General features: G+C 62.3%; 57 protein-coding genes and 1 pseudogene (1 of these 58 running past the window's edge). 34 read left to right on the forward strand and 24 right to left on the reverse strand.

Annotated elements, in window-relative coordinates; translation table 11 throughout:
• A pseudogene (locus NKI95_RS25335) lies at positions 1-3340 on the reverse strand (kinesin); the annotation flags it as partial.
• Positions 3341-3625: 285 nt separating this feature from the next.
• Here NKI95_RS25335 and NKI95_RS25340 point away from each other — a divergent pair.
• The 3 genes from NKI95_RS25340 (at position 3626) to NKI95_RS25350 (ending at position 5523) form a co-directional block, all read left to right on the forward strand.
• The gene (locus NKI95_RS25340) at positions 3626-3994 is read left to right on the forward strand and encodes an Hpt domain-containing protein (RefSeq protein ID WP_292660938.1); all 369 of its coding nucleotides are present in this window, start codon (positions 3626-3628) and stop codon (positions 3992-3994) included.
• Positions 3995-4091: 97 nt separating this feature from the next.
• Positions 4092-4412 carry a 2Fe-2S iron-sulfur cluster-binding protein gene (locus tag NKI95_RS25345; RefSeq protein ID WP_023674833.1) on the forward strand — a complete coding sequence of 107 codons (321 nt, stop codon included), beginning with the start codon at positions 4092-4094 and terminating at the stop codon, positions 4410-4412.
• Between the two features lie 82 nt (positions 4413-4494).
• The gene (locus NKI95_RS25350) at positions 4495-5523 is read left to right on the forward strand and encodes an NAD(P)/FAD-dependent oxidoreductase (RefSeq protein WP_352720107.1); all 1029 of its coding nucleotides are present in this window, start codon (positions 4495-4497) and stop codon (positions 5521-5523) included.
• 27 nt (positions 5524-5550) lie between these two features.
• On the opposite strand, the gene NKI95_RS25355 is transcribed toward NKI95_RS25350, so the two are convergent.
• On the reverse strand, positions 5551-7032 hold the full coding sequence (locus tag NKI95_RS25355; protein ID WP_352720109.1) for an MDR family MFS transporter: 1482 nt from the start codon (positions 7030-7032) through the stop codon (positions 5551-5553).
• A gap of 226 nt (positions 7033-7258) precedes the next feature.
• Positions 7259-7876 (reverse strand): DUF922 domain-containing Zn-dependent protease, encoded by a 618-nt coding sequence (locus NKI95_RS25360; protein ID WP_352720111.1) that lies wholly within the window; start codon positions 7874-7876, stop codon positions 7259-7261.
• Positions 7877-7972: 96 nt separating this feature from the next.
• Here NKI95_RS25360 and folP point away from each other — a divergent pair, with 96 nt between their 5' ends.
• From folP to folK, 3 genes are read left to right on the forward strand one after another with little or no spacing between them, the layout of a single operon-like run.
• The gene (gene folP / locus NKI95_RS25365) at positions 7973-8818 is read left to right on the forward strand and encodes a dihydropteroate synthase (RefSeq protein WP_352720113.1); all 846 of its coding nucleotides are present in this window, start codon (positions 7973-7975) and stop codon (positions 8816-8818) included.
• 3 nt (positions 8819-8821) lie between these two features.
• Positions 8822-9181, forward strand: coding sequence for a dihydroneopterin aldolase (folB, locus tag NKI95_RS25370; RefSeq protein WP_023674838.1), 360 nt, complete (start codon positions 8822-8824; stop codon positions 9179-9181).
• Positions 9165-9677 (forward strand): 2-amino-4-hydroxy-6-hydroxymethyldihydropteridine diphosphokinase, encoded by a 513-nt coding sequence (folK, locus tag NKI95_RS25375; protein ID WP_352720115.1) that lies wholly within the window; start codon positions 9165-9167, stop codon positions 9675-9677. The genes folB and folK overlap by 17 nt, the downstream gene beginning before the upstream one ends.
• Before the next feature lie 23 nt (positions 9678-9700).
• Here the strand turns inward: folK and NKI95_RS25380 are convergent, their stop codons facing one another.
• On the reverse strand, positions 9701-10252 hold the full coding sequence (locus tag NKI95_RS25380) for a DUF924 family protein (protein WP_502908354.1): 552 nt from the start codon (positions 10250-10252) through the stop codon (positions 9701-9703).
• 17 nt (positions 10253-10269) lie between these two features.
• Entirely contained in the window at positions 10270-12105 is a 1836-nt protein-coding gene (locus tag NKI95_RS25385) for a monovalent cation:proton antiporter-2 (CPA2) family protein (RefSeq protein WP_352720117.1), read from the reverse strand.
• A 230-nt stretch (positions 12106-12335) separates the two neighbouring features.
• Here NKI95_RS25385 and NKI95_RS25390 point away from each other — a divergent pair, with 230 nt between their 5' ends.
• On the forward strand, positions 12336-12602 hold the full coding sequence (locus NKI95_RS25390; RefSeq protein ID WP_292660884.1) for a hypothetical protein: 267 nt from the start codon (positions 12336-12338) through the stop codon (positions 12600-12602).
• Between the two features lie 63 nt (positions 12603-12665).
• Here the strand turns inward: NKI95_RS25390 and NKI95_RS25395 are convergent, their stop codons facing one another.
• From NKI95_RS25395 to NKI95_RS25410, 4 genes are all read right to left on the reverse strand, one after another.
• Positions 12666-13220, reverse strand: coding sequence for a hypothetical protein (locus NKI95_RS25395; RefSeq protein WP_352720119.1), 555 nt, complete (start codon positions 13218-13220; stop codon positions 12666-12668).
• A gap of 87 nt (positions 13221-13307) precedes the next feature.
• Positions 13308-14402: a YcjF family protein gene (locus NKI95_RS25400; RefSeq protein ID WP_352720121.1), complete on the reverse strand. Its 1095-nt coding sequence runs from the start codon at positions 14400-14402 to the stop codon at positions 13308-13310.
• On the reverse strand, positions 14399-15877 hold the full coding sequence (locus tag NKI95_RS25405) for a YcjX family GTP-binding protein (RefSeq protein WP_352720123.1): 1479 nt from the start codon (positions 15875-15877) through the stop codon (positions 14399-14401). Before NKI95_RS25405 ends, NKI95_RS25400 begins: the two co-directional genes overlap by 4 nt.
• Before the next feature lie 63 nt (positions 15878-15940).
• Positions 15941-16444, reverse strand: a complete 504-nt coding sequence (locus NKI95_RS25410) for a SixA phosphatase family protein (RefSeq protein WP_352720124.1) — start codon at positions 16442-16444, stop codon at positions 15941-15943.
• A 259-nt stretch (positions 16445-16703) separates the two neighbouring features.
• On the opposite strand from NKI95_RS25410, the gene dksA reads away from it, so the two are divergent.
• Positions 16704-17120, forward strand: coding sequence for an RNA polymerase-binding protein DksA (gene dksA / locus NKI95_RS25415; RefSeq protein ID WP_023674847.1), 417 nt, complete (start codon positions 16704-16706; stop codon positions 17118-17120).
• 83 nt (positions 17121-17203) lie between these two features.
• Here the strand turns inward: dksA and NKI95_RS25420 are convergent, their stop codons facing one another.
• Positions 17204-17956: a hypothetical protein gene (locus tag NKI95_RS25420; protein WP_352720125.1), complete on the reverse strand. Its 753-nt coding sequence runs from the start codon at positions 17954-17956 to the stop codon at positions 17204-17206.
• Positions 17957-18159: 203 nt separating this feature from the next.
• Here NKI95_RS25420 and cckA point away from each other — a divergent pair, with 203 nt between their 5' ends.
• Complete coding sequence (gene cckA / locus NKI95_RS25425; RefSeq protein ID WP_352720127.1) at positions 18160-20733, forward strand: cell cycle histidine kinase CckA; 2574 nt, start codon at positions 18160-18162, stop codon at positions 20731-20733.
• Between the two features lie 83 nt (positions 20734-20816).
• The gene (locus NKI95_RS25430) at positions 20817-21527 is read left to right on the forward strand and encodes a purine-nucleoside phosphorylase (RefSeq protein ID WP_352720129.1); all 711 of its coding nucleotides are present in this window, start codon (positions 20817-20819) and stop codon (positions 21525-21527) included.
• 49 nt (positions 21528-21576) lie between these two features.
• Here NKI95_RS25430 and NKI95_RS25435 read toward each other — a convergent pair whose 3' ends face one another.
• Positions 21577-21972 (reverse strand): hypothetical protein, encoded by a 396-nt coding sequence (locus tag NKI95_RS25435; protein ID WP_352466416.1) that lies wholly within the window; start codon positions 21970-21972, stop codon positions 21577-21579.
• 300 nt (positions 21973-22272) lie between these two features.
• Between NKI95_RS25435 and urtA the strand changes: the two genes are divergently transcribed.
• From urtA to NKI95_RS25465, 6 genes are all read left to right on the forward strand, one after another.
• Positions 22273-23583, forward strand: coding sequence for an urea ABC transporter substrate-binding protein (gene urtA / locus NKI95_RS25440; RefSeq protein ID WP_352720131.1), 1311 nt, complete (start codon positions 22273-22275; stop codon positions 23581-23583).
• Positions 23584-23684: 101 nt separating this feature from the next.
• Positions 23685-25301: an urea ABC transporter permease subunit UrtB gene (gene urtB / locus NKI95_RS25445; RefSeq protein ID WP_352720132.1), complete on the forward strand. Its 1617-nt coding sequence runs from the start codon at positions 23685-23687 to the stop codon at positions 25299-25301.
• Positions 25298-26530: an urea ABC transporter permease subunit UrtC gene (gene urtC / locus NKI95_RS25450; RefSeq protein WP_352466418.1), complete on the forward strand. Its 1233-nt coding sequence runs from the start codon at positions 25298-25300 to the stop codon at positions 26528-26530. Before urtB ends, urtC begins: the two co-directional genes overlap by 4 nt.
• A 7-nt stretch (positions 26531-26537) precedes the next feature.
• A complete protein-coding gene (gene urtD, locus NKI95_RS25455; protein ID WP_352466419.1) occupies positions 26538-27284 on the forward strand; it encodes an urea ABC transporter ATP-binding protein UrtD in 747 nt (248 codons plus the stop codon).
• Between the two features lie 70 nt (positions 27285-27354).
• Positions 27355-28050, forward strand: coding sequence for an urea ABC transporter ATP-binding subunit UrtE (urtE, locus tag NKI95_RS25460; protein ID WP_352720133.1), 696 nt, complete (start codon positions 27355-27357; stop codon positions 28048-28050).
• A 217-nt stretch (positions 28051-28267) separates the two neighbouring features.
• Entirely contained in the window at positions 28268-28468 is a 201-nt protein-coding gene (locus tag NKI95_RS25465) for a hypothetical protein (RefSeq protein ID WP_352466420.1), read from the forward strand.
• A 46-nt stretch (positions 28469-28514) separates the two neighbouring features.
• Here NKI95_RS25465 and NKI95_RS25470 read toward each other — a convergent pair whose 3' ends face one another.
• The 9 genes from NKI95_RS25470 to NKI95_RS25510 all read right to left on the reverse strand — a co-directional run bounded on the left by NKI95_RS25470 (position 28515) and on the right by NKI95_RS25510 (position 36174).
• A complete protein-coding gene (locus NKI95_RS25470; RefSeq protein WP_352720135.1) occupies positions 28515-29321 on the reverse strand; it encodes a DUF72 domain-containing protein in 807 nt (268 codons plus the stop codon).
• A gap of 28 nt (positions 29322-29349) precedes the next feature.
• Positions 29350-29820, reverse strand: a complete 471-nt coding sequence (locus tag NKI95_RS25475) for a GNAT family N-acetyltransferase (protein ID WP_352720137.1) — start codon at positions 29818-29820, stop codon at positions 29350-29352.
• Positions 29817-30227, reverse strand: coding sequence for a DUF302 domain-containing protein (locus tag NKI95_RS25480; RefSeq protein WP_352720139.1), 411 nt, complete (start codon positions 30225-30227; stop codon positions 29817-29819). Before NKI95_RS25480 ends, NKI95_RS25475 begins: the two co-directional genes overlap by 4 nt.
• Positions 30227-33148: an excinuclease ABC subunit UvrA gene (gene uvrA / locus NKI95_RS25485; RefSeq protein ID WP_352720140.1), complete on the reverse strand. Its 2922-nt coding sequence runs from the start codon at positions 33146-33148 to the stop codon at positions 30227-30229. The genes NKI95_RS25480 and uvrA overlap by 1 nt, the downstream gene beginning before the upstream one ends.
• A 698-nt stretch (positions 33149-33846) precedes the next feature.
• The gene (locus tag NKI95_RS25490; protein WP_352466425.1) at positions 33847-34140 is read right to left on the reverse strand and encodes a hypothetical protein; all 294 of its coding nucleotides are present in this window, start codon (positions 34138-34140) and stop codon (positions 33847-33849) included.
• Between the two features lie 93 nt (positions 34141-34233).
• Positions 34234-34839: an ATP-dependent Clp protease proteolytic subunit gene (locus NKI95_RS25495; protein ID WP_352720142.1), complete on the reverse strand. Its 606-nt coding sequence runs from the start codon at positions 34837-34839 to the stop codon at positions 34234-34236.
• A 26-nt stretch (positions 34840-34865) separates the two neighbouring features.
• Positions 34866-35390, reverse strand: a complete 525-nt coding sequence (locus NKI95_RS25500) for an SRPBCC family protein (protein WP_352720143.1) — start codon at positions 35388-35390, stop codon at positions 34866-34868.
• A complete protein-coding gene (locus NKI95_RS25505) occupies positions 35387-35701 on the reverse strand; it encodes an ArsR/SmtB family transcription factor (RefSeq protein WP_292653450.1) in 315 nt (104 codons plus the stop codon). Before NKI95_RS25505 ends, NKI95_RS25500 begins: the two co-directional genes overlap by 4 nt.
• A gap of 83 nt (positions 35702-35784) precedes the next feature.
• Entirely contained in the window at positions 35785-36174 is a 390-nt protein-coding gene (locus tag NKI95_RS25510) for a cupin domain-containing protein (protein WP_352720144.1), read from the reverse strand.
• Between the two features lie 208 nt (positions 36175-36382).
• Here NKI95_RS25510 and NKI95_RS25515 point away from each other — a divergent pair, with 208 nt between their 5' ends.
• Positions 36383-36895 (forward strand): single-stranded DNA-binding protein, encoded by a 513-nt coding sequence (locus NKI95_RS25515; RefSeq protein WP_023674867.1) that lies wholly within the window; start codon positions 36383-36385, stop codon positions 36893-36895.
• 123 nt (positions 36896-37018) lie between these two features.
• Positions 37019-37444 (forward strand): OsmC family protein, encoded by a 426-nt coding sequence (locus tag NKI95_RS25520; protein ID WP_352466427.1) that lies wholly within the window; start codon positions 37019-37021, stop codon positions 37442-37444.
• 8 nt (positions 37445-37452) lie between these two features.
• Here the strand turns inward: NKI95_RS25520 and NKI95_RS25525 are convergent, their stop codons facing one another.
• Together NKI95_RS25525 and NKI95_RS25530 are read right to left on the reverse strand one after the other, a co-directional pair.
• Positions 37453-38082, reverse strand: coding sequence for a MarC family protein (locus NKI95_RS25525; protein WP_352720147.1), 630 nt, complete (start codon positions 38080-38082; stop codon positions 37453-37455).
• Positions 38083-38156: 74 nt separating this feature from the next.
• Complete coding sequence (locus tag NKI95_RS25530) at positions 38157-38687, reverse strand: hypothetical protein (protein ID WP_352720148.1); 531 nt, start codon at positions 38685-38687, stop codon at positions 38157-38159.
• 86 nt (positions 38688-38773) lie between these two features.
• Here NKI95_RS25530 and NKI95_RS25535 point away from each other — a divergent pair, with 86 nt between their 5' ends.
• The gene (locus NKI95_RS25535; RefSeq protein ID WP_352720150.1) at positions 38774-39601 is read left to right on the forward strand and encodes a helix-turn-helix transcriptional regulator; all 828 of its coding nucleotides are present in this window, start codon (positions 38774-38776) and stop codon (positions 39599-39601) included.
• Positions 39602-39749: 148 nt separating this feature from the next.
• Positions 39750-42560, forward strand: a complete 2811-nt coding sequence (gyrA, locus tag NKI95_RS25540; protein WP_352720152.1) for a DNA gyrase subunit A — start codon at positions 39750-39752, stop codon at positions 42558-42560.
• Positions 42561-42615: 55 nt separating this feature from the next.
• On the opposite strand, the gene NKI95_RS25545 is transcribed toward gyrA, so the two are convergent.
• Positions 42616-42768: a hypothetical protein gene (locus tag NKI95_RS25545; RefSeq protein WP_254817366.1), complete on the reverse strand. Its 153-nt coding sequence runs from the start codon at positions 42766-42768 to the stop codon at positions 42616-42618.
• Between the two features lie 197 nt (positions 42769-42965).
• On the opposite strand from NKI95_RS25545, the gene coaD reads away from it, so the two are divergent.
• The 8 genes from coaD (at position 42966) to NKI95_RS25585 (ending at position 49159) form a co-directional block, all read left to right on the forward strand.
• Positions 42966-43466: a pantetheine-phosphate adenylyltransferase gene (coaD, locus tag NKI95_RS25550; RefSeq protein WP_292653457.1), complete on the forward strand. Its 501-nt coding sequence runs from the start codon at positions 42966-42968 to the stop codon at positions 43464-43466.
• A 75-nt stretch (positions 43467-43541) separates the two neighbouring features.
• Positions 43542-44132, forward strand: a complete 591-nt coding sequence (locus NKI95_RS25555) for a peptidylprolyl isomerase (protein WP_292653458.1) — start codon at positions 43542-43544, stop codon at positions 44130-44132.
• Between the two features lie 28 nt (positions 44133-44160).
• A complete protein-coding gene (locus NKI95_RS25560; protein ID WP_023717788.1) occupies positions 44161-44673 on the forward strand; it encodes a peptidylprolyl isomerase in 513 nt (170 codons plus the stop codon).
• Positions 44670-45068 carry a hypothetical protein gene (locus NKI95_RS25565; RefSeq protein ID WP_352720154.1) on the forward strand — a complete coding sequence of 133 codons (399 nt, stop codon included), beginning with the start codon at positions 44670-44672 and terminating at the stop codon, positions 45066-45068. The genes NKI95_RS25560 and NKI95_RS25565 overlap by 4 nt, the downstream gene beginning before the upstream one ends.
• Before the next feature lie 12 nt (positions 45069-45080).
• Entirely contained in the window at positions 45081-46166 is a 1086-nt protein-coding gene (gene queA, locus NKI95_RS25570; protein ID WP_352720156.1) for a tRNA preQ1(34) S-adenosylmethionine ribosyltransferase-isomerase QueA, read from the forward strand.
• Complete coding sequence (locus NKI95_RS25575; RefSeq protein ID WP_352448773.1) at positions 46156-46425, forward strand: hypothetical protein; 270 nt, start codon at positions 46156-46158, stop codon at positions 46423-46425. The genes queA and NKI95_RS25575 overlap by 11 nt, the downstream gene beginning before the upstream one ends.
• 8 nt (positions 46426-46433) lie before the next feature.
• A complete protein-coding gene (tgt, locus tag NKI95_RS25580; protein WP_292653462.1) occupies positions 46434-47564 on the forward strand; it encodes a tRNA guanosine(34) transglycosylase Tgt in 1131 nt (376 codons plus the stop codon).
• Between the two features lie 215 nt (positions 47565-47779).
• Complete coding sequence (locus tag NKI95_RS25585; RefSeq protein ID WP_352720158.1) at positions 47780-49159, forward strand: glycosyltransferase family protein; 1380 nt, start codon at positions 47780-47782, stop codon at positions 49157-49159.
• Between the two features lie 28 nt (positions 49160-49187).
• Here NKI95_RS25585 and NKI95_RS25590 read toward each other — a convergent pair whose 3' ends face one another.
• Positions 49188-49607: a DUF4864 domain-containing protein gene (locus tag NKI95_RS25590; protein WP_352720160.1), complete on the reverse strand. Its 420-nt coding sequence runs from the start codon at positions 49605-49607 to the stop codon at positions 49188-49190.
• A gap of 243 nt (positions 49608-49850) precedes the next feature.
• On the opposite strand from NKI95_RS25590, the gene NKI95_RS25595 reads away from it, so the two are divergent.
• The 6 genes from NKI95_RS25595 to NKI95_RS25620 all read left to right on the forward strand — a co-directional run.
• Positions 49851-50087, forward strand: a complete 237-nt coding sequence (locus tag NKI95_RS25595; protein ID WP_023674883.1) for an Lrp/AsnC ligand binding domain-containing protein — start codon at positions 49851-49853, stop codon at positions 50085-50087.
• A gap of 170 nt (positions 50088-50257) precedes the next feature.
• The gene (locus NKI95_RS25600; protein ID WP_352720162.1) at positions 50258-51670 is read left to right on the forward strand and encodes a circularly permuted type 2 ATP-grasp protein; all 1413 of its coding nucleotides are present in this window, start codon (positions 50258-50260) and stop codon (positions 51668-51670) included.
• Positions 51671-51827: 157 nt separating this feature from the next.
• On the forward strand, positions 51828-52769 hold the full coding sequence (locus tag NKI95_RS25605; protein WP_352491567.1) for an alpha-E domain-containing protein: 942 nt from the start codon (positions 51828-51830) through the stop codon (positions 52767-52769).
• A 61-nt stretch (positions 52770-52830) separates the two neighbouring features.
• Positions 52831-53625 (forward strand): transglutaminase family protein, encoded by a 795-nt coding sequence (locus NKI95_RS25610; RefSeq protein ID WP_352466439.1) that lies wholly within the window; start codon positions 52831-52833, stop codon positions 53623-53625.
• A 31-nt stretch (positions 53626-53656) separates the two neighbouring features.
• Positions 53657-54388, forward strand: coding sequence for a proteasome-type protease (locus tag NKI95_RS25615; protein WP_352720164.1), 732 nt, complete (start codon positions 53657-53659; stop codon positions 54386-54388).
• A gap of 58 nt (positions 54389-54446) precedes the next feature.
• Positions 54447-55763 carry the 5' portion of a pyridoxal phosphate-dependent decarboxylase family protein gene (locus tag NKI95_RS25620; protein ID WP_352720166.1) on the forward strand. 96 nt of this gene lie beyond the right edge of the window, so only the first 1317 of its 1413 coding nucleotides appear in the window; it begins with the start codon at positions 54447-54449; its stop codon lies off the right edge, out of view.

Genomic DNA, 55763 nt, shown 5'->3' on the forward strand with positions numbered 1-55763 from the left:
CCCTGATCGTGTTGAGATCGGCCTCCAAGGCGCGCTTGAGGATATCGCGGCCTTCGGCCAGTTTCTCGACCTGGCCGGAAACCAGTCCGTCGATGCTCGAGCGGCTTTCGGCCAGCTTGGCAAGGTCGTCTTCGAGCGCCTTGGTCAAGGTTGAGCGATCTTCCGCCAGTTTCTCGGACTGGCCCGCAATAACATCCTTGATGGTGTTGAGATCGGCCTCCAAGGCGCGCTTGAGGATATCGCGGCCTTCGGCCAGTTTCTCGACCTGGCCGGAAACCAGCCCGTCGATGCTCGAGCGGCTTTCGGCCAGCTTGGCAAGATCGTCTTCCAGCGCGCGCTTGAGGATGTCGCGACCCTCGGCCAGCTTCTCGACCTGGCCGGAGACCAGCCCGTCGATGCTCGACCGGCTCTCTGCCAGCCTGGCGAGATCGTCCTCGAGCGCCTTCGAAAGGGCCGAACGGTCCTCGGCGAGCTTGTTCATATGATCGGAGACGACGCCCCGCACGGCCTCGAGATCGGTCTCCAGTGCCCGCGACAGCTGACCGCGATCCTCCGCCAGCTTCTCGGATTGACTGGCGATGACGCCCTTGACGGTGCTCAGATCGGCTTCGAGCGCGCGCTTGAGGATGTCGCGGCCCTCGGCCAGCTTTTCGACCTGTCCGGCAACCATCACATCGATGCTCGAGCGGCTTTCGGCCAACTTGGCGAGATCGTCTTCGAGCGCCTTCGAAAGGGTCGAACGGTCCTCTGTGAGCTTGTTCATGTGATCGGAGACAACGCCCCGCACAGTCTCCAGGTCGCTCTCCAGTGCCCGTGACAGCTGGCCACGGTCTTCCGCCAGCTTTTCGGACTGGCTGGCGATGACGCCCTTGATCGCGTTAAGGTCCGATTCAAGCGCGCGCTTGAGGATGTCGCGGCCTTCGGCCAGCTTCTCGACCTGGCCGGCAACCAGCCCATCGATGCTCGACCGGCTTTCCGCCAACTTGGCAAGATCGTCTTCAAGCGTCTTCGAGAGCAGGCTGCGGTCATCGGCGAGCCTGCCAGAATGATCGGCGATCAGGCTCCTGATGTCGGACAGGTCGTTATCGAGCGACTGGGAAAGGCCGCTGCGGTCTTGCGCCAATTTGGCCGAATGCGCCTCGATGAGGCCATTGATGCCGGCGATATCGGCTTCCAGCGCACTGGCGAGTATGGCGCGGCCCTCGGCGATCTTTTCGACTTGACCGGCGACGAGGCCGTCGATGCTGGCGCGACTCTCTGCCAGCTTGCCGAGGTCGGCCTCCAGCGCGCGCGAAAGGATGCTGCGGCCTTCGGCGAGCTTGCCGACGTGCCCGGCAACCATTTCATCAATTATCGTACGAGCTTGCACGAGTTTTCCAGAGTCTTCGTTCAAGGCCTGGGCAAGCCTGTTGCGACCCTCTTCAAGGCTTTCGAGATGGCTGCCCAGCGAAGCGTCGATCGCTGCGCGTGATTCGTTTACCTTGCGCAGATCCTCCTCAAGGGCGCGCGAGATCAGGCTGCGGCCTTCGGCAAGCTTCTGCACCTGGTTGGCCACCGCTGCGTCGATTTCGGCGCGACCCTCGGCGAACTTCGCCAGATCGGCCTGCATTGCCGCCGCCATCCGGTCGCGGCTTTCGGAAAGCTTGTGGCTGTGGTTTTCGACGGCTTCCTCGATGCCGGCGCGAGCCTCGGCAAGCCGCTGGATGTCTGTATCGAAGGAACGCGATACGACATGGCGCGCCGCCTCCATGCGCCCGGCGAAATCGCCGGCGCGGGCTTCAAGCATGGTCGAGGTCGACGAAATGATGTCGGCCATGTCGGCGCCGATCTGGGTCTTGCCCTGATCGATCATCGCCGACAGCGTCTCCTTGCTATCCTGGAAGGTGTGGGCGATTTCGCGCGCGCGCTCGACCAGCGTCTCGTTGATCTGGCGTGCGCGAGCCTCCAGCGCGGCGTTGAGCTTCTGCGTACCGGTGTCGAGCGCCTCGGCGCGGGTCTGGAACTCGCTGATAAGCGCCTGGCCACGTTCAGCAAGCGTCCGCTCGATGCCGTTAAGGCTGGCTTCGAATTCGGAATTGAGCGTACGCGCGGCACCGCCGAGCAGCGACACCATGCCGGTCGTGCGGTCGTCGAGCAGGTCGGTCAGCGACCGCGTCAGGCCATCGGTGGTGTCCGTCAGTTTGGCGATGCGGGTGTCGAGCAGGCTGGCGAAGGCCTCGCCCGACGTCGACAGCCGGTCGGTGATCGATTCGAGCCGGCCTTCCACCGAATCGAAGATCGACATCGAGCTCCCGTTGATCCTGTCGATCAGCGTGTCGCCGGATTCGTTGATCGTCATCGACAGCTTGGTCGAGGCGTTGAGAATGCTGTCGCGAATGATATCGCTGGCGGCGTTGATCTCGTCCTTCAGCGTCTCGTGGGCGCCGGTGATCGAGGCGCGCACGCGCTCGGCATGGGTGACGACCGCTTCGCGCTCGCTGCCCAGCCCGTCGACCAGCGAGCGGATGCGGGACTCGTTCTCGGAGTAGGAGCGCTCGATCTGGTTCACCTCGCCGTGAACCAGCGTTTCGAGCTCGACGGCACGCGCAAGCGTGCGTTCGATGCCTTCGCCCATGGCCGCCACCTCGCGGCGAACCGCTTGGCCGATCATCATGACGCGATCCTGGGCAAGATTTTCCGGCTCGGCCAGACGGAAGGCCACCTCGGTCATCGACTGCGCGGCAAGGCGCATCTCCTGAGCGCGGCGAATCATCACGGCGAATGCCCAGAACAGGATGACGGGCACGATTGCCGCGACCGCCAGGCCGATCAGCTCGGGACGGGCGAAAAACTGATCGAAGGTGCGGATGTTCCAGATGCCAGGTCCGAACAACAGGTTCGCAAGGCCACCAGCGCCGGCGATCCAGGCCAGCGAAACGAAAGCCACGACCCAATAGATCGTGTTCGAGGCGCGCCGATTGAGGGTGTGCAGGAGCGTCTTATAGTCTTTTTGACGATCGTCGTTGGCCGGCGAGAAAGCGGCCGGCTGCGAGCCATTGCGCGTTGCGACAGGACGCAACTCGGCCGGCTTGGCTTTTGGCGCGGGATTTGCGTTCTGGCTTTGATTGGCGGCAGGTGCCGCGTTCTGGGCTTGGTCGGGGGCAGGTGCTTCGTTCTGGCTGCGACCTTCGCGCGCCAGTTCGTCGGCGGCTTGCGATATTTGCGCTTCCAGATCTTCCATGGATGCCGCGATGTCGAAGTCGCCGCCGGCATCGCCGCTCAGATCGATATCAAGTGCCTTTTCGAGTTCCCTGGCTACGTCGCTGTCGAGCGTTCTTGTCGTCGTTGGTTTCTTCGCCATGCCTTCGCTACCCTGTACAAGCTGCCGCGGGACTTATGGTTCTGCTTATTGATTCTGCCTAGCGTGTCCCGCGCAGGAGGCTGAAAATGGACCTGTCGTATCGTAATGACACAGCCGGGTAAAGAAAACATGCATTCCGCCCGATACGTAAAACTTTAAATATAAGGTTAACACAGCCGTGATTCCGGCGCCGTTATCGCGACATTTTTCCGGGCCAATCATTAACCCGTTGTCCACCGGATACGCCTAGTTTTTGCGGCGGTCGAAGAACGGAGTCTCAAAGTGATACGTGGCGAAAACGGCATTGCCTTCTCGATGCCCGGCGGCGACGTGTCGGGGACAGCCGGGGCGCGGCCGATCGACCTGGCGCATCTTGCGCGCCAGACGATGGGCGATCGGAGCCTCGAGCAGGAGGTGTTGGCTCTGTTCGTGCAGCAGGCGCTGTCGGTGCGCGACAAGATCGTCGATGCGGATGTCAGGCAGCGGCTGCTATTGGCACACGGGCTCAAAGGCTCGGCGCGCGGGGTCGGCGCCTTCGCCATTGCCGATTGCGCCAGTGCGATCGAATGCCGGCCCGAAGACGCCAGCACGCTGAAGCGGCTTGGCTCGCTGATCGAAGAAGTACGCGACTTCGTCGCCGCCATCAGCCGATAGAACTTATTCCCAAAACGCCACGCAGCGGCGCTTTCGCGCCGCAGTTGACTTGTCCGGCAGAGTGATTATGTCGGCTCAGACTCCCTTCAGGTGACAAATGACCAAGCTGACCTTCATCGCCCATGACGGCACGCATTTTGACGTGGATGCCGAAAACGGCTCGACCGTCATGGAAAATGCGATCCGCAATGCGGTGCCGGGAATAGAAGCGGAATGCGGCGGCGCCTGCGCCTGCGCGACCTGCCATGTTTATGTCGACGAAGCCTGGACGGCGGAGGTCGGCGAGCCGGAAGCCATGGAAGAGGACATGCTGGATTTCGCCTACGAGGTCCAGCCGAACTCACGGCTGTCATGTCAGATCAAGGTGCGCGACGCCCTCGACGGGCTGGTCGTGCGCGTGCCGGCTCGCCAGGGCTGACGCCGATTTTTGCCGCTGCCGCTTGGCAGCGGGCCAATGGTCATGCAGTGTCGCGCCGTTTTCCCATAAAGGCGCATGCTTCATGACAGCTCTCACCAAGACGGACGTACTCATTGTCGGGGCAGGGCCTGTCGGCCTGTTTGCCGTATTCGAGCTCGGCCTCTTCGACATGAAGTGCCATCTGATCGACATACTCGACCGGCCCGGCGGGCAGTGCGCCGAACTCTATCCGGAAAAGCCGATCTACGACATTCCGGGTTGGCCCTCGATCTCGGCGCAAGGTCTGGTCGACAAGCTGCTTGAGCAGATCGCGCCGTTCAAGCCCGAATTCACCTATAGCCGCATGGTTTCGAGCCTGGAAAGACTGGAGGACGGCAGTTTCCGCGTCACTTCCGACGAAAACGAGGTGTTCGAAGCCAAAATAGTAGTGATCGCCGCCGGCGGCGGCTCTTTCCAGCCGAAGCGGCCGCCGATTCCGGGCATCGAACCCTATGAAGGCAAGAGCGTGTTCTACTCGGTGCGCCGGATGGAGGACTTTCGCGGTCATGACCTCGTCATCGTCGGCGGCGGCGATTCGGCGCTCGACTGGACGCTGAATCTGCAGCCGGTGGCCAAGAGCGTGACGCTGGTGCACCGGCGGCCCGAATTCCGGGCAGCGCCCGACAGCGTCAACAAGATGTATGCCATGCAGGAGATGAAGGAGCTGGAATTCCAGGTTGGACAGGTGACTGGCCTGACCGGCAACGACGGCCAACTCGCCTCCGCCATCATCAAGGGGCCGGAGGGCGATATCGAAGTGCCGTGTACGCGGATGCTGCCGTTCTTCGGCCTGACGATGAAGCTCGGCCCAATCGCCGAATGGGGCCTCAATCTCCACGAGAACCTGATCCCGGTCGACACCGAAAAATTCCAGACGTCGGTGCCCGGCATCTTCGCCGTCGGCGACATCAACTGGTATCCCGGCAAGTTGAAGCTGATCCTGTCGGGCTTCCATGAGGTCGCTCTAATGGCGCAAGCAGCCAAGCGCATCGTCAGCCCCGGCGAGCGCATTGTATTCCAGTATACGACCTCGTCGACCAGTCTGCACAAGAAGCTCGGCGTGGTCGACTGAACCTCACTATACGCTCGTCGGGCCGGTCTACTCCGCCAAGGCTGGGGCCACAGCCTCGGCATGGCCGCGAAGCGTTTTTTCCGGCATCAGCCAGAGCGTGATGAACGACAGCAGCAAGGTCGCGGCCGCGGCAAGAAAGATCATCACGAACGGTATGGCGGAGGCGATATGGCCGGCCGGCTGCGTGCCTTCGCTGGCCAGCGGCAGCCCGTAACCAAGGGCGACGGCACCAAGCATGGCGACGCCAAGCGCGCTGCCCAGCGAGCGCAGGAAGGTGAGCACGCCGGTCGCTACGCCAAGGTGCATGCGATCGACGGCGTTCTGGACCGAGACGGTGGCAACGGGAAAGGTCGTGCCTGTGCCCAGCCCTATGCAGGTCGTCAACACCTCGACAAGCAATAGCGAGGCATTCCCGGCGATCAGGCTGAGCACGCCGAGGCACAGGATCGAGAAAACGGTGCCGATCATGGCAATGCGCTTATAGTGGAAAAAGCGCGGGATCATTCGCGCGCTGAACGTCGCACCGGCCACCGTGCCGAGCATCAGCCCAAGCAACGCGGTGCCCGATTCGCTGACTGACAGGCCGACGACCGATTGCAGGTAGACCGGCAGATAGACCGACAAGCCGACATTGGCGGCCTGCAGCAGGAACATCGACAACGTGCCGGCGAGAACGATCGGATTGCCGAGCACTTCGAGCGAGATCAGCGGTTCGGCCGCGCGCATCAGCCGCAGCGCGAACGCGCTCCAGAACACCGCCGAGCAGGCGAGCAGCCCAAGGATTTCAGGTGACAGCCACGGATACTCGCTGCCGCCCCAGTTCAAGGCAAGCAGCAGCAGCGAGGTGGCCGCGACCAGAAGCAGCGCGCCGAGGCCGTCGATGCGGTGATGCTTTGCGGCGATCGGCAGCTTCTTGAGCGGGTTGTTGATGATCGCCATCGCCAGCAGCCCGAGCGGAATGTTGATCCAGAAGATCAGCGACCAATGCAGATGTTCGGCGAAGGTGCCGCCGAGCAGCGGCCCGGCGATGCTGGCGACAGCCCAGGTGCCCGAGATCCAGGCGGCGTAGCGAGCCCGCTCGCGCGGCGGCACGAGGTCGCCGATCACGGTCTGCGTCAGGGCGAAAAGACCGCCGCCACCGGCGCCCTGGATCGCCCGGCCGACAACCAGGACCAGCATGTTGGGCGCCGTGGCGCTAACCAGCGACCCGGCGAGAAAGATCAGGATTGCCGCATAGACGGTCGGCCGGCGGCCATAGATGTCGGAGATCTTGCCGTAGAGCGGCGCCACGGCGGTCGCGGTCAGCAGATAGCCGGTCACGATCCACGGCAGATATTCGGCATGCCCGAGCAGACGTGCCATCGTCGGCATCGCCGGCGCAACGATGGTCTGGTCGAGCGCCGCCAGCAGCATCGACAAAAGCACGCCGCCGATAATGGCGTTTTTCTCGGTTTCGGTCAGCGGCGTGCTGGTTTCCACCATCGCTTGCTTGTCAATAGCCTGGTCCATATCCATTCATCCATTACACTTGCATGCACGTCCGGGACGGCTGGAGTGCGTCGAGTGTGCAGATTGGCCCGTGTACTCGTGCCTTTGGGACTGAGCCTTGCGAACTTGACATATGTCGTTCGCTATAGGCCGATTTCGACAGCGGCTCGAAAGTTTTTCGAAGCTGGCACCATGCTTCGGCAAAATTGGCTTTGTTCCAAATTGGCTTTGTCCAACGACGCGGAGTTCAGCCGGGAGCGAGCCGGCCGTTCTCAATGCGCTCGATGCGATAGTGCAAGAGCCGCAGGATACGGCTTTGGAAATTGACGCTTTCGACACGATCGAAGCGCATCTGCTCCTGGTCGTGCTTGGCAAGCATGACCGCTGTAATTTTCGCGGCCTTGGCCTTGGCCAGTTCGCAGGTCTTTTCCGGGTAGCTTGCCTTCAGGGCGTCTTCGAGTTCGCGGCCATGGTTCTTGGCAATCTCGACGTGGCGCTCCTCATGGCGCTTGATGTCGGCGGATAACGTATCCCAGAACAGCCTGACGCCGGCATCGGCTTTGCGCGGACGGCGCCACTGCGGAAGGATCACCTTGACCTTGACGGTGACGACAGCGTCGGCAATCCAGCACGAGCCCGGGTTTTGCGCATAGCTGACGCGGGTGGTGAACGCCATCTGGGTAGCGCCTGGATGCCGCGACCCGGTGCTTTTCACCTGAGGCCCGAGTCTCGACAGCTGGCTCTCGATGTCGTCGAGCGTCCTGCCGCCGATCGGGAAATAACTATATGTCTTGACGAGAGTTGCAGCGCCGGCCGGGAATGCGGTCAGCGCGAACATCAGCGCGCAGAGGAGGGATCGTTTCATCGTGTTGCCTCTTTCCCCACCTTGCTTTACCGCCGTCCTCGGCGCAACGGAATTGATCCCCGGCCACGCCGCGGGATCGAACATGGTTGATGGGCAATGATGACAGGGCGATGGCAGCTGGCGCATGGGCGCCATCTCGACCTTGGCAGTAAGGCCGTGGTCGTCGGCATCCTCAACGTCACGCCGGACAGTTTTTCCGACGGCGGCCTGTTCGATGTGCCGGAAAAAGCGGCGGCCCAGGCGCGCCGCATGGTGGAGGAGGGGGCCTCCGTCATCGACATCGGCGGAGAATCGACACGTCCCGGGGCGTCTGCGGTCTCCGCAAAGGAAGAGCAGGCCCGCATATTGCCGGTCATCGAGGCGCTCGCGACGTCTGGCGGAATGCTGATCTCGGTCGATACCTATCGCGAGGATACGGCCCGGCTTGCCGTCCAAGCCGGCGCACATATCGTCAATGACGTCTGGGGCCTGCAGCGCGAACCGGGCATTGCCCGCGTCGCGGCCGAAACAGGCGCTGGGCTTGTCGTCATGCACACGGGACGGGACCGGCAGAAACTGCCCGACGTGATTGCCGATCAGCTCTTCTTCCTCAGAAAGTCGCTGGAAATCGCGCGGAGGAGCGGTGTTGCCGACGATCATATCGTGCTCGATCCGGGCTTCGGCTTCGCCAAGGAGACGGCCGCGGAAAATCTTGACCTGATGGCACGGTTTTCCGAGCTTCGTGCGCTGGGTTTTCCACTGATGGCCGGCACATCGCGAAAGCGCTTTATCGGCACCGTCACCGGCCGCGACGCGGCCGCAAGGGCCGCCGGAACCGCGGCCACCAGCGTAATCCTGAGGCTCAAAGGCGCGCATCTTTTTCGCGTACACGATGTCGCAATCAACGTGGACGCGTTGGCCATCGCCGATGCTATGCTGGCACGTGAGATCGGGGAAAGCTGAGCCATGTATGTCATCCGCATGAAGAACTGCGCCTTCTTTGCCCGGCATGGTGTGCTGGACGAAGAAGAGACGCTCGGCCAGCGCTTTTATGTCGATGCGGCACTCACGGTGGATCCCGGGCGGGCACTGGTCGAGGATTCCATCGAGGACACCGTCAATTACGGCATCGCCTTTGCAGTCATCGAAAAGATCATTACCGGCGAGCGGCGCTTTCTGATCGAAGCGCTGGCGCTCGAAGTGGCGAGGGCGCTGACGGCGCGGTTCCCGCAGATCAAAAAGGCCGAGATCACGGTGCGCAAGCCGAACGCCCCGGTGCCGGGTGTGCTCGATCATGTCGAGGTGACCGTTGTCTGGCCAGAATAATACCGTCTATCTCAGCCTTGGCGGCAATCTCGGTGATCCGGCAAAGTCGATGGCTGCGGCACTGGGCATTCTGGATGCCGACGAGAGCACGCGCGTCATTGCCGTTTCGTCGCTCTACCGCACGCCGCCCTGGGGCAAGCTCGATCAGCCGGATTTCCTCAACGCGGCGGCCGAAATCTCGACCGCGCTCGCGCCGCGGGCTTTGCTCGACCTTTGCCTCGACGCCGAGCGAAAACTGAAGCGGGTGCGCGAGGAGCGCTGGGGTCCACGCCTGATCGATATCGACATTCTGGTGTTCGGCGACCGCATCATCCACGAGACCGGACTGGAGGTGCCGCATCCGCGCATGCTGGAGCGCGCCTTCGTGCTGGCGCCGCTGGCAGAAATTGCGCCAGAGCTTGTGGTCGACGGCAAGAGCGTGTCGGAGCGGCTGGCCGCCGTCGACACGTCGGGCATTGAACGGCTACCGTCGGGCCAGGATTGGTGGAAGACCTGACGCTGCCGCCATCGGTGCCTGAATCAGCCGGAAAACCCACCTCCGTCGAGGAACATTTGTTCGTCTGGTGTCGTCTCGCGGCCAAGCATCCTGTTTCGATGCGGAAAGCGGCCGAAGCGCTGGATGATGTCGCGATGCTCGATCGCATATTTCAGGTAGGAGGGGGCTTTGGCGGCGGTAAGCTCCATCGATCTGAGCTGATCGGCGAGGTCCTCCGAATGCTCATAGGGCAAATAAAGAAAGACGCGGAGGTTTTCGTCGAGCGCCAGGTCATGGCCGGCGGCGATCGCTTTCCGGGCGAAATGCCGCGCCAGCGGGTCCGTGGCGTACATGTGGCCGGTGCCGCGAAAGCAGTTTCGCGGAAACTGGTCGAGCAGGATCATCAGTGCCAGCGACCCTTCGGCGTGTTCAGACCAGCCGTCGCATTCGCAGCGCGCGGCGGCGAAGTGCAGATCGAAAAACCGGGTGCGGAAGTCGGTATCAAAGGCGTCGTTCTTCTCGAACCACGCGTCCTCCCCCGCGTCGCGCCAGAATCCGGCGACGGAGAGAGCGCGCTCGTCCAGTTCGTTCATCATTCGCGTCGTTCCAAGGTTTAATCGGCCGGTTCGGATTTCTGCAGCACGCCGGCGGTCTCTTCGTTGAGCGCCTGGCCCGCGCGCCGTGGCGTGCTGAGCGGCGTCGGGATGGGCGTGCCGATATTGCCTTTGAGGAAACGCCGCCCGGCGCGAATGCCTTCGGCCTGTTGAAGTTCGAAACGGGCAGCATCGCGGCGGCGGACGTCCTCGACTACCTCGGCGACCTCTTCCGGGTCGACGCCGAGGGCTTCCAGGGTCGAGCCGCCGAAGACAAGCGCCGATTCGAACGTCTCGCGGAGCTGATAGTCGACGCCGGCACGAATGAGCTGCAACGCCGTGCCGCGGTCGAAGGCCCGTGCCAGCACTGTCAGCAAGGGAAACTCCGCCTTGATCAGTTCCGCGATGCGCACGGCGGCATCGGGCTTGTCGACACAGATCAACACGGCGCGTGCCCGCCCGGCTCCCGCGGCCCGCAGGATGTCCAGCCGCGTGCCATCGCCATAATAGACCTTGAAGCCGAAATCGGCTGCCGCCTGGATCATTTCGACCTCATTGTCGATGATCGATACGTCGATCCCGCGCAACAAAAGCGGCTGGCTGGCGATCTGGCCGAACCGGCCAAAGCCGATGATCAGCACGCTGCCGGTCAGGCCGTTGGCGACATCGACGCCCTCGAGCGACTGCTCGTCGCGCGGCGTCAGATACCGCAGGGCTATGATTGCCAACGGCGTCAGCACCATGGAAATGATGACGATGGCGGTCAGCATCGCATTGGCCTGGCTATCGATGATGCCCACCGCCGCCGCTGCGGAATAGAGGACGAAGGCGAATTCGCCGCCTTGCGCCATGAAGACCGCGCGTTCGAGCGCTTCCCGGTGGCCGGTTTTGAGGACGCGGGCAACGATATAGATGCCGATCGCCTTCATCAGCATGTAGGCGACGACATAAATGGCAATGAGCTGCCAGTTGACGACGACCACATGCAGGTCGAGCGACATGCCGACGGCGAGGAAGAACAGCCCGAGCAAAATGCCGCGGAACGGTTCGATGTCGGCCTCCAGCTGGTGGCGGAAGGTCGATTCCGACAAAAGCACGCCGGCCAGGAAGGCGCCCATTGCCATCGACAGGCCGGAAAGCTGCATGGCAAGCGCTGACCCGAGAACGACCAGGAGGGCGGCAGCGGTCATCACCTCACGGGCGCGCGCATCCGCCAGGATACGAAAGAACGGATTGAGCAGATAGCGCCCGGCAAGCACCAGCCCGACGATCGCGGCAAGGCCGATGCCGACCTCCGTCAACCGATCCGACAGGCTCATATCGGCGCCGCCCGGCGCGAGGAAGGCGATCAGCGCCAGCAGCGGCACGATGGCCAGGTCTTCCAAAAGCAGGACCGAAACGATGCGCTGGCCCTTGGGCGTGGCCAGTTCGCCGCGTTCTTCCAGCAATTGGATGACGATGGCCGTCGAGGTGAGCACGAAACCGGCGCCGGCGACGAAGGATTGCGCGATCGGAAAACCTCCCGCCAGCCCGACGCCGGTCAGTAGGACCGCGCAGACGCCGACCTGCAGCGCGCCAAGCCCGAAAATCTCGCGGCGCAGGCCCCATAGCCGTGACGGCTGCATTTCCAGCCCGATGATGAACAGGAACATGACGACGCCGAGTTCGGCGACATGAAGAATGGCTTCCGATTCGGAAAAAATGCGCAGTCCGAACGGGCCGATCACGACACCGGCCGCCAAATAGCCGAGGATGGAGCCGAGTCCCACGCGCCTGAAGATCGGTACCGCAACGACGCCGGCGGCAAGCAGCGCCACCACCTGAATCAGATCGCCGTTGGATGCCTCTGCCGCCATGCCTGCCGTTCCGCTCTCTTGGGAGTCAAGCGGCCAAGATAGGGGCTTCGGGGCGGATCGAACAGTGCGAATGCGGCGCATTGTGAAGGCGATATTGCAGGCGCACTGCACAGGATAATGGGGTGCCTGGCGTTGCTTGTTCCAGCGATCCGGCGCTAAGGACGCCCGGCTTCGGCCAGTGGAGGGTGAGCGACGATCAAGTCGCAGCCCTTTTTGAGGAGATGACTGACATGAAGACGTTTTTGCTGGTTGCCGTTGGCATCGCGGCGCTTGCCGGCTCGGCCTGTTCGAAGGCACCCGAGTGCACGACCGAGATACTGACCAAGAAGGCTCAGGACATGACTGCGGCACTTCAGGCTGCGATTACCAAGGATCCAGCCAAGGCAGCCGACCTCGGGGCCAAGGTCCAGGCGGTCACAACCAAATATCAGGGCGGTACGACAGCGGCCGAGGCCTGCAAGGCCTATGACGAGGTGATTGCCGCGATCAAGGGCTGAGCACTTAATTGCAAATCAAAAGAGGGCGGCGCCGTCTGGCCGCCGCCTTTCTCACGCTAAAAGTCAGTTCGGAGTTACGGAGCCGACCTCGACTGCATCGATCCGCTTCAACTTCATGCCGATGACCGGTACCAGCTGCTGGTCGACGCGCACGGCAACGGTCACCGTCATCGAATTGTCGTCGGGGACAAGCGCCTGCATAACGCCGCGCAACTGATTGCGATTTATGGTGAAAACCACCTTGTGCGCATCGACGACATTGCCACCGATAATGTCGAGGCCGGACCCGGCGGCCCCGCCCATAAAGCTGCCCTTGTAGCCCTGCCGGCCCTTGTGTTCGATCGTTGCCGACATCTGCTGGGTGAACATGCCTACCCGGCAGCCGCCGTCGAGCGACATGCCAACCTTGCCGTCAGGCGTCGAGCCGATGAAGCTGCAGGTGAATTTCGTGCCCTTGTATTTGCCGGCAACGATTTCCCCTGGGCCGACCCATTTGCCTTCGACCGATCGAAAGAACTGCTTGTCCGGTTCCGCCGCCGAGGTCTTTCCGGCAATGCCGACGGTTGCGACAAGCGCGAGCGCCACGGGCAGCCCGCTGGACAGAATAACGCTTTTCATCGACGACACCCGGCAACAAAGAGACTGGTTTGGACGCTTCCGACCATGGACAAGATTGGTTAATGCTTTGTCACCCCAAGGCGATAGTCACGTTCCGGAAGCGGATGTTTCTTTTTCTTTCTTTGCTGCAAAGGAGGTCAGCGCGGAGAGGAAATCGCCCAATCCGGGCCGCCTGACAGCGTAAAAGGGCAGGGGCCTTGCGGTTTCCATCGCTGCAATGCCGATGCGCGCAGTCATCATGCCGTTGACGACGCCTTCGCCGAGCTTGGCCGAGAGCCTGGCGGCAAGGCCGTGGCCAACAATCTGCTGGACGAAACTGTCGCCGACGGCGATCGACCCGGTGACCGCGAGATGGGCGAGAACGCTGCGCGCCAGGCGAAAAAAGCCAAGCGTGCCGGGGCGACCGCCATAGAGCTCCGACAGGCGGCGAATCAGCCGGCCGGCTTCGAACACGACGTAAGCGACGTCGACCAGCGCGCGGGGGCTGACCGCGGTCACCAGGGAGACGCGCTTCGCCGCTTCGAGAATCATCACCCTGGCGCGGGCATCGAGCGGGCCGAGGATCTCGCTCTCGGCCAGCCGCACCAGATTGCCGCCGTCAATGATCTCGCCGCGCAATTCGGCCAGCGAGCGCCTGCCGGCCGCGGTTTCGGGCTTGGCCGCGACAAATGCCGACAACTCGTCGACCACGGCGCGGGCGGCCTTCGGATCGTCACGGGCAATCGCATCGAGCGCCCGCTTTTGCAACTTTTCGACCTCGGCAAGGCGGGCAATCGCCATGAACTCGCGCACGAGGATGATCAGAAGCGCCAGGATGGCGATCGCGGCCATACCGGCAGCCAGCCAGCCCAGCCACTCGGCGCGCTCGAACAGGTCGCGAATCAGCTGGTCGGTCCAGAGGCCGACGGCGAGCGAAACCAGAACGCCCAGCGCGCCAAAGAACAGGCTGCCAAGCAGCGAACGTTTTCGCGGCGCAATCGCCGGCGGCGGTTCGGCAGCGACGATGTCAGGCTCGTCGAAGACGTCGATCTCCGCCGGTGTGACCACGGCTAGATCCGCCTTCAGAGTACGCGGCTTTCGCGCCGGCGCGGCCTCGGACGCAGCATGGCGAGCCGTCGAATCTTCCTTTTGCTGGGGCTCCGGCTCGATGCGAAAGGCCGCCGGTCTGCGGGGCACACTCATGCGAGATGGTCTCCGATCAGGAACTGCAGCGCGCGGTCGAGCCTGATATGCGGCAGCGACAGTGTCACGCCCTCGGCCGTGCGCTCGAGTTTCGGCGGGCGAAAGCGCACGAAGCGGATCGCGGGGTCGTCATTTTTCTGCCGGCGGGCCGATTCGGAAACGTCGAACACCGCATCAACTTTCTCCGGCAAATCTCCGGGAAATATGGCTGTTTCGGTCTTTCCGTCAAAGGTTTCGCCATTGATTTTTTCGCCACGCAATGGCGTGCCGATAATGACCGGCAAAGTCTCGCGGCCCTGCTTGACCGTGCCTTCACGGGTCGCGCGCATGGCCGCCAAGGCCACGACGTCGACGTCGGCGCCGGTGAAATTCGCTCGCGCCACGGCGCGGTCGGCTAGCCGCCGCACGATCGCCTGCAGCCGGTCGTGGCTTTCGTGGTGCAGATGGTCGGCCTTGGTCGCGGCCACCAATATGCGGTCGATGCGTCTTGAAAACAGGTCGGTCAGGAAGTTGCCCCGGCCGGGGCGGAAACAGGACAGGATTTCGGTGACCGCACGTTCCAGATCGGCCATCGCGCCGGGGCCGGCATTCAATGCCTGCAATGCGTCGATGAGCACGATCTGGCGGTCGAGACGCGTGATGTGTTCGCGAAAGAACGGTTTGACGACATGCGTCTTGTAAGCCTCGTAGCGCCGCTCCATCATCGCCTGCAGCGATCCCGAGCGGGCGCGCCGGCCGTCCAGATTCGGCAGCGGCGCGAAGGTGAGAGCGGGCGAGCCTTCAAGATCGCCGGGCATCAGGAAGCGGCCGGGCGGCAAGGTCGAAAGCGCCCGCTCGTCGAGCTTGCAGGCCTTGAGATAGGCGGCGAAGCTCTCGGCGAGACGGCGCGCCGTCATCTCGTCGGCCTCGGCGTTCGGGTCGACCGGATTGGAGAGCGCCCGCCATTCCCGCGAAAGATCGACACGCACCGGCAACACGGCCATCTCGAAGGCCTCACGCGAAAAATCGGCGTAGGACTTGCCGAGCAGCGGCAGGTCGAGCAGCCATTCGCCGGGATAGTCGACGATGTCGACCGACAATTTGCCGGCGGAAAACATGCGGGTCCAGCCAGAGGCCGATTCGTATTCGATGGTGAGCCTCAGTTCGGAAATCGCACGCGTCGAATCCGGCCAGACGCGGTCGTCGACAAGAGCCGCAATGTGATCCTCGTACTGGAAGCGTGGTACGGCGTCGTCCGGCTGCTCTTCGAGAAAGGCCCGGGCGACGCGCCCCGATTTTTGTGCCTCAAACAGCGGCAAGCGCCCGCCATGGACCAGATTGTGCACAAGGGCCGAGATGAACACCGTCTTGCCGGCGCGGGACAGCCCAGTCACGCCAAGACGCAGCGACGGAGCGAAAAGCCCGGCAGCGCGGCCTGACAACGTGTCCAAGGCAATCTTCGCCTCGTCGGTGAAAGTCGTCAGCGATGATGCCAAAATCTGTTCTCGCGGGCCGCTCAGGAACCGATATAGGCTTTGATGCGCGGCTTTGAAATGGCCTCAGATATCGGCAGGCGTCAGGAAGGCTTCGAGATAGCCGGCGCCCGGCGCAGACTCGGCAAGACTGCCGTTGAACCGGACCACCGCAAGTGCGGAGGCCGGGAAGCCGTGGTTCAGCATGGCCCGCGCGGTCTCCTCGCCGTCGCCTGAGAGCGCCATGGCGAGATCCTCAATCATCGGATTGTGGCCGATGACGAGCAGGGCATCCAGCCCGCCATTCTGCCGGATGGCGGCGAGGTACGCGGCGGCATCGTCGCTGTAGAGCGTGTCAAGGAACAGCACCCGGCCCGTGTCGGTGTGGCCAGCCAAGCTTTCCAGCGTCTGGCGGGCGCGCCTGGCGCTTGAGCAAAGGGTGAGGCCCGGTACGTATTTGCGGGAACGCATCAGCACGCCCATCGCTTCGGCGTCGGCGAAGCCGGATGCGTCGAGCGGGCGGTCGAAGTCAGCCACGCCAGGCAGCGCCCAGCCGGCCTTCGCATGCCTCAGCAGGTAAAGTCTGGTCACCGGATCCCCGTTGTGCCGGGCACCGAACCCGTCAACACGCCGCAGGATTTGCCATCAGAAGAGCTCCGTGCGCAATGGCAAGCGCCCCTCAAGCATAGCGAATCATGTACGGATTCGGTCGTATTCTTCGCAAAAGGGCATCGCAGATGCTGGTTTGTCCGGGACTAACAATTGCGTGAAACTGTCGTCGATTGATCTTGTGCAGTTTTCGGTCCGCGAATATATAGGCGCCAAATTTGGGGCTTGTTGGGTGAGTCGAATGAACGACATCGTTACCGCCGATTACGTACCCTCCGAAGACGAGCCGTTCATGAACGAGCGGCAGAAATCCTACTTTCGCATGAAGCTCGTCACCTGGAAGAACGACATCTTGCGCGAAGCGCGCGAAACTCTCGAAATCCTGCAGCAGGAAAACGCTAACCACCCCGACCTCGCCGATCGCGCCTCCTCGGAAACCGACCGCGCCATCGAACTTCGCGCCCGCGATCGCCAGCGAAAACTCATCTCGAAGATCGATTCCGCCCTCCAGCGCCTTGACGAAGGCACTTACGGTTATTGCGAGGAGACGGGCGAGCCGATCGCGCTGAAGCGGCTCGACGCGCGCCCGATCGCCACGTTGTCGATCGAGGCGCAGGAGCGCCATGAGCGGCGCGAGAAGGTCTACCGCGACGACTGAGTCGGCGGGAAAAGCAGCGGCATCGGTAAAGCGTTCAAAATGGCCGGTTTTCCGGCCATTTTCATTGGCCGTTCGCTATCGGCCTATCTTTTCTGATTGGACAACTCGCCGAGGAGCTTCGTCATCTCGTCGTCGAGAGAGGGCGATGCCTTCGCCACCGGCTTGCTCGGCGTTTGGCTGAAGCGTGGCTCGTCGAGGGAAACCTCCAGCTCCTTCATCAGCGCATCGTCGATCGACTCATGCTGTGCCGGCGGCTCGTATCTTGCCGGGGAGTCCTGTTTTGCCGGCGGCGGCGCATGTCGCGAGGCATTGGCGTTGACGGATCCATAACTTGGCAACGGTGTGACGTTCGATGCCGGTTTCGGCGCCGGTGCCGGCATTGTTGCTGGCATTGTCGCTGTCTGGCGGGCTAGGACAGGGGTTGCGGCCACGCTTGCCGGCTGCGGCGGCGCTTGCCTCGCCGGCGCGGCTGTGGTCGAAGCCGACCTTGCTGCCGGCTGGTGGCTGTTGTCTCCGGTCAATGCCGGGCGCCGCAGCGCCGAGAGCCTGATGTCGCGCTCGACGACGACATCGGTCGGACCACCGATCAAGAGCAGGTGCTCGATGTCGTCGCGACGCACCAGCACTAGCCGCCGGTGACTGTCGACCGCTGTGGCATCCATGACAGCCAGCCGCGTCTTGCGGTTCCTGCCGCCGGCGACGAATGTTCCGAATGTCAGGCTGCGGACAAGCCTGATGATAAGAAGAATGATGAGCAGAAGGACAAGTACTGCAAACGTCCATAGGATTGCTGCGGCATAACCAGGACCCGCCACGCCATCCAGCCATTGCAGCATTGGTTCCCCCAAAATCAGCTTTCGAAGAGTGGCGACACTAGACTGTTGCGGCAGGCCACCGCAAGTTGCCTTTCACGCTTCGTGAACAGCTTGAAACGCCGGGAGCCGAACGGCGTCATTTTTAGCGGACATCTGCAGCCGGGCCTTTTCCCGACCCTGAGAATATGATTCAACCGACACCGGAATTCACGAGCAGGGGGCACATGGCCAAGGAAGCGCGCGGCGATTTCTATCCGGTACCTATCGTCGACCAGAACACGCGACCGGGTGCGGTCACCCGGCTGATCGTCTTCATCGTCGTCCTGACTGGGGCAGCGATCGTCTTCGGCCTTTTCCGTGAGCGACTTGGCGATCCATTCCTGCTCGGCATGCTTGGCGTGCTGGCGATGATCGGTGTCGGCTTTCTATTCGCCACTGCGATCGGCTTCGTGCATATCACGCCGCGCTCGACAAGCGACGAACTGTCGAAAGCTTTCGTCGATTCGATGTCGCAAGGTCTCCTGGTCACCGACACCAAAGGCCGTATCATCTACGCCAACCGGACTTATGCTGATATGACGGGTGCCGAGTCGGCCGCCGACCTCAAGACGGTCGAAGGTTTGCTTTCAGACGTTCCCGAGGCCTCGGTGACCATATACCGGCTGGCGTCAGGCCTGCGCGACGGCCAGCCCGGCGACGGCGAGTTTCGGCTCGCGCAGTCCATTCGGCTAGGCGCCGAACCGGGCGCGCGCTGGTACCGCGTCCGGGCCCGCGCCTTCAGCGTTCCCGGCCAGCGGCTGCCGATGCTTGCCTGGCAGCTTGCCGATATCTCGCGGGAACGGGCCGAGCAGGAGCGGTTCTTTCTCGACCTGCAAAAGGCCATCGATCACCTCGACCATGCGCCGGCCGGTTTCTTTTCCGCCGACCAGGAAGGCCGCGTCACCTATATCAACGCGACCCTCGCGGAGTGGCTGGGCATCGACCTGGCCAGCTTCACCCCCGGCGCCATCACGCTGCCGGAGATCGTCGCCGGCGACGGCATGGCGCTGGTCCGTTCGGTCAAGGCCGATGCGGGTACCACGCGCAATGCTGTTATCGATCTCGATCTGACGACGATGACCGGCGAGGCGCTGCCGGTGCGCTTCATGCATCGTGTCTCGGCCAGTCGAGAGGGCCTCAACGGCCCGACTCGCACCATCGTGCTCAACCGGACGCAAGGCGAGGACGCTTCGGCTGACCTCCGCGCCTCGGAAATACGCTTCACGCGGTTCTTCAACTCGACGCCGATGGCGATAGCCGGCGTCGACCACGCCGGCCGCATCCTGCGCACCAATGCGCCGTTTCTGTCGCTGTTTTCCTCGGTCGTCGACCGCGACGCGGTCGATCGGCGTGTGCGGCTGGATACGGTGATCCACGAGCGCGACCGGCCGGCTTTCGCCGCGGCGTTCGAAAAGGCACGCCAGCAACAGGCTGACATCGAGCCGATCGATACGGTGCTGCCCGGCAATGAGGAGCGCCACATACGCTTCTACGTCAACGCGGTCGCAGACGGTACCGGCGGCGAAGGCGCCGAGGAATCGGCCATCGTCTATGCCGTCGAGACCACCGAGCAAAAAGCCCTCGAGGGCCAGATGGCGCAGAGCCAGAAGATGCAGGCGGTCGGCCAGCTCGCCGGCGGCATCGCGCATGATTTCAACAATGTGCTGACCGCCATCATCATGGCCTCGGACCTGCTGTTGACCAACCACCGGCCGTCCGATCCGTCGTTCCCGGACATCATGAACATCAAGCAGAATGCCAACCGGGCGGCCTCGTTGGTGCGGCAGTTGCTGGCCTTCTCGCGCAAGCAGACCCTGCGGCCGGAGGTGCTCAACCTGACCGACGTGCTCGCCGATCTCAGGATGCTGCTTGCCCGGCTGGTCGGCAACGACATCAAGCTCAAGATCGACCATGGCCGCGACCTGTGGCCGGTCAGGGTCGATATCGGGCAGTTCGAGCAAGTGGTGGTCAATCTGGCGGTCAATGCGCGCGATGCGATGCCGGCCGGCGGCGACCTCACCGTACGCACCCGCAACGTCAGCGCCGGAGAGTGCAAGACCTTTTCCTACCGCGAACTTACTCCGGCCGACTATGTGCTGGTCGAGGTCGAGGACAGCGGCAGCGGCATCGCGCCTGATGTGCTGAAAAAGATCTTCGAGCCCTTCTTCACGACAAAGGAGGTTGGCAAGGGAACTGGCCTCGGCCTGTCCATGGTCTATGGCATCATCAAGCAGACAGGCGGCTTCATCTTCTGCGATTCCGAAGTCGGCAAGGGATCCGTGTTCCGCATCTTCCTGCCGCGGCACATTGCGGAGGCAAGGAAGGCGGGCGAGGCTGGAGAAGTGCCGGCCGCCCCTGCCAAGATCGCCGACTCAGCCAAGGATCTGTCGGGCTCGGCCACGGTGCTGCTGGTCGAGGACGAGGACGCCGTGCGCATGGGCGGCATGCGGGCGCTGAAGTCGCGCGGCTACACCGTCCACGAGGCGTCCTCGGGCGTCGAGGCGCTTGAAGTCTACGAAGCGCTCGGCGGCAAGGTCGACATCGTGGTGTCGGACGTGGTGATGCCGGAAATGGACGGTCCGACGCTGCTTGGCGAATTGCGCAAACGGCAGCCCGACATCAAGTTCATCTTCGTGTCCGGCTATGCCGAAGACGCGTTCGCCAAGAACTTGCCGGCCGACGCGCATTTCGGCTTCCTGCCGAAGCCGTTTTCGCTCAAGCAATTGGCCACGATCGTAAAGGACATGCTGGAATCCTGACCCTTCCAATGCTCCGCTTGCGCAATGTCGTGAGACTGCCATGATTGCAGGCGAAACGGGCGACGGGTTTTGGAAAGCATGCCGTGACGCCGCACAACGAGGCAAGCAAGGGCGACTACGCAAGCGCGGTGCTGCTGCCGGGCGATCCGCAGCGCGCTGAATGGATGGCGCAGACTTTTCTGGAAGCGCCGCGCTGCGTCAACCGCCGCCGCGGCGCGCTCGGCTTTACCGGGTTGTTTCGCGGCAAGCCTGTCAGCATCCAATCCACCGGCATCGGCGTCGCTTCGTTCCTGGTCTATGTGCATGAGCTGCTGGACTTCTATGGTGCGAAAACGCTGATCCGCACTGGTACCTGCGGTGGCCTGACCACCGAGATCGCGCTGCGCGGCCTGGTGATCGCGCAATCGGTGCGCGGCGAAAATGCGGAGAGCGGCCAGGTTTTTGGGCTCTATCGTGCCGATGCCGGCCCCGATCCGGCATTGTTGGCCCAGGCGTTGGCCCGGGCTGCGGAACTCGGCATCGACCATCGGGCCGGGCTGACCATCTGCAGCGATATTTTCTATCATCCGCTGGGGCGCGAACGCTTTGCCGAAGCACAGGCACAGGGCGCGCTCGCCGTGGATATGGAAACCAGCGCACTTTACCGCATTGCGGCCGATTTCGGCGCCCGGTCGCTGTCGATCCTGACCGTCGTCGACAATGTGGTAACCGGCGAGCAGACCGACTATTCCGAACGCCAGGGCCTTTTCACCGATATGACCCGGCTGGCGCTCGACCTGGCGGCGGAGAGCTAGGCGGCTTTCTACTTCGGAGTACGGAACCTCGCCAGGTTCCGCGCTTTTTTCAACGCTTTGTGCAGGTCGAGGCGGTAAAGGCGCCGTCTGGCTGCTTCATGATGATGTCGAAGGACGGGGTGGTTCCGCTTTCCAGCGTCGCCTGCGTAAGCGAGATCGAGTTGCCGCCACTGGTGTAGCCGCCCAGCGGACCCAGCCAGGTGATCACGCCGTCTGCATCCATCTGGTAATTGTAGCTCTGCGGCGCGATGCCGAAGCTCACCGGACCGCTATAGACGTTTCCCTTGATGGTGATGTCGCCGAGGCTGAGGAACATGCCGAGCAGGTAGACTTCGCAATGATAGGAGCCGTCCGGCAGCTTGCCGTCGCTGAAGCCGGCGCGCGCTACGGTCGTCGTCGCCAGCAGAAGCATGGCGGTGAAAATGCAAGAAGCTCTGAAGGCCATAGAGTCCCCCGTTAAGGGTTCGAACTTGCCTCATTTCGCTCCGGCGCTGCAATCCTCGCCAGCGCTCATATGATGCTGCTCAAAATTAGGGCATTGGCCTATATGTGAGTAAAACTTAGGCTGATATGGGTGATCCTTTCTCGTTTCGAACATGGCAGGCGAGGTTCATCTCCTGCGGCTAATACATTAACCGACTGACAGAGCTGGGAAATCTCAAATCCTCCGACCTTGCTCCCGTGATTGGCACAGCCGTTGCATGGTCTGTTCCGATGCAGTTAACCAGCTTGGGAGTTAAAAAGTATGAGGGGTAGTTTCTCGACATTAGCAAAAATGTTTTCGGCCGGCGTGGTCACCGCCGGCCTGCTGACGAGCGTTCCCGCCAAGGCGGCCGACGACACCATCAAGGTCGGCATCCTCCATTCGCTGTCGGGAACCATGGCGATCTCTGAGACGACGTTGAAGGACGCCATGCTGATGCTCATCGAAGAGCAGAATGCCAAGGGTGGCCTGCTCGGCAAGAAGCTCGAGGCGGTGGTCGTCGATCCGGCTTCGAACTGGCCGCTGTTCGCCGAAAAGGCGCGCGAGCTGATCTCGAAGGACAAGGTCGCGGCGGTGTTCGGCTGCTGGACCTCGGTGTCGCGCAAGTCGGTACTGCCGGTGTTCAGCGAACTCGACAACATCCTGTTCTACCCGGTCCAGTATGAGGGCGAGGAAAGCGAGCGCAACGTGTTCTACACCGGCGCGGCGCCGAACCAGCAGGCCATTCCGGCAGTCGATTATCTGATGAGCGAGGACGGCGGTTCGGTGAAGCGCTGGGTGCTTGAAGGCACCGACTACGTCTACCCGCGCACCACCAACAAGATCCTCGAGGCCTATCTGAAGGCGAAGGGCGTTGCTGCCGAAGACATCATGGTCAACTACACGCCGTTCGGTTTCTCCGACTGGCAGACCGAAGTCTCGGCGATCAAGAAGTTCGGCTCGGCCGGCAAGAAGACCGCCGTCGTCTCGACCGTCAACGGCGACGCCAACGTGCCGTTCTACAAGGAGCTCGGTAACCAGGGCATCAAGGCCGAGGACATCCCGGTCATGGCCTTCTCTGTCGGTGAGGAAGAGCTTGCCGGTCTCGACACCGCGCCGCTGGTCGGCCATCTCGCCGCCTGGAACTATTTCGAAAGCGTCGATACGCCCGAGAACGAGAAGTTCATCGCCGACTGGCACAAGTTCATCAAGAACGACAAGCGCACCACCAACGATCCGATGGAAGCCCACTATATCGGCTTCAACATGTGGGTGAAGGCGGTCGAGAAGGCCGGCACCACCGATCCGGACAAGGTCATCGACGCCATGGTTGGCGTCTCGGTGCCGAACCTGACCGGCGGTTATTCGACCATGATGCCGAACCATCATATCACCAAGCCGGTGCTGATCGGCGAGATCCAGGCCGACGGCCAGTTCGAGACCGTGTCGCAGACGCCGGGCCTGGTGATGGGCGACGAGTGGTCCGACTACCTGCCTGACTCCAAGGACCTGATCTCCGATTGGCGCGCGCCTCTGTCCTGCGGCAACTTCAACGTTGCCACCGGCAAATGCGGCGGCAAGGGAACCAACTGATCCTCCCGGTCTGTCCTCCCAGACCCGCAAGCCCTCCGGGCAGGCTCCTCCTCCAGCCTGCCCGGAGGCGACATTCAACCTTCAACAGCCACCAGAAACCAATGATCCTGATCCGCGCGATTGGCCTGATGCTGCTGCTCCTCCTGGGGACGCTGCTGCCGTCGAACGCCAGCGAAGCAGATCTGCGCGCCGTCATCGCCAAATTCGCCACCGCCGCCAATTTTCCGGCGATAGAAGCCGTCGTGCGCGAGCTTGCGGCATCCGGCGATCCAGCCGTCGAACGGCCGCTTGCCGCGCTTGCGGAGGGCAGCCTTTACGTCCGCAAGGCCGATTCACTGGTCTTTGTCGGCAAGGAGAGCGGCGGCGGCATCGAGCTGCTCGATGCGCTCACCGGCGAAAGATCGGGCGAAGTTGCCAAGGCCGACATCACCAAGATCAAGGTCAACAATACGCTGCGCCGCGTCATTCGCGATGCATTGGGCACGCTGACACTTGGCTCCAAGGACCCGGCCGTGCGCATTGCCGCCGCCGACACCATGTTCAAGACGCCGGACGCGGCGAACATCGAGCCGCTCGACACTGCGATCGCCAATGAGGGCGTGGCAAGCGTCAAGGCGCTGCTCGAACAGGCACGCGCCGCGTCGGTTCTCGTTTCAGACAGGCCGGAGGCCGACAAATTGGCGGCGATCGCGCTGATCGGTGCGCGCGGCGACCGCGATGCGGTGTCGCTGCTCACGTCGGTGGAGGCCAATTCCGAAGGTGCGGTGAAGGACGCGGCGACGGCGGCGATATCCAACATCAATTCGACGCTGGCGCTTTGGGATGCCGGCCAGAATATCTGGTACGGCATATCGCTCGGATCGGTGCTGCTGCTGGCGGCGATTGGCCTGGCCATCACCTTCGGCGTCATGGGCGTCATCAACATGGCGCATGGCGAGATGGTCATGCTCGGCGCCTACACGACCTTCGTCGTGCAGGAGGTGATCCGCAATTCCTTTCCCGGCCTGTTCGATTGGTCGCTGGTTATCGCCTTGCCGCTGGCCTTCCTGGTGGCGGCGCTCGTCGGCCTTGTCATCGAGCGCGGGCTGATCCGCTTCCTCTACGGCCGGCCGCTGGAGACGCTGCTGGCGACATGGGGGGTCTCGCTGATCCTGCAGCAGGCCGTACGCACCATCTTCGGGCCGACCAACCAGGAGGTCGGCAACCCGTCATGGATGTCCGGCTCGTTCAATATCGGCCAGCTTGCCGTGACCTGGAACCGGCTCTGGATCCTGGTATTCGCGCTCGGGGTGTTCGCGGTGCTGCTCTACGTGATGAAACGTACGCCTTGGGGGCTGCAGATGCGTGCCGTCACCGCCAATCGCCGCATGGCCGCCTCGATGGGCATCAGGACGCCATGGGTCGACGCCCTGACGTTTGCACTCGGCTCCGGCATTGCCGGCATAGCCGGTGTCGCGCTCAGCCAGATCGACAACGTCTCGCCCAATCTCGGTCGTGGCTACATCATCGACAGCTTCATGGTCGTCGTCTTCGGCGGTGTCGGCAATCTCTGGGGCACGCTGGTCGGCGCTTTCTCGCTCGGCATAGTCAACAAGTTCCTCGAACCTTACGCTGGAGCGGTGCTCGGCAAGATCGTCGTCCTGGTGCTGATCATCCTGTTCATCCAGAAACGCCCGCGCGGGCTGTTCGCGCTCAAGGGCAGGTCGGTGGAAGCATGATCACGGGACGCTTCTTTGCTGCCGGCGCCGACCGCCGCGTCGCCATCACCATCTTCATCCTGCTGGCGGTTGCCATCGTCGTGCCGCTGCTCAATCTTGCGGTCTCGCCGACAAGTGCGTTTTACGTGCCGTCCTATATCGTCGCGCTCACCGGCAAATACCTGTGCTACGCACTGCTCGCCTTGGCGCTCGATCTCGTCTGGGGCTATTGCGGCATCCTCTCGCTCGGCCATGGCGCTTTCTTCGCGCTCGGCGGCTATGCGATGGGCATGTATCTGATGCGCCAGATCGGCTCGCGCGGCGTCTACGGCAATCCGCTGCTGCCGGATTTCATGGTATTCCTTAACTACAAGGCATTGCCGTGGTTCTGGTATGGTTTCGACCATTTCTGGTTCGCGGCGGTCATGGTGCTTGCGGTACCCGGCCTGCTCGCCTTCGTCTTCGGCTGGTTCGCCTTCCGCAGCCGCGTCACCGGTGTCTATCTGTCGATCATCACCCAGGCGATGACCTATGCGCTGCTGCTTGCGTTTTTCCGCAACGACATGGGTTTCGGCGGCAATAACGGCCTGACTGATTTCAAGGACATTTTAGGCTTCAACGTGCAGGCCGACATGACACGCTCGGCGCTGTTCGCGGCCAGCGCCGTCATGCTGGCGTTTGCCGTCTTCGTCACCTGGGCAATCGTCGGTTCCAAATACGGCAAGCTTTTGATGGCAGTGCGCGATGCCGAGAGCCGCACACGCTTCCTCGGCTGGCGGGCGGAGAACGTCAAACTGTTCGCCTTCACCGTGTCGGCGGTGATGGCCGGCATCGCCGGTGCGCTTTACGTGCCGCAGGTCGGTATCATCAACCCCGGCGAATTCGAGCCGTCCAATTCGATCGAGGTGGTGGTGTGGGCGGCCGTCGGCGGGCGCGGCACCATCGTCGGGCCGATCATCGGCGCGCTTCTGGTCAATGCCGGTAAATCTTGGTTCACCGGCGTGCTGCCGGAATTCTGGCTGTTTGCGCTGGGCGGACTGTTTGTCGCCGTCACGCTGTTCCTGCCCAAGGGCATCATCGGCATGTGGGATTCCTGGCGCGGCAACGCAAAGGCGATGCGGGCAGCCTCGGCCGCCGAGGAAGCCGGCATCGATCCCGACGCGCCGGTGCCGCCGAAAATCGATCGCTCGGCGGCGAGAAGGCCGGGCGACTGGTCGGCCTCCGGCGCCGAACCGCAGCCAGCGGAGTGATGGCCTGATGTCGAAGAGCAACACCATCCTCTATCTCGACGGCGTGTCGGTTTCCTTCGATGGTTTTCGCGCCATCAACAACCTGTCGCTGGTGCTCGATAAGGGTGAGATGCGGGCGATCATCGGCCCCAACGGCGCCGGCAAGACGACGATGATGGACATCGTCACCGGCAAGACGCGGCCCGACGCGGGCGAGGTCTTCTTTGACGGCGAGGTCGACCTGACCAAACACGACGAGGCCGAAATCGCCATGATGGGCATCGGCCGTAAATTCCAGAAGCCGACCGTCTTCGAAAGCCACACGATCGAGGACAATCTGATGCTGGCGCTGAAAGGCCCGCGCTCGATCTTCCCGGCACTGTTCCATCGTCGCTCGGCCGCGGACGTGCGGCAGATCGACGACATTCTCGGCATCATCCGGCTCGGCGACAAGCGTGACGAGCTCGCCGCCAATTTGAGCCATGGCCAAAAGCAATGGCTCGAGATCGGCATGCTTCTGGCGCAGGATCCGAAGCTTCTGCTGGTCGACGAACCGGTCGCCGGCATGACCGACGCCGAGACCGAAGAGACCGCGCGGCTGCTTAGGGATATCGCGCGCGACCATTCGGTCATCGTCGTCGAGCACGACATGCATTTCGTGCGCGAGCTCGGCGTCAAGGTCACCTGCCTGCACGAAGGCTCGGTCCTTTCCGAAGGTTCGCTCGATTTCGTTTCGGCCGACGAGCGCGTCGTCGAAGTCTACCTGGGGAGATGAACATGGTCTGGCGCGTTCCGTTCCATCATTTCGACCTTTCGTTCTTCAGGCGTTGGAGAAAGCACTGACCATGCTCGAAGTCTCCAATGCCACGTTGCATTACGGCGCTGCCCAGGCGCTGCGCGGTGTCTCGCTGACAGCCGGCGCCGGCAAGATCACCTGCGTGCTCGGCCGCAACGGCGTCGGCAAGACCAGTTTGATGAGATCGATCGTCGGCCATCATCGGCTGACGAGCGGAAGTGTTGCCTTCGAGGGGAAGGCGCTCGACCGGAGCGCGGCGTATGATCGCGCCCGGTCGGGCATCGCATTCGTGCCGCAGGGCAGGGAGATATTTCCGCTGCTTACGGTGCGGGAAAACCTCGAATCGGGTTTTGCGCCGCTGAAGCGCTCCGATCGCAACATTCCCGGTCACGTCTTCGAGTTGTTTCCGGTGCTGAAGCAGATGCTCGCGCGCCGCGGCGGCGATCTGTCCGGCGGCCAGCAACAGCAGCTTGCCATCGGCAGGGCGCTGGTGATGCGGCCGAAACTGCTGGTGCTCGACGAACCGACGGAAGGCATCCAGCCGTCGATCATCAAGGATATCGGCCGCGCCATCCGCTATCTGCGCGACCAGGCAGGCATTGCCGTGCTTTTGGTCGAACAATATCTCGATTTCTGCCGGGAATTGGCCGACGAGGTCAATATCATGGACCGCGGCCAGATCGTCCATACCGGCCCCGCCGAGGATCTCGACCGGGCGGACGTGCGGAAGTTCCTGACCGTCTGAATTCTTATTGATTCTATTACTTTGCAACTCTGGCGCGCCGAAGATTGCGTGTTAGATTTTGCTTGGCCTTGGTGAGTCGGCCGCTTTCCGTACCAGTTTCAAATTGGCAGATCAGGGGAAGGCGCGGGCCGCGTCGGCATGCTTGCGCGCAAGCCGCTCCCTTCCAGCGATCTGTTGTCGTCCAACATTTCGGGTGCTTGGGAGCTAGAGCCAGTCGATGGAGCGCTATGTCGAGGACTACCAGAAACGACGACTCACGGAGCGCGTCGACATCCTAACAGCCATCAACATTCTGAAATCGCAGGGGTATGACCACGACGAACTCATCGCGGAGATCACAAAGGTCTTCTATGTCGATCTCGATGCTTTCAACGAGATCGTCAGGGTTGATCGGCGTTCGGACGAGCGCGCCGCATAGCCGGTAGTTGAGGACCCGGCCAGGCAGACCACCGACAGCGGGGGCGTCAGCCTGCGACCCGCTTCATCAGCGCGATGGCGCCGAATGGAGCGCGGACCTTGCCCTCGGTGATGAAGTAGACGAACACGTCACGTGGCTTGACCGGCGCCTCGGTTGAAGGATCGGCCCGCGGCAGGTCGGCCGGCACCTTGCCTTCCGCCCAGGTTTTTGCGCGCGCCGCCCATTCGTCGAGCGCCTTTGGCGTGTAGCAATCGGGATTGTGGTCGCTGCCGGTCTGCAGCCGCGCATAGATGAAATCGCCGGTGACGTCGGCAATCCCCGGATATTTGGCGTGGTCGGCATAGACGATGGCGGCCTTGTGCTTTCGCGCCAAGGCGGCGAACTCCGGCGCGACGAAGCTGTCGTTGCGCACCTCGACCGCGTGGCGCAGCGCAACGCCGTCCTGCTTTTCCGGCAACAGCTTGAGGAAGGCCTCGAAGTCGTCCGGGTCGAATTTCTTGGTCGGCGCGAACTGCCACAGGATCGGCCCAAGCTTGTCGCCAAGTGCCGCGACGCCCGACCCGAGGAAGCGCATGATCGATTCGCCGGCCTCGCCGAGCACGCGGCGGTTGGTGACGAAGCGGTTGCCCTTCAGCGAATAGACGAAACCATCCGGCGCCTCGTTCGCCCATTTGACGAAGGTCGGTTCCTTGAAGCTCGAATAATAGGTGCCGTTGACCTCGATAGTCGGCACCTGCCGGCTGGCATGATTCAGCTGCTTGGCCTTCGACAACTTGTCCGGGTAGAAGGACGTGTCCCACGGCTCGAAGGTCCAGCCGCCCATGCCGGCGCGGATTGTTCCTGATTGAGTCATGGTAGTCCTCCCGGTTTGCAGAAAAGGATCACGCGATGGCGGTCGTCTCGACGGCTTTCGCCATGTCGACGACCGTCCATCCTGGCCGATATGGATTGGGCCGGCGACCCGTTTCGCGAAAGCCGTAGGCCTTATACAACGAAACGTTCCGTTCCATTCTGGAATTGGTGTAGAGTCGGATTTCAGGCAAGCTCCACAGGCGCGTCTGTTGCTCGGCCCAGTCGAGCAGCCCGATGCCGAAACCCTTGCCCTGAAAGGCGGGCGCAACGGCGACGCTGAAGATCATTGTATGGTCCGCATGTCGTTCGAGAACGATCAGGCCAGCCGTCTGTCCATCTTGCTCCGAAAGCCAGACTTCGCCGCGGTGGATGCGCGGCGCATAGTCCTCGGTGACGGGGATCGGCGGCGCTCCGAACAGGGCAGTGTAGGGCGCGTATGCGTCGGTGGTGAGCGAGATCACCGTGGGGAGATCACCGGGACGAGCGGCTCTCATGATCAAAACTGGCCCGCGCCGGCAGCGGCCGCAATCACCTTGTCCATGCCGGCCGCGATCGCAGCGACGGCATTGCGACTGGCGTCGCCCAAGTCGTGGCGATCAGCCATCCAGTGCGCGTCATTGTAGGAGAGCCAGACCTTGCCTTGTTCGTCCTCCCAGGCCAGTGCCTTGACCGGCAGATCGATGCCGGCAAGCTGCCGGTCCTGCATCAGTGGCGTACCACCTTTCGGATTGCCGAAAATCAGGAGTTCGGTTGGACGCAGTGATGCTTCGACACTGCGCGCACCGGCGGCGTGATCGATGCGGGCGAAGACCAGCAATCCTGCACGTTCCACAGTCTCGACCAGGCGATCGATCGTTTCGGTCACGCCGAAGCGGCTTTGGACCGTGATGAGACCGTTCTTTGCCATCACTCCGCCGCTTCGCGCTTGCCTCCGGGGCGCCGCTCGAGCAATTCCCTCAGGAACTGCCCGGTATAGCTGCGTTTTTCGCGAACGATGTCCTCAGGCGTGCCAGACGCCACTAACTCGCCGCCGCCGTCACCACCTTCGGGGCCAAGATCGAGCACCCAGTCAGCGGTCTTGATCACCTCTAGATTGTGCTCGATGACGACGACCGTGTTGCCCTGGTCGACCAGCTCGTGCAGCACTTCAAGCAGCTTGGCGACGTCGTGGAAATGCAGGCCGGTGGTCGGCTCATCGAGAATGTAGAGCGTCTTGCCGGTCGCCTTGCGCGACAGTTCCTTGGCAAGCTTGATGCGCTGCGCCTCGCCGCCCGACAAAGTCGTCGCCTGCTGGCCAACATGGATGTAGCCGAGGCCGACCCGTTTCAGCGTCTCCAGCTTGTCGCGCACGCCGGGCACGGCGGCGAAGAAATCGACGCCTTCTTCGACCGTCATGTCGAGCACGTCGGCGATGGACTTGCCCTTGAACAGCACGTCCAGCGTCTCGCGGTTATAGCGCTTGCCGTGGCAGACATCGCAGGTGACATAGACGTCGGGCAGGAAATGCATCTCGATCTTGATGACGCCGTCGCCCTGGCAGGCCTCGCAGCGGCCGCCCTTGACGTTGAACGAGAAGCGGCCCGGCTGGTAGCCGCGCGCCTTGGCCTCCGGCAAGCCAGCGAACCAGTCCCGGATCGGCGTGAAGGCGCCGGTATAGGTGGCGGGGTTGGAGCGCGGGGTGCGCCCGATCGGCGACTGGTCGATGTCGATGACCTTGTCGAGGAATTCCAACCCCTCGATCCGGTCGTGATCGGCCGGATGTTCACGCGAGCCCATGATGCGGCGCGACGCCGCCTTGAACAGGGTCTCAATCAGGAAGGTCGACTTGCCGCCGCCGGACACGCCGGTGACGGCGGTAAACGTGCCGAGCGGGATTTCGGCGGTGACGTTCTTTAGATTGTTGCCGCGCGCGCCGACGACCTTCAGCCGGCGGTTCTTCTTGGCATCGCGCCGAACGGCTGGCGTCGCCACTTCGAGCTCGCCCGACAGATATTTACCGGTGATCGAAGCGGGCGTCGCCATGATCTGCTGCGGCGTGCCCTGGGCGATGATGTGGCCGCCATGAATGCCGGCGGCCGGGCCGATATCGACAACGTAATCGGCATGCAGGATGGCGTCCTCGTCGTGCTCGACGACGATGACCGTGTTGCCGATGTCGCGCAGATGCTTCAGCGTGTCGAGCAGGCGGGCGTTGTCGCGCTGGTGCAGACCGATCGACGGCTCGTCCAGCACGTAAAGCACGCCGGTCAGGCCGGAGCCGATCTGCGAGGCGAGCCTGATGCGCTGGCTCTCGCCGCCCGACAGCGTGCCGGAGTTGCGCGACAGCGTCAGGTAGTCGAGCCCGACATCGTTGAGGAAGCGCAGCCGCTCGCGGATTTCCTTGAGCACGCGCACCGCGATCTCGTTCTGCTTGTCATTGAGCGAAGCAGGCAGGTCGGTGAACCACTGGTCGGCCTTGCGAATCGACAGCTCGGTGACCTCGCCAATGTGCTTGCCGGCGATCTTGACCGCGAGCGCCTCGGGCTTCAGCCGATAGCCGCGGCAGGCCGGGCAGGGCGTGGCCGACATGAAGCGCTCGATCTCCTCGCGCATCCAAGCGGATTCGGTTTCCTTCCAGCGGCGCTCGAGATTGGGGATGACGCCCTCGAAGGTTTTCGTCGTCTTGTAGGAGCGCAGGCCGTCATCGTAGTGGAAGGTGATTTCGCGCTCGCCGGTGCCGTGCAGGACGGCTTGCCTTGCCTCCTCGCTCAAATCCTTGAACTTGTCGCCGAGCTTGAAGCCATAGGCAACGCCCAGCGCTTCCAGCGTTTGCGCATAATAGGGCGAGGTCGACTTCGCCCACGGGCTGACGGCGCCAGCGCGCAGCGAAACATTCTCGTCGGGCACGACCAGGCTGGCATCGATGGCGCGCTGGCTGCCGAGCCCGTCGCAGGTTGGGCAGGCGCCGAACGGATTGTTGAAGGAGAACAGCCTAGGCTCGATCTCGGGAATGGTGAAACCGGACACCGGGCAGGCGAACTTTTCCGAGAACAGCATGCGTTCATGCGTCTCGTTCTTCGACTTGTTGACCGAATCCTCGCCGGTCTGGCTGGCGTCGAGCGGCTTGTCGGCAAATTCCGCTACCGCCAGTCCGTCGGCCAGCTTCAGCGCGGTCTCGATGGAATCGGCGAGCCGCGTCGCCAGATCGCCGCGCACGACGATGCGGTCGACGACAACGTCGATGTCATGCTTGTACTTCTTGTCCAGCGCCGGCACGTCGGCGATCTCGTAGAAGACGCCATCGACCTTGACGCGCTGAAAACCTTTCTTCTGCAGCTCCAGCAGTTCCTTGCGGTACTCGCCTTTGCGGCCGCGCACCATCGGCGCCAGGATGAACAGCCGGGTGCCTTCCTCGACTGCAAGCACCCGGTCGACCATCTGCGAAACCGTCTGGCTCTCGATCGGCAGGCCAGTGGCCGGTGAATAGGGTACACCGACGCGGGCGAACAAAAGCCGCATATAATCGTAGATCTCGGTGACGGTGCCGACCGTCGAGCGTGGGTTCTTCGAGGTGGTCTTCTGCTCGATGGAGATGGCTGGCGACAGGCCGTCGATCTGGTCGACGTCCGGCTTCTGCATCATTTCGAGGAATTGCCGCGCATAGGCCGAAAGGCTCTCGACATAGCGGCGCTGGCCCTCGGCGTAGATGGTGTCGAAGGCAAGCGACGACTTGCCCGACCCCGACAGGCCGGTCATGACGATCAGGCTGTCACGCGGCAGGTCGAGATCGACATTCTTCAGATTGTGTTCGCGTGCCCCGCGAATGGAGAGATATTTATGGTCGGCCATCGCCGGTCGCCGCCTCAGAATCTGGAATTCGTGGGATGGGCGGGTTTTCCCGACCATCCCCTATGTAGGTAATTTCGCCGCCTTTTCGAGAGACGCCACAACTCTCGACCAAAGCGTTTAACCGCCTTTCGCGCGAACGGGCAAGCGGAAAGAACAAAGGCCGAACACGCTCCTGACAAAAGCTGCCCGTACAGCCGGCTTCACAAAGCGTCTCGCGATCACATTTTTCGGTAATCGGCTATTCAAGGTTGACGTCCATGCGTCACGGGGGCAGACTCCAAACGTCAACGAAGCTGGCCGTCTTTCGATGGCCTCGCGGCCTGGGGCTAGCCTGCGAGACGCCGCGGGTTATGCGATGAGCGCTTCGACGACGACAGTCGCAACGAACAGAAGGAGAGCAGAGGCATGACTCCACCGGATAGTTCCTTGAGGCTCCACGTGTCGCTGGAGCCGCGGCAGGTATAAGTAGCCAGGTCAGGCGTTTAGCGCTACCTGCCAACGTTGATCTGCCGATCCCCACAACAATCAGAGACTGCTAGTCGGATCGTCGGCTGAACGCCGCGAAGCATCCGAAATAAAAAGCCGGCAGTACACTCCCGGCAATTTGGATTTTAGATCCAAGAAGCCCCGTCAGTTGCAAAAGCAATGGCGGGGCTGTTCGTTTGAAGCGCAATATTTGTGGTTCACACCAGGCGAACTTAGCGGCTGGAGGGCCTGATCCCGCCGGTAGCGACATCGATGGTGATGCTGCCGGAAATCCGAACATCGGTATCGCCGATCTTGAACGTGCCGTTGCCGCTGCTTGGAACCGCGTCGTCGGGCTCGGGCTGCGGAGTTGGCTCGGCGATGCGATAGTCACTCGTCACACCGGGCAGGGCGCCCTTTTGCGAAGACGTCGAATTATCTTGGGCAAGTGCCATGCCCACCAGCATGTTCGTGCCCACAATGGCGGCAATGGCAAGGCATAGGCTGGATGAACGAATGGCGGTCATCACCTGACTATAGTGCGGCGATAGCGCCGAAGCCAGACCGGCGGCGCTGAGAGTTGCCGGCCCTCATATCGCTCAGTTCCGTTCGAAGGTGCTTCACGCGGCCTGCTTGCGAGTGTCGAAAACATGGTCGACGAGGCCCCAATCCTTGGCCTCCTGTGCGGTCATGAAAAAGTCGCGGTCGAGCGTGCGTTCCACTTCTTCGTAGGTGCGGCCGCAATGGTGGGCGTAAAGATCGGTCATGCGCCGCTTGGTGCGAAGGATGCCCTCGGCATGGCGCTGGATGTCGGAGGCTTGGCCCTGGAAACCGCCGAGAGGCTGATGCAGCACGATGCTGGTGTTGGGTAGCGCGATACGCCGCCCTGGCGTGCCGGCCATCAAAAGGAACGAGGCCATCGAGGCGGCGAAACCCATACAAACGGTGGAGACCGGGCAACTGATATACTGCATCGTATCATAGATGGCGAAACCGCTGGTCACCACGCCGCCCGGCGAGTTGATGTAGAGCGAGACCTCCTTGTCGGGATTGTCGGATTCCAGCGACAGAAGCTGGGCGCAGACCAGCGCCGAGGTGCCGTCATCGATCGGCCCGTTGATGAAGACGATGCGCTCGCGCAGCAGCCGCGAAAATATGTCGAAGGCGCGTTCACCGCGGCTCGACTGATCGATCACCATCGGCACCAGATTGGCAAGGCCGCTCATCGTTTGTCTCCGTTGACTGTTGTCGTTCAGGCCGCGCGCAGGAAGAGGCGCGGGGTGTTTGCGGCGATCTGCTTGTGCCTGGGAGTGTGCGCTTCAAAGGAAAGCCGGCAACCGGCGCCTGCCATCGCGATCTCCGGCATCGCTGCCCCAGCAAAACCATCATGGACGATGCGCAGATGCGTGCCGCCGGAAACGGTGCGGTCAAGCGTAAAGGTGACGATGCTGTCCACTGGGCTGTCGTTCATTGGGCGGTCCACGGGGCTGCCGGGCGGCACCTGCGTACCGCCGGGCGCCGGCCGCTCCCGCCAGGAATAGCGCAGCAGCCGTCCGGGATCGGCGTCGAGGATTTCGCACTCGATCGGCGCATTCGGCGCTCTAAAGGCAAAGCGGTTGCCGATTTCGGGCTTGATGTCGTTTGGCATCATCCAGGCCGCGAGCAGGTCCGGCACCGTAAGCGCCCGCCACACCTTTTCCGGCGGCTCGGGCAGCTCGCACTCGAACTCGATCTTGTCTGCCGCCATTTCCGCGCGTTCTTTGCCTCGGCTGGTCATTGGTCCATGTCCTTCAAAACCGTCTTGAGCCTTTCGATGCGCTCTGGCCAGAACGCGCGGTAGCGTTCGATCCAGCCGAGCAGTGGCGCAAGCCCCTTCGGATCGGCGCGGTAATAGGCGTTGCGACCGGCCCGGCGCTCGACCACGAGGCCGGCGCCGCGCAGCACTGCGAGATGTTGCGATACCGCCGGCTGCGATACCGGCATGCCAGTGCGCAGTTCAGACACCGTCATCTCGCCGTCGGCGAGCCGCTCATAGACGGCGCGACGCGTTGGATCGGCCAGTGCCCGAAAAATCTCTGCTTCGATCATGCCGAAAGCATAAGTCAATACTTATCGGTTTGGCAAGCCGTGTTTTTTTAAGACAGGAGGTGTTTTTTAAGACAGGCGAGGTTTTACAAACTCGCTGAAAGCCAGCGTCTCACCATGTCGGGGGATCCGTTGAACGTCGCCTCGAAAACTGGTGACGCGAGCACGGCATGGATATGAAGCATTTCGGAGCCGACGTTTCGGAAGCCATGTTGCCTGCGCGCGGCAACAACAAGCGACTGTCCGGCAGTCAAGACGACATGCTCTTCGTCGATCCACATCTCGGCTCTGCCGGCGATGACGGTAAGCACTTCCTCGACCGGGTGCCAATGTGTCGGGGCGCCAGCCGCTGGTTCGACCCATTGTTCGAATATGCAAAGTTGAGTTGCGCCGTTGCGGGCCGAGACATGCATTCGGGTCTTTACTCCCGCCCGCCATTCTTCTTGCGGCTGATCGTCATGCGCAACCATCTTCATGCGTTCGCCTCGATCCCATGGCCTGTGGAAATTCGACGTCAAGACACTAATTCTTACTGACAACTATTGACAGTGCAGGGCCTGTACTATAGAACGAAAAGAGAACAAAAACGTTGTGGGAAAAGGCAGCGACGGCAGGCAGGGATTATCCGTAGCCTGTAAGGTGCAGCGACAGAAATCTGGTTTCGGATGAGCGCGGAGAAGTATCATGGCGGGTAGCGTCAACAAGGTCATTCTGGTGGGCAACCTCGGGGCGGACCCTGAAATCCGCCGCCTGAATTCGGGTGACCCGGTTGTCAACATTCGCATCGCGACGTCGGAAAGCTGGCGCGACAAGACATCCGGAGAGCGCAAGGAAAAGACCGAGTGGCACAATGTCGTGATCTTCAACGACCAGATCGCCAAGGTGGCCGAGCAGTATCTGAAGAAGGGCATGAAGGTCTATGTCGAGGGCCAGCTGCAGACGCGCAAATGGCAGGACCAGACCGGCAATGACCGCTATACGACCGAAGTCGTGTTGCAGAAATTCCGCGGCGAGCTGCAGATGCTCGATGCGCGGGGCGAGGGCGGCGGCCAGGTCGGCAACTATGCCGGTGGTGGTGCGAGCCGCGGTTCCGATTTCGGCCAGTCCGGCCCGGGCGAAAGTTTCAATCGCGGTGGCGCCAACAAGGGCGGCGGCGGTGGTTCGTCGCGCGAGCTGGACGACGAAATCCCGTTCTGATTTCTCGGGGCGGACTGCCCTTGCGGCGAAAAGCGCCAGCACCTTGGCCACGAAATGGCGTCCCGAAAATCTGTCTTGGATTTTCGGGACGTTGTGCGTTTGAGCGGTGAAAGGACGTATCAAGTGAAAGCAAGGGTCAAATGGGTCGAGGAGCGCACCTTCGTTGGCGAGTCCGCCAGTGGGCACAAGCTGGTGCTAGGCACTGCGTTCGGGCCGGAGGGCAAGACGCCGGGGCCGAGCCCAATGGAACTGGTGCTGATCGGTACCGGCGGCTGCTCGGCCTATGACGTGGTCCATATCCTCGAAAAGGGGCGCGAGGCGGTTGACGATTGTGTGGTCGAACTCGATGCCGACCGTGCAGAAGCCGATCCCAAGGTGTTCACCCGCATCCACATGCATTTTGTCGTCAAGGGCCGGGCGCTGTCACACGACAAGGTGAAGCGGGCGATCGGGCTTTCGATCGAGAAATACTGCTCGGCCTCGGCAATGATGGCCAAGACCGCCGAGATCACCCACGACTTCGAAGTCATTGAAACGACAGCGAAGTAGGGCAGTTCCTACGTCGCCATCAGCGCCTTGATGCCGTCGGCCACGAACTGTACGGCGAGCGCCGCCAGGATGACGCCGAGCAGCCGTGTCAGGATCGAACGGCCGGTTTGGCCGAGGATACGGTCGATGCGCTCTGACAGCACGAACACCAGGTAAGTGATGACAAGGCAGATGGCGATGATGCCGACAAGTGCTGTCTGCGCGCCAAAACCCTGAAACGAGCTTGAGAGCAGGACGGTCGCCGAAATTGCGCCGGGACCGGCAATAAGCGGGATCGCCAGCGGAAAGGCGGCGATGTTGTGGATCATATCCCTGGTGATGGCGACGTCGCCGATCTTCTCCTTGCGGTCCTGCCGGCGCTCGAACACCATTTCGAAGGCGATGAAGAACAGCAGAAAGCCGCCGGCGACGCGAAAGGCCGGCAGGGTGATGCCGAAGACTGACAGGATCGACGCGCCAGCGATTGCGAACAACGCCATCACCAGGAAAGCGATGATCGAAGCGCGCACGGAGACCTGGTTGCGCTCCTTGCGGTTCATGCCGCGGGTCACGGCAAGGAAGAGCGGCGCCAGGCCGGGCGGATCGATCGTCACCAGTATGGTGACGAAGGCGTTGAACAGGCTGTCGAAGCTCGGCATGCTGACCCTCCCCGCCGGCAATGCCGGATAACGGGATTGGTAGAGCAAAGCGGAGCCAGTGGAAACCGTGCGGATCAGGGGCTCGCGGCGCGCCGCGCCAGAAACTCGACTTCGAGACGCCAGGTGGCGCCGTCGTCCTGTGAGCGTTCGCCCAGCCAGCGGAACGAATTTTCGGTGATGCGCGAAAAGCTCCAGCGCACAGCAGATCCGGTGCCGTCTGCGCCTTGCTGGATGATGGTGTCGCCCTCGGCACGGCCGAGCTGGCGGCTGTAGTACTGGCTGCGCGGATCGCTCCAGAAGATGTGCCAGGCGTCGACGCCGGGGTCGTAGACGCGCAACGTCGTGCCATAAAAGGTCCATTTGCCGAGCGACGGCGAGGCGCCGGCGTCACGGGCGGGCAGGATCCATACGTCCTGGATGGCCCGGCCTTCGAGCACCCAGCCGAAATGCACCTCGCCGCGCCCGGTCAGCACCTGGCCGTCCTCGAGATGGCGCGTGGCGTCGAACGTCCAGGCGCCGACGAAGCGGCCGTAAAGGTTTAGTTTCTCGGCAAGGGCCGGTACGGGTCCATCGCTGTGCAGGGCCTTGGCAAAGAAATTGGACATGGCTTCGCTCTCATCTTGTCAGTAGACCGGCAAGCGTAGAGGTCGACAGGGGTTCTGCGCTTGGGAAAAATTGCTATATTTCGGCGATGGCGACGAGCGCGCATAGGCTGGCGTCGGGCCGAGGCTGGCAGGTGTCGGATGTCATCTGCACCGCCAGCGCCGCCGACAGGCCATTCGAGGAGGAGCATCGGGATTTCTGCGTCGCCGCCGTAACCAGCGGCACCTTCCGCTATCGTGCGCGCCAGGGCACGGCGATGCTGGCGCCGGGAGCGCTCCTGCTCGGCAATCCCGGCACATGCTACGAATGCGGCCATGAGCATGGCGCCGGCGACCGTTGCCTCTCCTTCCATTTCGGACCGGCCTATATGGAGCGGATCGTCGCCGACGTGCCGGGCGCGAAGCAGCTCGATTTCCGCACGCCGCGCCTGCCGCCCTTGCCGGCGCTGGTGCCGCTGCTCGCCGAAGCGGAGGCGGCGCGCGAGATGGCCGACACCGGCGCGTTCGAGGAACTCGCCCTGCGCATTGCCGGTGCGGCGGTGACAGCGGCTTGCAGCGCTACGGAAGGACAGAGCGCGCCGAGCCGCCGTGACCAGAAGCGCGTCGCCGAAGCGGTCCGGCGCATCGAAGTCGATGCCGACCGGCCGATCTCGCTTGCCGAACTCGCCGACGAGACCGCCACCAGCCCCTATCATTTCCTGCGCACCTTCCGGCACGTCGCCGGCATGACGCCCTACCAGTTTCTGCTGAGAGCGCGGCTGCACAGGGCTTCCGTGCGGCTGCGGACGTCGGATCAGACGATTTCGGCGATCGCCTTTGCAGCAGGATTCAACGATCTGTCGACCTTCAATCGCCGTTTCCGGCGGCTGATGGGCGAGGCACCGGGTACTTATCGCGCCCGCCGGCGACGCTCGTGAAAGCGAGCCACTGCCATATCGTCGCAATTGGTGTATCCTTTTGAATTTGCCGCTAAAAACCACACTGGAAAACTGCCGCGATTGTTGGAGTTTCGGGCCGGCTTCCTATATAAGCACCAAGTGATTCCTGATTAGATTGTGATCCGATTTGACCGACCAAAAGACACCGCGCGGCGCCGACGGCGGCCCCACCGGCATCGAGCCGATATCCATCATCGAGGAGATGCAGCGCTCCTATCTCGATTACGCCATGAGCGTGATCGTCAGCCGCGCGCTGCCGGACGTGCGCGATGGCCTCAAGCCGGTGCATCGCCGCATCCTCTACGCCGCCTATGAGAGCGGCTATCACTGGAACCGCAAATATGTGAAATCGGCACGCCCGGTCGCCGACGTGATGGGTAAATACCATCCGCATGGCGACGCCTCGATCTACGACGCTTTGGTGCGCATGGCGCAGGACTGGTCGCTGCGCGTGCCGCTGATCGACGGGCAGGGCAATTTCGGCTCGATCGACGGCGATCCGCCGGCGGCGATGCGCTACACGGAATCGCGGCTGACCAAGGTCGCGCATGAGTTGCTGGAAGACATCGACAAGGACACCGTCGATTTCCAGGACACTTACGATGCGTCGGGCAGCGAACCGAAAGTCCTGCCGGCGCGCTTTCCGAACCTGTTGGTCAACGGCTCCGGCGGTATCGCCGTCGGCATGGCCACCAACATCCCGCCGCACAATCTGGGCGAGGTTTGCAACGGCGCCATTGCCCTCATCGACAATCCGGCGATCGATCTGCCGGCACTGATGGAGATTATTCCGGGGCCGGATTTCCCGACCGGCGGCATCGTGCTCGGCCGCTCCGGCATCTACAGCGCCTATTCGACCGGCCGCGGCTCCATCGTCATGCGCGGCCGCGTCAACGTCGAGGCGCGCGGCAACGACCGTGAATCGATCGTCATCACCGAAGTTCCCTATCAGGTGAACAAGGCGTCTATGATCGAGAAGATGGCCGAGCTGGTGCGCGACAAGCGCATCGAAGGCATTTCCGACATTCGCGACGAGAGCGACCGCCAGGGCTACCGCGTCGTCATCGAACTGAAGCGCGACGCGGTCGCCGATGTCATCCTCAACCAGCTCTACCGCTTCACCCCGCTGCAGACGTCCTTCGGCGCCAACATGGTGGCGCTGAACGGCGGCAAGCCGGAATTGCTGACGCTGACCGACATGCTGAAGGCGTTCGTCGCCTTCCGTGAAGAGGTGATCAGCCGGCGCACGAAATTCCTGCTGCGGAAGGCGCGCGACCGCGCCCATGTGCTGGTCGGCCTTGCCATCGCCGTTGCCAACATCGATGAAGTCATCAAGCTGATCCGCAGCGCTCCGGACCCGCAGACGGCACGCGAGCAGTTGATGGAGCGGCGCTGGCCTTCGGGCGACGTGGAATCGCTGATTCTTTTGATCGACGACCCGCGCCATCGCATCAACGAGGGCGGCACCTACAATCTCTCCGAGGAACAGGCGCGCGCCATCCTCGAACTGCGCCTGCAGCGCCTGACCGCGCTCGGCCGCGACGAGATCGCCGACGAACTGAACACGATCGGCGACGAGATCAAGGATTATCTCGATATCCTGTCGTCCCGCGCCCGCATCCAGCAGATCGTCAAGGACGAGCTCATCGCCGTGCGTGACGAATTCGGCACGCCGCGCCGCACCGAGCTCGCCGAGGGCGGGGCGGACATGGAAGACGAGGATCTGATCCAGCGCGAGGACATGGTCGTCACGGTGAGCCATTCCGGCTATATCAAGCGCGTGCCGCTGTCACTCTACCGGGCGCAGCGCCGCGGCGGCAAGGGCCGCTCCGGCATGTCGACCAAGGAAGAGGATTTCGTCACCCGGCTGTTCGTCGCGAACACGCACACGCCGGTGCTGTTCTTCTCCTCGCGCGGCATCGTCTACAAGGAAAAGGTCTGGCGCCTGCCGATCGGCAACCCGCAATCGCGCGGCAAGGCGCTGATCAATATGCTGCCGCTCGAACAGGGCGAGCGCATCACCACCATCATGCCGCTGCCGGAGGATGAGACCAGCTGGGGCGAGCTCGACGTGATGTTTGCCACCACGCGCGGCACCGTGCGCCGCAACAAGCTTTCGGACTTCGTCCAGGTCAACCGCAACGGCAAGATTGCCATGAAGCTGGACGAGGAAGGCGACGAGATCCTCGGCGTCGAGACCTGCACCGACAATGAGGACGTGCTTTTGACGGCAAGTTCCGGCCAGTGCATCCGCTTTCCGGTCAGCGACGTACGCGTCTTCCAGAGCCGCAATTCGGTCGGCGTGCGTGGCATTGCAATGGCCGATGGCGACAGGGTGATCTCGATGGCGGTGATCGAGCATGTCGATGCACCGCCGGCGGAGCGTGCCGCCTACCTCAAGCGGGTGGTGGCCGAACGCCGGCTTGCCGCCGACATCGCGGCCGGCGAGGAGGAGGAAATCCAGCTCACCAATGAGGAGGTCGGCGAAGAGGCGGAGCTTTCCGACGAGCGCTACGAATTCCTCAAGGCACATGAGCAGTTCGTGCTGACGGTGACGGAATATGGCTACGGCAAGCGTTCGTCGTCCTACGATTTCCGTCTGACCGGCCGTGGCGGCAAGGGTATTCGTGCCACCGACGTGTCGAAAACGGCCGAAATCGGCCGCCTGGTGGCGACCTTCCCGGTCGGCAATGACGATCAGATCATGCTGGTTTCGGATGGCGGCACCGTTATCCGCGTCCCGGTCAACGGTATTCGTTTCGCCAGCCGCGCCACCAAGGGCGTTACCATCTTCAATACCGCAGAGGACGAGAAGGTCGTTTCGGTGGAGCGGATTTCAGAGCCGCAAGCGGACGAGGAGATCGAAGAGAGTGTCGAGGTTGAAGGTGGCGCTGTTACCGATGCCGAAGGTGGGGAGCCTGACACTACCGTCGAGTGAGTTTGCCACGGCGGCGCAGCCCTATGGGCCGGCGTTGTGAAGAAACCCCGGCAATCTAGAAGTGGCGATAAGGCTTGCGGTTGCCGAAGCCTTCGAACCGCTTGGTATTGGCCTTGGCGCGGACGCGCTGTGCTTCCTGATGCAACCCGAATACGGTAGCGATCAGCATGGCGACGGTCATTGCGGTGGCGAGCATGTAGATCAGCATGTGCGTGTTCTCCTGCGCCTAACAACGATTAGATGGGTGTTTGGTTTCATCTTCTGCAGCTGCAAACTTAGTGAACACTGCGTGAAGCCGTTGTGAGCGGCACATTCATCTGTCGTTCACGTAGGCCAAAAGGTTCATGGGGCGGGCCTGCCGATCGGATTTGCCTTTAGGGGAGAGGCTCGCTAGAAGCACCTGCCATGACCGAACGCATCGCCCTTTATGCCGGCTCTTTCGACCCGCTGACCAACGGCCATCTCGACGTGCTGAAGGCGTCGCTGGCCGTGGCGGATACCATCTATGCGGCGATCGGCATCCATCCCGGCAAGAAGCCGCTGTTTTCCTTCGAGGAACGGGTCGATCTTATCGAAACGGCCGCGAAGGCGGAATTCGGCAGCGACGGTGCGCGTATCAAAGTAGTCGACTTCGACGGGCTGGTCATCGACGCAGCCAGGAAGCATGGCGCCTCGATCATGATCCGCGGCCTGCGCGACGGCACCGATCTCGACTATGAGATGCAGATGGCCGGCATGAACGAGACCATGGCACCGGAGCTGCAGACGGTTTTCCTGCCCGCCAGCCCCTCGGTGCGCACCATTACCGCCACACTTGTGCGCCAGATAGCTTCGATGGGAGGCGACATCCGCCCCTTCGTGCCGGCGGCCGTGGCCGGCGCGCTCACCGCCAAATTCGCGAAATAAATGCATGTCGCCCAAAAGTGGAACCCGGCTTTGGGTAACGACTTGCATGAACGAAGATATTCGGAGAAAGATCCCATGCAGCTGAAAAAGCTTGCCTTCTTGCTTGCCGTGCTTGCCGGTCTTGTGACCGCATCCGTGTCGGCGTTTGCCGCCGATCCGGAAAACACCATGATCGTAACGCTGAAGGACGGCGACGTGACCATCGCGCTGAGGCCCGACCTTGCGCCGAAGCATGTCGCGCAGATCAAAAAGCTGGTGCGCCAGGGCGCCTACGACAACGTCGCCTTCCACCGCGTCATCGACGGCTTCATGGCACAGACCGGCGACGTCAAGTTCGGCAACATGAAGAGCGGCTTCAATGCCGACGCGGTCGGCACCGGCGGCTCCGATCTTCCTGACCTGCCGGCCGAATTCTCCAGCACCGAGCACTACCAGCGCGGCGTGGTCGGCATGGCCCGCTCCGACGATCCGAATTCCGCCAATTCGCAATTCTTCATCATGTTCGCGCCGGCACCGCCGCTCGATGGCCAGTACACCATCGTTGGCAATGTGGTCAGCGGCATGGAGCTGGTGGACCACATCAAGAAAGGCGAAGAGGCGCAGAACGGGACGGTGACCGACCCCGATCGCATGATCAAGGTGCGCATCGCCGCCGACGGCAAATAAACCCAAGTTTCAAAAGGATATTTCTGACATGGCCGAGATCAAGGACCGCGAGAACGCGCTCATCATGGACACGACCAAGGGCAAGGTCGTCATCGAATTGTTTCCAGACCTGGCGCCCGGCCATGTCGGCCGCATCAAGGAGCTGGCGCGCGAAGGCGCCTATGACGGTGTGGTCTTCCACCGCGTCATCGACGGCTTCATGGCGCAGACCGGCGACGTCAAGTTCGGCAACTCCAACAAGCCGTCTTTCGCACCGACCCGCGCCGGTACGGGCGGTTCCGACAAGCCCGACTTGAAGGCCGAGTTCTCCAACGCCAACCACGGCCGCGGCACCTGCTCGATGGCGCGCTCGCAGAACCCGAACTCGGCCAATTCGCAGTTCTTCATCTGCTTCGACGATGCCGCCTTCCTCAACCGCCAGTACACGGTATGGGGCCAGGTCATCGAAGGCATGGACAATGTCGACAAGATCAAGCGCGGCGAACCGGTGCAGGATCCCGACAAGATCGTGTCGCTCAAGGTAGCGGCCGACGTGAAATGACCGGCCGGGCTGTCGCGGCCATCGCATTTGTGCTCGTCGCGGCGGCCACGCCGGCGCTGGCGACGGAATCGATCGTTTGCAGCGCCGACGGCGGCGCGGCATCGATCGACGTTTTGATGGGACACACGGCCGTCATTGCGGTGGCGCGCGTGTGGCTGGATGCCGGCGGCAAGACATGGACCACGGACGGCCAGCCGGGTTCAACGAAAGTGATCGTCGGACAGGCATTCGAAGACGACGAGCGTATGCTGATCGATCTCACTGATGAGGGCCTCAGCTCGATCGTCGCCAGATTGCGGCTGGTCAAAGCCAGCGAGCAGTCCAGTTTCGCGATGGGCGGCACATTGAGCATAGACGGTGTCGGCGCCTGGGCGGTGACCTGCCCGGAACCTTGAGGCGGGGATTTCTTGCGCGTCGATCTTTTCGACTTCGATCTGCCGGAAGAGCGCATCGCGCTTCGCCCAGCCGAACCGCGCGACAGCGCCAGGATGCTGGTGGTCAGGCCGGGTGAGGGGTTCGAGGACCGGACGGTGCGCGACCTGCCGTCCCTGCTCAAGGCCGGTGATGTGCTGGCCTTCAACGACACCAAGGTTATTCCGGCACAACTGAAGGGCATCAGGCGGCGCGGCGAGGCGGCGACGCAGGTCGAAGCCACGCTGCATATGCGGACGGCGCCCGACCGGTGGCTCGCCTTCATGCGGCCCGGCAAGCGCGTCGCCGCCGGCGATCGCATCCATTTCGGTCATGATGCCAATTCCTGCTTTCTCGGCCAGCTCGACGCGACCGTGATCGAGAAGGGGGAAGGTGGCGAGGTGCTGCTCGGCTTCGACCTGTCAGGTCCGTTCCTCGACGAGGCGCTGCACGCCGTCGGGCATATCCCGCTGCCGCCCTACATCGCCTCCAGGCGCGACGACGACGAACGTGACCGGAGCGACTACCAGACCATCTATGCCAGGGAGGAGGGCGCCGTGGCCGCGCCGACGGCAGGGCTGCATTTCACGCCGGAGCTGTTTGCGACGCTCGACGCCGAGGGCATAGAGCGCCGTTTCGTCACGCTGCATGTCGGCGCCGGCACGTTTTTGCCGGTGAAGGCGGACGACACCGCCGACCACAAGATGCACGCCGAAACCGGTTCGGTCAGCCCGGAAACCGCCGAGGCGCTGAATGCGGCGAAGGCAAAAGGAGGGCGCATTATCGCTGTCGGCACGACATCGCTGCGCTTGTTGGAGAGCGCGGCTGGCGAGGACGGCAGGCTGGCAGCATGGTCAGGCCCGACCGACATCTTCATCACGCCCGGCTATCGCTTCAAGACCGCAGACATGCTGATGACCAATTTCCATCTGCCGCGTTCGACGCTGTTCATGCTGGTTTCGGCCTTCTGCGGTTTGCAGACGATGCGCGCGGCCTATGCGCATGCGATCGAGAACCGCTACAGGTTTTATTCCTATGGAGACGCAAGTCTTCTGTTCAGGAAGGATACCGATGGACGATGACCTTGAAACCTTCGACCGCGAAGCCTTGATCGCCGAGGTCAGGAAACTGCGCGCCGGCATCCGCCAACACCGCGACGCCACCGGCCACGATCTGTGCTGGCATCATCCCGACCTGTGGTCGCTTTTGCCCGAAAAGACCGAGCCGGCGATTGCCGTGCCGCCGTGGCCGAAATTCATGCGCGGCTGCATCCGCTACCGCCAGTCGCTCGATAAGCAGGCTCCGGACGCGCCGGTATTCGACAAGGAGTTCGATGGCTAGGGAATTCAATGACTAACGCATTCACCTTCACGGTGCTGGCGACCGACGGCAGGGCGCGGCGTGGTGTAATCACCATGCCGCGCGGCGAAATCCGCACGCCTGCCTTCATGCCGGTCGGCACCGGCGGCACGGTGAAGGCCATGTATATGGATCAGGTGCGCGGCGTCGGCTCGGACATCATCCTTGGCAATACCTATCACCTGATGCTGAGACCCGGCGCCGAGCGCGTGGCTCGGCTCGGCGGCTTGCATGAATTCGCCTGCTGGCCGTATCCGATCCTCACCGACAGCGGCGGCTTCCAAGTGATGTCGCTGTCGAAGCTGCGGAAACTGACCGAGAATGGCGTGACCTTCCGTTCGCATATCGACGGCGGCGCCTACGAGATGTCGCCGGAGCGTTCCATCGAGATCCAGGGGCTGCTCGATTCAGACATCCAGATGCAGCTCGACGAGTGCACGGCGCTGCCGGCCAAGGAAAAAGAGATCGAGCGCGCCATGGAACTGTCGCTGCGCTGGGCCGAGCGCTGCAAGGCGGCATTCGGCGAGCAGCCCGGCAAGGCGATGTTCGGCATTGTGCAAGGCGGCGACGTGCCGGATCTGCGGCTGCGCTCGGCGCAGGCGCTGAAGGCAATGGAGCTGAAGGGCTATGCGATCGGCGGGCTGGCTGTCGGCGAGCCGCAAGCGGTGATGCTGGAGATGCTCGACATCACTTGCCCGGAGCTGCCGGCTGACCGGCCGCGCTACCTGATGGGTGTCGGCACGCCGGACGATATCTTGAAGTCGGTGGCGCGCGGCATCGACATGTTCGACTGCGTGATGCCGACGCGGGCAGGGCGCCATGGCCTTGCCTACACACGGCGCGGCAAGGTCAATCTGCGCAACGCCCGCCATGCCGACGATCCGCGCCCGCTCGATGAGGAAAGCGACTGCCCGGCCGCACGCGACTATTCGCGGGCCTATTTGCACCATCTGGTGCGCTCGCAAGAGGCGCTTGGGGCGATGCTCCTGACCTGGAACAATCTGTCCTATTACCAGCAGCTGATGCGCGACATTCGTGAAGCGATCGAGGCTGGCAGGTTCGCCGAACAAGCCGAGATCATCACGCAGCAATGGGCAAACGGTGACCTCGCCGTCCGGTAGGCATGCTCGCCAGGAATCCGGCTCCAGCGAGGAGCTGCACCTGCCATGAACTGTTTTGAAACGTCTGCCTAATAAGCATTGCCGGACAACGTTGGGCGAGGATCAAGAACCTGTTCGTTTCGGGGCAAGTTTCAGTTCCTGGCACGACGGTGCGGACGAATGGCATCGCTTCGCCTTCGTCTTCCGTGGCGGTCCAGCAATGGACGGCGGGGTCGTTGCTTGCCGCTCTGGTGATCGCCGTGACCGGTCTGGTCTTGCGCTTGCTTGGCGCGCGCGGCGACCTTTGGCTGGACGAGATCTGGAGCTTTGCGCTGATCGAGCCGCTGACCTCGATCGGTCAGATATTCTGGCGCGTCAATCACGACAACAATCATTTCCTCAACTCGGTCTATCTCTATCTCATCGGCCCCGACGCTTCGCCGCTGATCCAGCGAGGCCTGTCGATAGCATTAGGTGTTGCCACGATCGGTGCGGCGGCAGCGAGCGCCGCATCGCGCGGACGACAGGCGATGATTGCCACAAGCCTGTTGTTTGCCGTGAGCTATCCAATGGTCCATTACGGCTCGGAGGCGCGCGGCTACGCCGGCCTTGTGCTGTTCACGCTGCTTTCGGTGGTTTTTCTAGAGCGCCGACTCGACAATAAACGGTGGTCTGGAATGGCCTTGGCAGCGGCGATCCTTTTCGGGTTCCTATGCCACCTCACCATGATCGGAATGGTGGCAGTCCTCGCAACCTGGACCGCGTGGCTCGCCTGGCAGCGTACGGCGCGGGCCGGCCGTGTCGTTGCGGACCTGGCGTCGATCTTCCTGCCGGCCCTGCTTGCCGTGCTGCCGCTGGCTGTCTGCGTGTTTGTCGGCGGCAGGCTGTTCGGCTTCAGTGTCGGTGGTGTTTCGCCGTTCTCGATTGCCGCCTTCGCGCAGGGCTATGGCGGGATGATCCGCTCTCTGTTCGGGCTGCCACCCTGGTTCGGCGACGGGCCCTATATCGTTGCCGCCTGTGGTCTTGTCGGCCTCTCCGCCGGTGTCTGGCGCGGTCGCCGGGCCAGCCTTTATGCCATCGGGATTATCGGACTGCCTTTGCTCATGGCGGCGGCACATCTGCCCAACCTCGAGTTCCCGCGCTATTTCATCATCAGCGGAACATTGCTGCTGCTCTGGGCCGGCGAGATGATTGGCCGCGGCCTGGATGCGCGCGGGACTGCCAGGCTACTTGCGATGGGGGCGCTGGCGATCGTGGTGAGTGGAAGCATTTCGTCGCTGCTCCAGTTCTATCAGTACGGACGCGGCTCGTACGCTGCTATGGTCGACGAGATGACCAGAAGTGGCGCTGCCACCTATGCCAGCAACAGTGATTTCCGCACCGCCATGGTCGTCGACTATTTTGCGGCGCGAATGGATCGTCGGGCATTGCTGGTTCCAGACGACAGGTTGTGCACCGAACGGCCCGCCTGGCTGATCCTCGAGGGGGACGTGGACAAACAAGCCGAACATGTCGAACCGGCGGCCGCATGCGCTCTGGCCTATGAACGGGCCGACGCGTCGAGACATTGGGGGTTTTCAGGCCTGAGCTGGACGCTCTACCGGCGACAGGATTGAGGCAGCTTTGCCCCTCCTCAAGCGCCCCTCAGGTGCTGAGCGACGTGGACGCGCGCAGGCTGCAGCCGGTGATCCGAAAGCTGCCGTCAGGCTGTAATTCGAGCGTGTAGACCGCCTCGTAGTCCTTGCCATCCGGGCCGACGATCAGCACCTGCTGGACGATCGAGGTCGGGCTCGTCTCGCGAACCTTGCCGAAGGAGTAGGTCTGCGGTTGGCGCACCGGCGGATAGCCGTTGGTCACCATGTTCATGAAGGTATCGACGGTCGGAAAGATGCGTTTCACATTCGGTGCGGCAAAGCTGTAGGCCGTCGCTCCATCATTGGCGATGAAGGCCTTCAATTGACCATCGATGACCGTCTGCGCCGCTGTGACTTCGGCGTCGCCGGCGAACGCCGGGGATGCGAAAATGAGTGGAATGACTGCGAATGCGAAAAACGCGCGGCGCATGGCCTGTCTCCGTTGTCCCTGAGAAATCGCTGTCCGAAGGTACATGATACCATACGCTTTGCCGTGCTTCAGGGTTTCAGCCGAGCGCAAACATTCGGCGCGGCAGTCCGTGTCCAGACCGAGAAAGCGTCGCCGAGGCGAGAATTGCCTGAGCGATGGCCGATGCTTGAAAGGCGGGCGTCAGTCTGCCACAAGGGCCGCTCGATTATACCTAGAGCGTGCGATCTTGGGCAGGACCAGGCAATGAAGGCATTTTTCGTGCAGATAAAGTGCGATCTGGGCAAGGCCTATGACGTTGCCAGCGCTTTGGCCGATGCCGAGATCGCTTCGGAAATCTACTCGACAGCCGGAAACTACGACCTGCTCGCTAAATTCTATGTCGACGACGAGGAAGACATCGGCCATTTCGTCAACGAGAAAGTGCAGATTCTCCCGGGCATAAAGGACACGTTCACGGTCGTCACCTTTCGCGCCTTTTGACCTCGTTCGGCATTGCCCGGACACCAGGCAAAGCCTGATCAAGGCCCTATTGGTGCTGCCTTAATTTTAGGCAAGAGCGATATACTGATAGCCGGCGCCCGCCAAATCACCGATTGCGCTTGATTTTCTCCAGCGAGGCCAGTGAAATGGCGTCACAGGGGAGTATGCGATTGGCAGCGTTCGACGAAATGCTTCCGGAAGTTTCCGGGCTGAGAAAACCGTATTCGGCTTACGATCGCTGGCTGAAGGAACAGGACCCGGCCAGGCTTACCGAGAAGATGCAGGACGCCGAACGCGTCTTTCGCAAGACCGGCATCACTTTCGCCGTCTACGGCGAGCAGGAAGCATCGGAGCGGCTGATACCCTTTGACATCGTTCCGCGCATCATTTCGGGCAATGAATGGCGACGGCTGACGCAAGGCATCGAGCAGCGCGTCCAGGCGCTGAACGCCTTTCTCGACGACATCTACCATCGCCAGGAGATCTTGCGCGCCGGCCGGGTGCCGAAGGAGTTGATCGCCAAGAACGAGGCGTTCCTGCCCGAGATGATCGGGGTTCGGCCGCCGGCCGGCGTCTATACCCACATCATCGGCGTCGACATCGTACGCATCAGCGAGAACGAGTTCTACGTGCTGGAGGACAATGCGCGCACGCCGTCCGGCGTCTCCTACATGCTGGAGAACCGCGAGACGATGATGCAGCTCTTTCCCGAGTTGTTCCAGCAGATCAAGGTGCGGCCGGTGGAGAATTATCCGCAGCTCTTGCGCCAGTCGCTGGCGGCGGTGCGGCCGCAAAGCACCAAGGGCACGCCGACCATTGCCGTGCTGACGCCGGGCAGCTTCAACTCAGCCTATTTCGAACATGCCTTCCTTGCCGACCAGATGGGCGTGCAGCTTGTTGAAGGACAGGATCTGCGCGTCGTCGATGGTCATGTCGCGATGCGCACTACCGAGGGCTACAAGCAGATCGATGTGCTCTACCGGCGTGTCGACGACTCGTTCCTCGATCCGCTGACCTTCCGCCCCGACTCGGCACTTGGCGTGCCGGGCATTATGGACGTCTACCGCGCCGGCAATATCACCATCGCCAATGCGCCGGGAACCGGCATCGCCGACGACAAGGCGATCTATTCGTACATGCCCGAAATCGTCGAATTCTACACCGGCCGCAAGGCGATGCTTGGCAACATCCCGACCTGGCGCTGCTCGGAGCCGGACAGCCTGAAATATGTGCTGGAGCACATCGACGAACTGGTGATCAAGGAAGTCCACGGGTCCGGCGGTTACGGCATGCTGGTCGGTCCGGCGGCGACCAAGAAGGAATGCGAAGAGTTTTCCAAAAAGCTCGCAGCAAAACCGTCGAACTACATTGCCCAGCCGACGCTGGCGCTGTCGACCTGTCCGATCCTGACGGACAAGGGACTGGCGCCGCGCCATGTCGATCTGCGCCCCTATGTGCTGGTTTCCGACCGTATTCAGATCGTGCCCGGCGGGCTGACCCGAGTAGCGCTCAAGGAAGGCTCTCTGGTCGTCAATTCCTCGCAAGGCGGCGGCACGAAGGATACGTGGGTGTTGGATGATTAGAGAGTGAATAGTGAATAGTGAATAGTGAATAGATAAGGATATGTGTCGTTGATGTTGGTGAAATGCCCTGAAGTGAAGCACGCGGCATCGTGCCCTGGAATCTGGACAGTCACCATTCGCTATTCACCATTCACTATTCACCGCAGGACCGCCTGACATGCTTCTCGGCCGCACCGCCAACGGGCTCTACTGGATGAACCGCTATATCGAGCGGGCGGAAAACATGGCGCGGCTGGTGGACGCCGGCTTGCGCATGGCGCTAACTCGTACTCAGAACGCTTCGGAGGAGTGGAATTCGGTGCTGCTCAGCGCCGGTTCGGACGCCGCCTTCACGCAGAAATATTCCGACTACACCGCCGCCAATGTCGCCGACTATCTGCTGCGCGATACGTCGAACCCGTCGAGCACGATGTCGTCTATCGAAACGGCCCGTAACAATGCCCGCATGGTGCGTACCGCACTGACGCGTGAAACCTGGGAAAGCATCAACGAAGCCTGGATGTCGCTGAAGCGGATGCTGGCCAAGCCGATCGACGAGCGCGACCTGCCCAACGCGCTCGACGCGATCAAACGCGAGACGGCGCTGATCCGCGGCTCGTTCTACGGCACGATGCTGCGCAACGAGATTTTCGATTTTTCGCAGCTCGGCACTTATGTCGAACGCGCCGACAACACCGCGCGCATCCTGGATGTGAAATACTACGTGCTGCTGCCGTCGATCTCCTGGGTCGGCTCGACGCTCGACAACTACCAGTGGGAATCGATCCTGCGCTCGGTGTCGGCGCACCGTTCCTATCGCTGGGTTTATGACGCCGACTACAAGCCGAGCAACATCGCCGATTATCTGATCCTCAACGTCCGCATGCCGCGCTCGCTGACCTTTTGCTACCGCTTCCTGACGGAGCATCTCAAATTCCTGGGTGACGACTATGGGGAGCGCCACGCCTGTCATGCGACGGCTGCCAAGACCCAGGCCATGCTGACGGCCGGCTCGATCAAGGATATTTTCGACGCCGGCCTGCATGAATTCCTGGCCAATTTCATCCGCGACAACACCAGGCTCGGCGACGAGATCGCGCAGGATTACAGGTTCTATTGAGCATGACCCCAAAAAGCGGAGACCGGTTTTCGGAAAAGCTCATGCTCCAGGGACGAGTGCGATGCGGCTGAAGATCACCCACCGGACCGAATACCGCTACGATGCGCCGGTGCATTATCTGTTGCAGCGTTTGCGGCTGCTCCCGGTGAACGGGCGCACCCAGACGGTACTGTCCTGGGCGCTGAAGATCGAAGGCGCACGCGAGGAAGTGCGCTTCACCGACCATTTCGGCAATGATACCAGGCTGTTGAGCGTCGAGGGCGAGCGCGACTTCATCACCGTCGAAGCAGCCGGCGAAGTGGTGACGCGCGACACCGCCGGCGTCTGCGGGCCGCACCAAGGTTTCGCGCCGCTCTGGCTGTTCGGCCATGAAACGCCGCTGACGACGATCGGCAGCGGCATTCGCGAACTTGCTGCCTCGGTCGGCAAGGGTACCGACATCGAAAGGCTGCACCGGTTGATGGCGGTGATCGGCGAGCGTGTCGCTTATACGCCAGACACCACCAACGCGACGACGCCGGCCGAAGAGGCCCTGGCGCTCAAGACCGGCGTTTGCCAGGACCACAGCCACATCTTCGTTGCCGCGGCGCGCGCCATGGATTTCCCGGCGCGCTACGTCAGCGGCTATCTGATGATGGATACAGCGATCGAGCAGGCAGCAAGCCACGCCTGGGCCGAGGCGCATGTCTCGGGCCTCGGCTGGGTCGCCTTCGATGTCGCCAACGGCATTTCTCCCGACGAACGCTATGTAAAGGTAGCGACTGGCCGCGATTATCGCGACGCAACCCCGGTATCGGGAATTCGGCTGGGACAGGCGGAAGAACAGCTTGCGGTCACCGTCACCGTGGAGCAGTAATCCCCGGCAAGATTGTTGCCAAAGAGATTCGATGACCTATTGCGTCGGCCTGAAAATCAATCACGGGCTCGTGTTCATGTCGGACACGCGCACCAATGCCGGTATGGATTCGATCTCGACCTTCAGGAAGATGCATGTCTGGGAAGAGCCGGGCGAGCGCGTCATCGTTTTGATGTCGGCCGGCAATCTGGCGACGACGCAGGCCGTAGTCAGCCTGCTCGACGAACGCACCAAGGCAGTGGCGGAGCGCCGTGCCACGCTGCTCGAAACGCCCTCCATGTACCAGACAGTCCGGTTGGTCGGAGACACCGTCAAGGAGGTCATCGCCAGTTCGTCGCCGGCGGGCGAAAAGGCGGATTCCTACTTCAACGCCTCCTTCATCCTCGGCGGTCAGATCAAGGGCAGCGCCCCGCGCCTGTTCATGATCTATCCGGAGGGCAATTTCATCGAATCGACCGACGACACGCCGTTCTTCCAGATCGGTGAGACCAAATACGGCAAGCCGATCATCATCCGCGCTTATGAAAGGACGATGAGTTTCGCCGAGACGGTGAAGTTGCTGCTGGTGTCGTTCGACTCGACGCTGAAGTCGAACCTGTCGGTCGGCCTGCCGCTCGACCTGCTGTTCTATGAAAAGGACACTTTCAAGGTCGGCCTCAAAAAGCGAATAAATCAGGACGATCAATATTATCGCACGATCTCGGATAGCTGGTCGAACGCGCTGAAGACCGCCTTTGCCAGCTTGCCTGATTTTCCTGAATGAAAACCTTCGTCTTTCGTGCTCTTTGATCGCGGCTCGATGGGGCGCTACGGAGGCGAAGATGAATAGCAACGAATTCCGCGAATGGTCGCTGCGAGCGGCTGAATGGGGCGCCGACTACAGAAACAGCCTTCGCGAAAGACCGGTGCGGCCGCTTGTCGAGCCGGGCGAAATCTTCAAAAGCATCGACGCCGCGCCGCCGGAAGACGGCGAAACGATGCAGGCAATCTTCGCTGATTTCGAACAAAAGATCCTGCCGGGCATGACGCACTGGCAGCATCCGCGTTTCTTTGCCTATTTCCCGGCTAACGCGGCACCGGCCTCCGTCGTGGCCGAGTATCTGGTTTCCGCGATGGCCGCGCAATGCATGCTCTGGCAGACCTCGCCGGCAGCGACCGAGCTCGAGATGCGGGTCGTCGACTGGATGCGGCAGGCGCTTGGTCTGCCGGCGGGATTCTCCGGCGTCATGCAGGATTCGGCTTCATCAGCGACGCTTGCCGCCGTGCTGACCATGCGCGAGCGCGCGCTCGACTGGCAAGGCAACAAGAGCGGCCTGCAAGGCCAGCCGGTCGTGCGGGTCTATTCTTCCGACCAAGTCCATACTTCCATCGACCGGGCGATCTGGGTGTCGGGCATCGGGGAGGCGAACCTCGTGCGCATTCCGGTCGCGGGACGCTTCCGCGCTATGCAGACGGCGGCTCTGGAAGCGGCGATCGTCGCCGACCGCGAAAACGGCATGCTGCCGGCCGGCATTATCGCCAGCGTCGGCGGCACCAGTACCGGCGGCACCGACGATGTCGCGGCTGTTGCCGCGGTGGCGAAGCGGCACGGGCTCTACCTGCATGTCGATGCCGCATGGGCCGGCTCCGCCATGATCTGCCCCGAGTTCCGGCATTTCTGGGCCGGCGCCGAACATGCGGATTCGATCGTCTTCAATCCGCACAAATGGCTGGGCGCACAGTTCGATTGCTCGATGCAATTCATCCGCCAGCCGGAAGACCTCGTGCGCACGCTGGCGATCAAGCCCGAATTCCTCAAGACACATGGCCGCGACGGGGTCATCAACTACTCCGAATGGTCGGTGCCGCTCGGCCGAAGGTTCCGCGCGCTGAAACTTTGGTTCCTGCTGCGTGCGCATGGCTTGGAAAATCTGCGGACCATGATCCGCAACCATGTCGCCTGGAGCGAGGGCCTCGCCGCCTGGCTGGCTCGGGAACCGGATTTCGAAATCGTCACGGAACCGATGCTGTCGCTGTTCTCATTCCGCCATCTCGCGGCTGCGGGAATCGACCTTGACGAGCACAATTTGCGGCTGGTCAACGCGATCAACAATGACGGCCGCATTTACCTGACGCAGACCCGGGTGGACGGGCAGGTG

Source organism: Mesorhizobium sp. M0306 (assembly GCF_040321655.1).
GTDB lineage: Bacteria > Pseudomonadota > Alphaproteobacteria > Rhizobiales > Rhizobiaceae > Mesorhizobium.

Excerpts from the sequence above, each read along its gene's own strand:
- NKI95_RS25545 (WP_254817366.1), bottom strand. The coding sequence starts at position 42,768 with ATGCTGATCTACATGCTCGCCACCGCAATGACCGTCGCCATGCTGATC.
- NKI95_RS25595 (WP_023674883.1), top strand. The coding sequence starts at position 49,851 with ATGAAGGCATTTTTCGTGCAGATAAAGTGCGATCTGGGCAAGGCCTAT.
- folB (WP_023674838.1), top strand. The coding sequence starts at position 8,822 with ATGTATGTCATCCGCATGAAGAACTGCGCCTTCTTTGCCCGGCATGGT.
- NKI95_RS25555 (WP_292653458.1), top strand. The coding sequence starts at position 43,542 with ATGCAGCTGAAAAAGCTTGCCTTCTTGCTTGCCGTGCTTGCCGGTCTT.
- cckA (WP_352720127.1), top strand. The coding sequence starts at position 18,160 with ATGGCCAAGGAAGCGCGCGGCGATTTCTATCCGGTACCTATCGTCGAC.
- uvrA (WP_352720140.1), bottom strand. The coding sequence starts at position 33,148 with ATGGCCGACCATAAATATCTCTCCATTCGCGGGGCACGCGAACACAAT.
- folP (WP_352720113.1), top strand. The coding sequence starts at position 7,973 with ATGATGACAGGGCGATGGCAGCTGGCGCATGGGCGCCATCTCGACCTT.
- NKI95_RS25515 (WP_023674867.1), top strand. The coding sequence starts at position 36,383 with ATGGCGGGTAGCGTCAACAAGGTCATTCTGGTGGGCAACCTCGGGGCG.
- urtB (WP_352720132.1), top strand. The coding sequence starts at position 23,685 with ATGATCCTGATCCGCGCGATTGGCCTGATGCTGCTGCTCCTCCTGGGG.
- NKI95_RS25345 (WP_023674833.1), top strand. The coding sequence starts at position 4,092 with ATGACCAAGCTGACCTTCATCGCCCATGACGGCACGCATTTTGACGTG.
- NKI95_RS25400 (WP_352720121.1), bottom strand. The coding sequence starts at position 14,402 with ATGAGTGTGCCCCGCAGACCGGCGGCCTTTCGCATCGAGCCGGAGCCC.
- NKI95_RS25500 (WP_352720143.1), bottom strand. The coding sequence starts at position 35,390 with ATGACCAGCCGAGGCAAAGAACGCGCGGAAATGGCGGCAGACAAGATC.
- NKI95_RS25465 (WP_352466420.1), top strand. The coding sequence starts at position 28,268 with ATGGAGCGCTATGTCGAGGACTACCAGAAACGACGACTCACGGAGCGC.
- NKI95_RS25490 (WP_352466425.1), bottom strand. The coding sequence starts at position 34,140 with ATGACCGCCATTCGTTCATCCAGCCTATGCCTTGCCATTGCCGCCATT.
- NKI95_RS25565 (WP_352720154.1), top strand. The coding sequence starts at position 44,670 with ATGACCGGCCGGGCTGTCGCGGCCATCGCATTTGTGCTCGTCGCGGCG.
- NKI95_RS25605 (WP_352491567.1), top strand. The coding sequence starts at position 51,828 with ATGCTTCTCGGCCGCACCGCCAACGGGCTCTACTGGATGAACCGCTAT.
- NKI95_RS25525 (WP_352720147.1), bottom strand. The coding sequence starts at position 38,082 with ATGCCGAGCTTCGACAGCCTGTTCAACGCCTTCGTCACCATACTGGTG.
- NKI95_RS25380 (WP_502908354.1), bottom strand. The coding sequence starts at position 10,252 with ATGATGAACGAACTGGACGAGCGCGCTCTCTCCGTCGCCGGATTCTGG.
- urtD (WP_352466419.1), top strand. The coding sequence starts at position 26,538 with ATGTCGAAGAGCAACACCATCCTCTATCTCGACGGCGTGTCGGTTTCC.
- dksA (WP_023674847.1), top strand. The coding sequence starts at position 16,704 with ATGAACGACATCGTTACCGCCGATTACGTACCCTCCGAAGACGAGCCG.
- urtC (WP_352466418.1), top strand. The coding sequence starts at position 25,298 with ATGATCACGGGACGCTTCTTTGCTGCCGGCGCCGACCGCCGCGTCGCC.
- urtA (WP_352720131.1), top strand. The coding sequence starts at position 22,273 with ATGAGGGGTAGTTTCTCGACATTAGCAAAAATGTTTTCGGCCGGCGTG.
- NKI95_RS25505 (WP_292653450.1), bottom strand. The coding sequence starts at position 35,701 with ATGATCGAAGCAGAGATTTTTCGGGCACTGGCCGATCCAACGCGTCGC.
- NKI95_RS25470 (WP_352720135.1), bottom strand. The coding sequence starts at position 29,321 with ATGACTCAATCAGGAACAATCCGCGCCGGCATGGGCGGCTGGACCTTC.
- NKI95_RS25535 (WP_352720150.1), top strand. The coding sequence starts at position 38,774 with ATGGCGACGAGCGCGCATAGGCTGGCGTCGGGCCGAGGCTGGCAGGTG.
- tgt (WP_292653462.1), top strand. The coding sequence starts at position 46,434 with ATGACTAACGCATTCACCTTCACGGTGCTGGCGACCGACGGCAGGGCG.
- NKI95_RS25355 (WP_352720109.1), bottom strand. The coding sequence starts at position 7,032 with ATGGACCAGGCTATTGACAAGCAAGCGATGGTGGAAACCAGCACGCCG.
- NKI95_RS25510 (WP_352720144.1), bottom strand. The coding sequence starts at position 36,174 with ATGAAGATGGTTGCGCATGACGATCAGCCGCAAGAAGAATGGCGGGCG.
- NKI95_RS25610 (WP_352466439.1), top strand. The coding sequence starts at position 52,831 with ATGCGGCTGAAGATCACCCACCGGACCGAATACCGCTACGATGCGCCG.
- NKI95_RS25420 (WP_352720125.1), bottom strand. The coding sequence starts at position 17,956 with ATGCTGCAATGGCTGGATGGCGTGGCGGGTCCTGGTTATGCCGCAGCA.
- NKI95_RS25360 (WP_352720111.1), bottom strand. The coding sequence starts at position 7,876 with ATGAAACGATCCCTCCTCTGCGCGCTGATGTTCGCGCTGACCGCATTC.
- NKI95_RS25530 (WP_352720148.1), bottom strand. The coding sequence starts at position 38,687 with ATGTCCAATTTCTTTGCCAAGGCCCTGCACAGCGATGGACCCGTACCG.
- NKI95_RS25615 (WP_352720164.1), top strand. The coding sequence starts at position 53,657 with ATGACCTATTGCGTCGGCCTGAAAATCAATCACGGGCTCGTGTTCATG.
- urtE (WP_352720133.1), top strand. The coding sequence starts at position 27,355 with ATGCTCGAAGTCTCCAATGCCACGTTGCATTACGGCGCTGCCCAGGCG.
- coaD (WP_292653457.1), top strand. The coding sequence starts at position 42,966 with ATGACCGAACGCATCGCCCTTTATGCCGGCTCTTTCGACCCGCTGACC.
- NKI95_RS25435 (WP_352466416.1), bottom strand. The coding sequence starts at position 21,972 with ATGGCCTTCAGAGCTTCTTGCATTTTCACCGCCATGCTTCTGCTGGCG.
- NKI95_RS25390 (WP_292660884.1), top strand. The coding sequence starts at position 12,336 with ATGAAGACGTTTTTGCTGGTTGCCGTTGGCATCGCGGCGCTTGCCGGC.
- NKI95_RS25395 (WP_352720119.1), bottom strand. The coding sequence starts at position 13,220 with ATGAAAAGCGTTATTCTGTCCAGCGGGCTGCCCGTGGCGCTCGCGCTT.
- NKI95_RS25480 (WP_352720139.1), bottom strand. The coding sequence starts at position 30,227 with ATGGCAAAGAACGGTCTCATCACGGTCCAAAGCCGCTTCGGCGTGACC.
- NKI95_RS25575 (WP_352448773.1), top strand. The coding sequence starts at position 46,156 with ATGGACGATGACCTTGAAACCTTCGACCGCGAAGCCTTGATCGCCGAG.
- NKI95_RS25560 (WP_023717788.1), top strand. The coding sequence starts at position 44,161 with ATGGCCGAGATCAAGGACCGCGAGAACGCGCTCATCATGGACACGACC.
- NKI95_RS25385 (WP_352720117.1), bottom strand. The coding sequence starts at position 12,105 with ATGGCGGCAGAGGCATCCAACGGCGATCTGATTCAGGTGGTGGCGCTG.
- NKI95_RS25350 (WP_352720107.1), top strand. The coding sequence starts at position 4,495 with ATGACAGCTCTCACCAAGACGGACGTACTCATTGTCGGGGCAGGGCCT.
- NKI95_RS25590 (WP_352720160.1), bottom strand. The coding sequence starts at position 49,607 with ATGCGCCGCGCGTTTTTCGCATTCGCAGTCATTCCACTCATTTTCGCA.
- NKI95_RS25495 (WP_352720142.1), bottom strand. The coding sequence starts at position 34,839 with ATGAGCGGCCTTGCCAATCTGGTGCCGATGGTGATCGATCAGTCGAGC.